Origin of the sequence: Azospirillum melinis, from assembly GCF_013340935.1 — a bacterium.
Classification (GTDB): domain Bacteria; phylum Pseudomonadota; class Alphaproteobacteria; order Azospirillales; family Azospirillaceae; genus Azospirillum; species Azospirillum melinis.
The window spans coordinates 1-51,681 of the sequence record NZ_WHOS01000051.1 but is presented as its reverse complement, the minus strand read 5'-3'; the positions used below and the strand labels follow the sequence as shown (position 1 = coordinate 51,681).

The 51,681-nt window shown below is 68.8% G+C and carries 46 protein-coding genes, 1 tRNA gene, 1 rRNA gene and 1 riboswitch; of the genes, 16 read left to right on the top strand and 32 right to left on the bottom strand.

Features of this window, described 5'->3' with window-relative positions; all coding sequences use genetic code 11:
• Both rrf and GBZ48_RS27455 read left to right on the top strand, forming a co-directional pair.
• A 5S ribosomal RNA gene (gene rrf / locus GBZ48_RS27460) occupies positions 1-90 on the top strand; the annotation flags it as partial.
• Positions 91-168: 78 nt separating this feature from the next.
• A tRNA-Met gene (locus tag GBZ48_RS27455) sits at positions 169-245 on the top strand.
• Here GBZ48_RS27455 and GBZ48_RS27450 read toward each other — a convergent pair.
• Positions 224-781, bottom strand: coding sequence for a recombinase (locus GBZ48_RS27450; protein ID WP_174473939.1), 558 nt, complete (start codon positions 779-781; stop codon positions 224-226). The two genes, GBZ48_RS27455 and GBZ48_RS27450, sit on opposite strands and share 22 nt — an antisense overlap.
• Before the next feature lie 585 nt (positions 782-1,366).
• Between GBZ48_RS27450 and GBZ48_RS27445 the strand changes: the two genes are divergently transcribed.
• Positions 1,367-1,732, top strand: coding sequence for a methyl-accepting chemotaxis protein (locus GBZ48_RS27445; RefSeq protein WP_174473943.1), 366 nt, complete (start codon positions 1,367-1,369; stop codon positions 1,730-1,732).
• Positions 1,711-2,295 (top strand): ABC transporter ATP-binding protein, encoded by a 585-nt coding sequence (locus GBZ48_RS27440; protein ID WP_343049694.1) that lies wholly within the window; start codon positions 1,711-1,713, stop codon positions 2,293-2,295. The genes GBZ48_RS27445 and GBZ48_RS27440 overlap by 22 nt, the downstream gene beginning before the upstream one ends.
• Positions 2,296-2,329: 34 nt before the next feature.
• Here GBZ48_RS27440 and GBZ48_RS27435 read toward each other — a convergent pair whose 3' ends face one another.
• The 5 genes from GBZ48_RS27435 to GBZ48_RS27415 form a co-directional block, all read right to left on the bottom strand.
• Entirely contained in the window at positions 2,330-4,504 is a 2,175-nt protein-coding gene (locus GBZ48_RS27435) for a TonB-dependent receptor (RefSeq protein ID WP_174473938.1), read from the bottom strand.
• 144 nt (positions 4,505-4,648) lie between these two features.
• Entirely contained in the window at positions 4,649-5,482 is an 834-nt protein-coding gene (locus tag GBZ48_RS27430; protein ID WP_174473937.1) for a (2Fe-2S) ferredoxin domain-containing protein, read from the bottom strand.
• Positions 5,479-6,522 (bottom strand): FecCD family ABC transporter permease, encoded by a 1,044-nt coding sequence (locus tag GBZ48_RS27425; protein WP_174473936.1) that lies wholly within the window; start codon positions 6,520-6,522, stop codon positions 5,479-5,481. Before GBZ48_RS27425 ends, GBZ48_RS27430 begins: the two co-directional genes overlap by 4 nt.
• On the bottom strand, positions 6,519-7,505 hold the full coding sequence (locus tag GBZ48_RS27420) for an ABC transporter substrate-binding protein (protein ID WP_174473935.1): 987 nt from the start codon (positions 7,503-7,505) through the stop codon (positions 6,519-6,521). The genes GBZ48_RS27425 and GBZ48_RS27420 overlap by 4 nt, the downstream gene beginning before the upstream one ends.
• The gene (locus GBZ48_RS27415) at positions 7,502-8,338 is read right to left on the bottom strand and encodes an ABC transporter ATP-binding protein (protein ID WP_174473934.1); all 837 of its coding nucleotides are present in this window, start codon (positions 8,336-8,338) and stop codon (positions 7,502-7,504) included. Before GBZ48_RS27415 ends, GBZ48_RS27420 begins: the two co-directional genes overlap by 4 nt.
• 123 nt (positions 8,339-8,461) lie before the next feature.
• Positions 8,462-8,695: riboswitch (cobalamin riboswitch) on the bottom strand.
• A 262-nt stretch (positions 8,696-8,957) separates the two neighbouring features.
• Between GBZ48_RS27415 and GBZ48_RS27410 the strand changes: the two genes are divergently transcribed.
• The 3 genes from GBZ48_RS27410 to GBZ48_RS27400 all read left to right on the top strand — a co-directional run bounded on the left by GBZ48_RS27410 (position 8,958) and on the right by GBZ48_RS27400 (position 12,665).
• A complete protein-coding gene (locus GBZ48_RS27410) occupies positions 8,958-9,398 on the top strand; it encodes a DUF2946 family protein (RefSeq protein ID WP_174473933.1) in 441 nt (146 codons plus the stop codon).
• Between the two features lie 138 nt (positions 9,399-9,536).
• Complete coding sequence (locus GBZ48_RS27405) at positions 9,537-11,738, top strand: TonB-dependent receptor (RefSeq protein ID WP_246307496.1); 2,202 nt, start codon at positions 9,537-9,539, stop codon at positions 11,736-11,738.
• Between the two features lie 48 nt (positions 11,739-11,786).
• The gene (locus tag GBZ48_RS27400; protein WP_174473931.1) at positions 11,787-12,665 is read left to right on the top strand and encodes an energy transducer TonB; all 879 of its coding nucleotides are present in this window, start codon (positions 11,787-11,789) and stop codon (positions 12,663-12,665) included.
• A gap of 11 nt (positions 12,666-12,676) precedes the next feature.
• On the opposite strand, the gene GBZ48_RS27395 is transcribed toward GBZ48_RS27400, so the two are convergent.
• From GBZ48_RS27395 to GBZ48_RS27305, 19 genes are all read right to left on the bottom strand, one after another.
• The gene (locus tag GBZ48_RS27395) at positions 12,677-13,882 is read right to left on the bottom strand and encodes an acyl-CoA dehydrogenase family protein (protein WP_174473930.1); all 1,206 of its coding nucleotides are present in this window, start codon (positions 13,880-13,882) and stop codon (positions 12,677-12,679) included.
• Positions 13,883-13,912: 30 nt separating this feature from the next.
• A complete protein-coding gene (locus GBZ48_RS27390; RefSeq protein ID WP_174473929.1) occupies positions 13,913-14,920 on the bottom strand; it encodes an ABC transporter substrate-binding protein in 1,008 nt (335 codons plus the stop codon).
• Positions 14,921-14,958: 38 nt separating this feature from the next.
• Positions 14,959-15,744 carry a class II aldolase/adducin family protein gene (locus GBZ48_RS27385; RefSeq protein ID WP_174473928.1) on the bottom strand — a complete coding sequence of 262 codons (786 nt, stop codon included), beginning with the start codon at positions 15,742-15,744 and terminating at the stop codon, positions 14,959-14,961.
• 26 nt (positions 15,745-15,770) lie between these two features.
• The gene (locus GBZ48_RS27380) at positions 15,771-16,730 is read right to left on the bottom strand and encodes an NAD(P)-dependent oxidoreductase (protein ID WP_174473927.1); all 960 of its coding nucleotides are present in this window, start codon (positions 16,728-16,730) and stop codon (positions 15,771-15,773) included.
• Between the two features lie 6 nt (positions 16,731-16,736).
• Positions 16,737-17,861, bottom strand: coding sequence for an LLM class flavin-dependent oxidoreductase (locus GBZ48_RS27375; RefSeq protein ID WP_174473926.1), 1,125 nt, complete (start codon positions 17,859-17,861; stop codon positions 16,737-16,739).
• Positions 17,862-17,925: 64 nt separating this feature from the next.
• Positions 17,926-18,939, bottom strand: a complete 1,014-nt coding sequence (locus GBZ48_RS27370; protein WP_174473925.1) for an ABC transporter substrate-binding protein — start codon at positions 18,937-18,939, stop codon at positions 17,926-17,928.
• Positions 18,940-18,965: 26 nt separating this feature from the next.
• A complete protein-coding gene (locus GBZ48_RS27365) occupies positions 18,966-19,811 on the bottom strand; it encodes an ABC transporter ATP-binding protein (protein WP_174473924.1) in 846 nt (281 codons plus the stop codon).
• Positions 19,812-19,817: 6 nt separating this feature from the next.
• A complete protein-coding gene (locus GBZ48_RS27360; RefSeq protein WP_174473923.1) occupies positions 19,818-20,645 on the bottom strand; it encodes an ABC transporter permease subunit in 828 nt (275 codons plus the stop codon).
• Between the two features lie 128 nt (positions 20,646-20,773).
• The gene (locus GBZ48_RS27355; protein ID WP_174473922.1) at positions 20,774-21,679 is read right to left on the bottom strand and encodes a LysR substrate-binding domain-containing protein; all 906 of its coding nucleotides are present in this window, start codon (positions 21,677-21,679) and stop codon (positions 20,774-20,776) included.
• A gap of 30 nt (positions 21,680-21,709) precedes the next feature.
• On the bottom strand, positions 21,710-22,702 hold the full coding sequence (locus GBZ48_RS27350) for an ABC transporter substrate-binding protein (protein ID WP_174473921.1): 993 nt from the start codon (positions 22,700-22,702) through the stop codon (positions 21,710-21,712).
• Positions 22,703-22,711: 9 nt separating this feature from the next.
• Entirely contained in the window at positions 22,712-23,590 is an 879-nt protein-coding gene (locus tag GBZ48_RS27345) for a TauD/TfdA dioxygenase family protein (RefSeq protein ID WP_174473920.1), read from the bottom strand.
• A 9-nt stretch (positions 23,591-23,599) separates the two neighbouring features.
• Positions 23,600-24,634, bottom strand: coding sequence for an ABC transporter substrate-binding protein (locus GBZ48_RS27340; protein ID WP_246307495.1), 1,035 nt, complete (start codon positions 24,632-24,634; stop codon positions 23,600-23,602).
• A gap of 20 nt (positions 24,635-24,654) precedes the next feature.
• Positions 24,655-26,286 (bottom strand): rhodanese-like domain-containing protein, encoded by a 1,632-nt coding sequence (locus GBZ48_RS27335; RefSeq protein ID WP_174473918.1) that lies wholly within the window; start codon positions 26,284-26,286, stop codon positions 24,655-24,657.
• 15 nt (positions 26,287-26,301) lie between these two features.
• The gene (locus GBZ48_RS27330) at positions 26,302-26,940 is read right to left on the bottom strand and encodes a cysteine dioxygenase family protein (protein WP_174473917.1); all 639 of its coding nucleotides are present in this window, start codon (positions 26,938-26,940) and stop codon (positions 26,302-26,304) included.
• Between the two features lie 12 nt (positions 26,941-26,952).
• Positions 26,953-27,747, bottom strand: a complete 795-nt coding sequence (locus GBZ48_RS27325) for an ABC transporter ATP-binding protein (RefSeq protein WP_174473916.1) — start codon at positions 27,745-27,747, stop codon at positions 26,953-26,955.
• Entirely contained in the window at positions 27,741-28,793 is a 1,053-nt protein-coding gene (locus GBZ48_RS27320; RefSeq protein WP_174473915.1) for an ABC transporter permease, read from the bottom strand. Before GBZ48_RS27320 ends, GBZ48_RS27325 begins: the two co-directional genes overlap by 7 nt.
• Before the next feature lie 49 nt (positions 28,794-28,842).
• Positions 28,843-29,475, bottom strand: a complete 633-nt coding sequence (locus GBZ48_RS27315) for a malonic semialdehyde reductase (protein ID WP_174473914.1) — start codon at positions 29,473-29,475, stop codon at positions 28,843-28,845.
• Positions 29,476-29,502: 27 nt separating this feature from the next.
• Positions 29,503-30,837: an AMP-binding protein gene (locus tag GBZ48_RS27310; RefSeq protein WP_174473913.1), complete on the bottom strand. Its 1,335-nt coding sequence runs from the start codon at positions 30,835-30,837 to the stop codon at positions 29,503-29,505.
• 43 nt (positions 30,838-30,880) lie between these two features.
• The gene (locus GBZ48_RS27305; protein ID WP_174473912.1) at positions 30,881-31,090 is read right to left on the bottom strand and encodes a hypothetical protein; all 210 of its coding nucleotides are present in this window, start codon (positions 31,088-31,090) and stop codon (positions 30,881-30,883) included.
• A 389-nt stretch (positions 31,091-31,479) separates the two neighbouring features.
• On the opposite strand from GBZ48_RS27305, the gene tauA reads away from it, so the two are divergent.
• From tauA to tauD, 4 genes are read left to right on the top strand one after another with little or no spacing between them, the layout of a single operon-like run.
• A complete protein-coding gene (gene tauA, locus GBZ48_RS27300; protein WP_174473911.1) occupies positions 31,480-32,496 on the top strand; it encodes a taurine ABC transporter substrate-binding protein in 1,017 nt (338 codons plus the stop codon).
• Positions 32,497-32,537: 41 nt separating this feature from the next.
• Positions 32,538-33,341, top strand: coding sequence for a taurine ABC transporter ATP-binding protein (locus tag GBZ48_RS27295; protein ID WP_174473910.1), 804 nt, complete (start codon positions 32,538-32,540; stop codon positions 33,339-33,341).
• Complete coding sequence (locus GBZ48_RS27290; protein WP_174473909.1) at positions 33,338-34,189, top strand: ABC transporter permease subunit; 852 nt, start codon at positions 33,338-33,340, stop codon at positions 34,187-34,189. Before GBZ48_RS27295 ends, GBZ48_RS27290 begins: the two co-directional genes overlap by 4 nt.
• Before the next feature lie 56 nt (positions 34,190-34,245).
• Positions 34,246-35,097, top strand: a complete 852-nt coding sequence (gene tauD, locus GBZ48_RS27285) for a taurine dioxygenase (protein ID WP_174473908.1) — start codon at positions 34,246-34,248, stop codon at positions 35,095-35,097.
• A gap of 48 nt (positions 35,098-35,145) precedes the next feature.
• Here the strand turns inward: tauD and GBZ48_RS27280 are convergent, their stop codons facing one another.
• A complete protein-coding gene (locus tag GBZ48_RS27280) occupies positions 35,146-37,503 on the bottom strand; it encodes an Orn/Lys/Arg family decarboxylase (protein ID WP_174473907.1) in 2,358 nt (785 codons plus the stop codon).
• Positions 37,504-37,530: 27 nt separating this feature from the next.
• On the bottom strand, positions 37,531-38,187 hold the full coding sequence (locus GBZ48_RS27275) for a GNAT family N-acetyltransferase (protein ID WP_281362501.1): 657 nt from the start codon (positions 38,185-38,187) through the stop codon (positions 37,531-37,533).
• Between the two features lie 189 nt (positions 38,188-38,376).
• On the opposite strand from GBZ48_RS27275, the gene GBZ48_RS27270 reads away from it, so the two are divergent.
• The gene (locus tag GBZ48_RS27270) at positions 38,377-39,387 is read left to right on the top strand and encodes a CorA family divalent cation transporter (RefSeq protein ID WP_174473906.1); all 1,011 of its coding nucleotides are present in this window, start codon (positions 38,377-38,379) and stop codon (positions 39,385-39,387) included.
• A gap of 126 nt (positions 39,388-39,513) precedes the next feature.
• Positions 39,514-40,524 (top strand): C-terminal binding protein, encoded by a 1,011-nt coding sequence (locus tag GBZ48_RS27265; RefSeq protein ID WP_174473905.1) that lies wholly within the window; start codon positions 39,514-39,516, stop codon positions 40,522-40,524.
• A gap of 51 nt (positions 40,525-40,575) precedes the next feature.
• Here GBZ48_RS27265 and GBZ48_RS27260 read toward each other — a convergent pair whose 3' ends face one another.
• From GBZ48_RS27260 to GBZ48_RS27240, 5 genes are read right to left on the bottom strand one after another with little or no spacing between them, the layout of a single operon-like run.
• Positions 40,576-41,640, bottom strand: a complete 1,065-nt coding sequence (locus GBZ48_RS27260) for a malate/lactate/ureidoglycolate dehydrogenase (RefSeq protein WP_174473904.1) — start codon at positions 41,638-41,640, stop codon at positions 40,576-40,578.
• Positions 41,637-42,917, bottom strand: coding sequence for a threonine synthase (locus GBZ48_RS27255; protein ID WP_211105911.1), 1,281 nt, complete (start codon positions 42,915-42,917; stop codon positions 41,637-41,639). Before GBZ48_RS27255 ends, GBZ48_RS27260 begins: the two co-directional genes overlap by 4 nt.
• A complete protein-coding gene (locus tag GBZ48_RS27250; RefSeq protein WP_174473903.1) occupies positions 42,918-43,829 on the bottom strand; it encodes an ABC transporter permease in 912 nt (303 codons plus the stop codon).
• On the bottom strand, positions 43,826-44,674 hold the full coding sequence (locus tag GBZ48_RS27245; protein WP_174473902.1) for an ABC transporter ATP-binding protein: 849 nt from the start codon (positions 44,672-44,674) through the stop codon (positions 43,826-43,828). The genes GBZ48_RS27250 and GBZ48_RS27245 overlap by 4 nt, the downstream gene beginning before the upstream one ends.
• 4 nt (positions 44,675-44,678) lie before the next feature.
• On the bottom strand, positions 44,679-45,710 hold the full coding sequence (locus tag GBZ48_RS27240) for an ABC transporter substrate-binding protein (protein ID WP_174473901.1): 1,032 nt from the start codon (positions 45,708-45,710) through the stop codon (positions 44,679-44,681).
• A gap of 481 nt (positions 45,711-46,191) precedes the next feature.
• Here GBZ48_RS27240 and GBZ48_RS27235 point away from each other — a divergent pair, with 481 nt between their 5' ends.
• The 3 genes from GBZ48_RS27235 to GBZ48_RS27225 all read left to right on the top strand — a co-directional run.
• Positions 46,192-48,354, top strand: a complete 2,163-nt coding sequence (locus GBZ48_RS27235) for a type I secretion system permease/ATPase (protein ID WP_174473900.1) — start codon at positions 46,192-46,194, stop codon at positions 48,352-48,354.
• Positions 48,341-49,813, top strand: a complete 1,473-nt coding sequence (locus GBZ48_RS27230) for an HlyD family type I secretion periplasmic adaptor subunit (protein WP_174473899.1) — start codon at positions 48,341-48,343, stop codon at positions 49,811-49,813. Before GBZ48_RS27235 ends, GBZ48_RS27230 begins: the two co-directional genes overlap by 14 nt.
• Before the next feature lie 109 nt (positions 49,814-49,922).
• Positions 49,923-51,681: Ig-like domain-containing protein (locus GBZ48_RS27225; protein ID WP_174473898.1), on the top strand; the 1,759-nt coding region annotated here is incomplete at its 3' end.

Sequence of the window (51,681 nt, the reverse complement as noted above, 5' to 3'; positions counted from 1 at the left end):
CACCCGATCCCATCCCGAACTCGGCCGTGAAAAGCCTCCGCGCCAATGGTACTGCGTCTTAAGACGTGGGAGAGTAGGTCGCCGCCAGGTCGCTCAGGCACAGGAGACGCTCAATACACAAAGCGCACGCTTGCATCTTCACCGTCCGTCACCCGACGATGATACATCCGCGGGGTGGAGCAGCCCGGTAGCTCGTCAGGCTCATAACCTGAAGGCCGCAGGTTCAAATCCTGCCCCCGCAACCACCGACACTTGACGCCCCGGTTCGAAAGAGCCGGGGCGTTCGTGCGTCTGGGGTCCGCCTCGGCGCACGCCTCCAGGATTGCCAGCAGGTCGACATGAAGCTGCGCCTCCAGCCCGGAGCCCGAGGGGCAGGGGACAGCACGACGCGGTCAACCATAGGCCGGATCATCTCCATTGCGGCCATCCCCTCGTCGCCCTCACCGAACACGGACTCGAGTTCCGCGATCTTCCGCCGGTACAGCTCCGGCAGGTTGGCCGGCAGCATCATCTCCGGCGCCTCCGTACCCAGGGCGTCGATCTCGGCGACGAGCGCAGTACGCTCGACCTTCAGGGCTGACAACCGCTCCTTCAGAGACGGGCTGTACATGCCGTTCTCCACTGCTTCCAGGATCGACGCGATCTTCCGGTCGGTTCCGGCGAGGGCGCGCTCCCGATTCCCGCGCCGGTTCCGGGCCTCGGCCTGATCACGCCGTTGCGCCACGACTATTTCCTCAATAAAGGCGGCGACCACGTCGGCGCCGAGCAGGCGCTCCTTCAACTGTTACCCCGCGCTGGTGAGGGCGGGCGGCGTCCTGCTTGGCTGGATCGCCGGCGATCTCGCTATTTCCGATCCCTTGATCGCCGCTTGGGTCGACCGGGAAGCATTCGCGCTTGCTTATCGACCCCATTGGCGGCGGCGATCTACGTCTGGGCGAAGAGCCGGACGATGGTCAGGGAACCGAAACGGAAAGCCCCGGCAAAGCGGATGGCCGTTCCGGCATTTCCCCTCCCTGCCTCCGGCCCGTCGGCAGCCTGGACCATACCGTCGGAACCGGCACTCACGGATCGCTTCGGCGATATTGCGAACCGGGCAACCGGAATTGCGGTTCCCGCGGCTGTTTCTCAGTCAAGCGGAGGCAGGGTTAAGCTGTTCCTTTATGCGGTGTCCGCGATCACTGTCGCAATCGGCATTTTATTTGATCGGCGCCCTTGGGAGCGCCTTCACGATCATTCACCAAAGCTCCGAACATTCGCGTCAGACGATCGCTGGTCCGTCCTGTCCGCCAACCGCGGTGTCGATCCGGTAACCCTCAATCGCCTCGTTACGCAATGCCGCATTCGGGCACAGGCCAATCAGTAGCGGCTGTCGACCGGTCTGCCCGGCGAGGCTGGAAAGCGCTTCGCCGTCGTGACAAGCGAGGTCAAGAACCTCGCCGGGCAGACCGCCAAGGCAACGGAGGAGATTTCCACCCAGTTCAAGGCGATCCAGCAGACGACCCAGGGCGTGGTCCATGCGATCAATGCCATCGGCGGCACCATCGGCACGATCAACGACATCACGACGTCGATCACCGCCGCCGTGGAGCAGCAGGGAGCCACCACCAACGAGATCTCGCGCGGGGTCCAGCAGGCGGCCTCAGGGACGCATACGGTGTCCGGCAACATCCAGCAGGTCACGGAAGCGGCCGCGGAAGCGGGGGGCTGCTGGTGCCGCATCTCGCCCGGCTGATGGTCGGGCCGGTCTTTGTGCGCCTGCTGCCCTTCGCCGTTCTGCTGGGGGCGGCCTATCTGCTGGCGGTGGACACACTGGCGCGCGAGATCGGCCGGGTCGAACTGCCGCTGGGGGTCTTGACCGCGGTGATTGACACGCCGGTGTTCCTCTGGCTGCTGGCCTTCGGCCGCCGGGGCTGGCTGCGCATCAGCGGCGGCGAGCGGCAGCTGGCGCTGATCGCACGGGCGCTGGCCCAGGCACCACGCGTGCTGGTGCTGGATGAACCGACCGCCAGCCTCGATTTCGGCAACCAGCTGAGGGTGCTGGAGCAGGTGCGCCGGCTGGCCGACGAGGGAGGTCTTGCGGTCGACTTCTCCACCCACCATCCCGGGCATACCTTCGCCGTCGCCGACAGCATGGCCCTGCTGCATGACGGCCGGCTTGCCCGTTTCGGCCCGCCGGCGGACGTGTTAACCGCGGAGATGATGCGCGAGGTCTATGGCGCGGAGGTGGATGTGCTGCCGGTCGGCGATGCCGGCATGCGCATGTGCGTGCCCCGTGCTCTGCACCGCAGGGCGTGACGGGCAGGGGACGCCCGGGCGGAATGCCGAGAGGTCAGAACGTCATCGAGAAGGCCAGTTCCGCCGAGCGCGGACGGCCGAGCACCCAGCTGGTGTTTCCTCCGGCCACGGCATAGACCTCGTCGAACAGGTTGAACGCGCGCAGGCTGAGCTTGGTGTTGTCGGTCGGCCGGTAATCCAGCCCGGCATTGACCACCGTGTAGGAGGGCCGGACGCTGGTGTTGGCGGAGTCGGCGTAGGTCTTGCCGACATACTGCATGCCGGCCCGCACCTCCCAGCCCGGCAGGAAGGCCCAGTTCGCCCAGACATTGGCGGTGCGCTCCGGCACGCCGGTCGGCACGTTGCCGGCATAGGACACGGCGCGGCCCGACACCGTCTGGGTAAAGTCGTCATATTTGGCCCGCAGCAGCGCGCCGTTCATGTCCACCCGCACGCCTTCCCACAGGCCGAGGGACAGGGACGCCTCCAGCCCGCGCGAGGATTGCTGCCCGACCTGTACCGTCACCGTCGGCTGGTTGGGTTCGGTGGTCAGCAGCTTGTCCTTGACGATGCGGTAGGCGGCCAGTGTCCACTCGCCACGCCCTTCGAGGAAGGAGTGCTTCACGCCGATCTCGATCTGCCGGCCGGTGGACAGGTCGAAGTCCTTCTGCGTTGGCGACAGCGAGATCAGATTGCCGACCGGGTCGACGGCGGTGGCGTATTGGCCATAGAGGGCCAGACCGGGAACGACCTCGTACACCGCGCCGGTCCGCCAGCTGGTGGCGCGGAAGTCCTTGTTGTAGGCGGTTCCCGCCACCAGATCCCGACGCTCGACGGTGGGGGCGTCGTAGCGGATGCCGCCGACCAGCGACAGCTGCGGCGTCACCGCCAGCCGGTCCTCGGCGAACAGGGAATATTGGCGGGTACGCGACCGGCTGCGCGGAGAGGTGCCGGCGCTGTTGAGGAACAGGCCGGGCGCCGGGTCGAACGGATCGACCGTGCTGGACCCGCCATAGGGCGAGTTGTTTGTGTGCTTGAACTCGATCCGGTTCAGGTCGAAGCCGCCGACCATCTCGTTCTTCATGCCGAAGACGCTGTTGCGCCAGGTCGCGTCGAAGCGGTCGCCGACCTGCCGCTGGTCGTGGTAAATCTCGATGTAGCTGCTGCGCTGAATGCGCCGGGCGGCGGCGGTCCAGGCGTAACTCTCCACATCCTTCCAGTGGCGGTGGCTGGTCAGGTGGTAGGCGGTGTTGCGCAGGGTCAGTGCGTCGGACACCGCCCATTCGGTCTTCAGCTGGGTCCAGTTGTCGCGATAGCGGATGTCGCTGTCGGCCACATTGAAGTTGCGGTGCCGCAGCGCGCGGTCGAGGCTGCCCGCGATCAGCGGCGTTCCGAAATATTCCTGCGGCTGCTGGTCGCCATAGTCGTTGGACAGGGTGAAGGCCAGATCCGGTGTCGCCTGGAGCTTCACCGCGCCAGACAGCGCGAGATTTTTCGTGTCGCCGCGATCGACCCAGCCGTTGGAGCGGTTGCCGCTGGCGTCCAGCCGGTAGGACAGCTTTTCCCCCAGCGGACCGCCGCTGCCGAAGGCGGCGCGCCGGATGCCGTCGGTGCCGATGGCGACGGTCGCCTCGTTGCGGAAATCGGTGGTCGGGCGCTTGGGCACCACGTTGACCACGCCTCCGATGGCGCCCTCGCCGAAGAGGACAGAGGCCGGCCCGCGCAGCACCTCGATGCGTTCGGCCGACCAGGCGTCGAACGGGAAGGTGACGGTGCCCGACCCGACATAGAGCCGCGTCCCGTCATACAGCTGCATCACCGAGCCGTGGCCGGCGAAGCCGCGCGTCGCCAGCGACGATCCGCCGTTGCCGGGAGCCGCCAGCGAGGTGAAGCCGGTGGCGTTCTGGGTGACGGCTTCCGTCACGCTGGTCTGGCCGCGGTCGCGGATGGTCCGGCCGTCGATCACCTCGACGCTGGCCGGGGTTTCCAGCGGGGTCAGGCCGAGGCGGCTGCCGCCGGTGTTCGGCCGGTCGAGCGCCAGCCCGGCGGCAGCGTCCGCCGCCCGGCCGGTGACGGTGACCGGGGCCAGAGTGACCGGCGGTTCGGATTCGGCCGCTCCGGCCGCCGTGGGGCCGAAGGAGGCGGAGACCAGGAGTAGCGTCGCCAGCGAACCGGAGCGCTGGCGATTGTGCCGGCCGGAAATGATGCGGGCAGGATGGGCAGGAAGCATGGACAATCCCCAAGGATAAAAAAAACGAGAAAGGGCATTCCGCGAAGTCGGTGCTTCGCGGCTGACGGGTGTGCGGGGTGCTGGGTGGACGGCGCCGTTCGGTCGGGTTGAAAAGCCGGACGGCTGGAGATCAGAAAGGCCGGATCACCCCATGGGGGCGTCCTCCGCCCGTTCCACCGGGCGGTTGCGGTGGAGGATGTCGGCGGTTTCAGGTGTGTCGGACAGCAGGTGGCCGGTGACGATGCGGTCGATCTTCGCGGGCGTCAGGTCGCCGTACCACACGGCGTCGGGCTGGACGACCAGCAGCGGTCCGCGGTTGCAGGGGTAAAGGCAGCTCGTCCGCGCGCACATCGCCCGGCGCGGACCGGCGTTCAGGGCGCGGTGCCCTTTCATCGCCGCGCGCAGATGCTGGTACAGCGGCTCGGCACCGCGATGCAGGCAGCGGGCGCCGACACAGACGAAGACCTGTCGGCCATGTTCGGGGATTGCCGACCAGCCGGGCTTGCCGAGGCTGGGCTCTGTTTCGCGGACATCCTGTGCAAGGGCATCCGCCGGCGCCTCGGCGTTGCAATTGGGGGCGATGCAGTTGAGGGCGATGCGGTCGAGGGCGGCGGGCAGGTCGAGCGCGCTTTCCACCGGCGGCGCCAGCCGGACGGCCATCGCGGTGCCGGTCGTTGTGGCCCAATGGCTGAGCGCGCCCGGCAGCCACGCCGACAGGCTGGGGTCGGACGGCACCATGGCGGGAATGACCAGGGCCTCGGTCACGCCGTCCCTGGCCAGATCGGCAAGCACGCCGGGCAATGCGGGGCCGGACAGGTCGGCGTGGGCGGTCGCGACCGTAACGGCTTCGTCGCGCGCGGCGTGCCCGGCTGCCAGAGCCGATGCGAGCGCCTTCAGGTTCTGCCCATGGTCGAAGGAGGCGCGCCCGTAGAGGACGATGGCGCGCCTGGATGGCGGGTTCGCCGGGGTTTCCGTCATGGCGTGCCTCTCCGCCGCATGAGCCACAGGAAGAAGGTGCCGCCGACCAGTGCCGTGACGATGCCGACCGGAATCTCGCGCGGGGCGAACAGGGATCGGGCGACGACGTCCACCCACAGCAGGAGCAGCGCCCCGCCCAGTGCGGCCACTGGCAAGAGCGCCCGCAAATGTCCGCCGACCAGCGTCCGCGCGATGTGGGGCACCACCAGCCCGACGAAGCCGATGCCGCCGCAGGCCGACACCAGAGCCCCGGTCATCAGGGCGGTGACGAGGAAAAGCTCCAGCCGCAGGCGGGCCGGATCGGTGCCGAGCGAGCGGGCCGCATCGTCGCCCAGGGCCAGCGTGTTGACGGTCTCCGCCCGCAGCCACAGCCACAGCAGCCCGCCGATGACCAGACCCGCCGGAACGGGCAGCACGCTCCAGCGCGCGGTGCCGAAGCCGCCCATCATCCAGAACAGCGCGGCGTCTGCGCCGCGATCCGTCGCCATGACGATCAGGACATTGGTGACGGCGTGCAGGATGAAAGCGACCGCGACACCCGTCAGCACCAGCCTTTCGCCGCTCACCACACCGTCGCGCCCGCGTGCCGCGGCGAAGACGGCCAGCATCGCCGCGAGCGCACCGAGAAAGGCGGCGACCGGCAGGCCTAAGCCCGGCAGCCCCAGCGTTCCGGCGAGCGCACCGGCATAGAGCAGAACGGTCACCGCCCCCACCGAAGCGCCGGCCGACACGCCGAACAGATAGGGGTCGGCCAGCGGGTTGCGCGTCAGCACCTGAAGCACGCCCCCCACCGCCGCCAGTCCGGCCCCGGCCAGCGCGCTCAGCAGAACGCGCGGCACCCGCAATTCCCAGACGATGTTGCGTTCGGCCCGGCTGGCCTCGACGGGCGGGGCCAGTGCCGGCCACAGCTCGTGTATGACGACCGCCCAGACCTTCGGGATGGGGACGCGGGCGGCGCCGAAGCCGACGGCGGCCACCGTGGACAGGGCCAGCACGGCGGCCAGGAGCAGGCAAAGGCCCAGCAGGCGGGAGCGCTTCATGGTGCGAAGCGCTCCGGGTGCAGGGTCCGCGCCATCCGCTCCAGTGCCTCGACAGTGCGGGTGGACGGCGTCTGCTCGGCATAGGTCAGCACGATAAACTGCCGCTTGCGCACGGCCTCAACGTCGGCCAGCTGCGGTGCCGAGGTCAGATAACGGATGGCGTCCTCGGCCGGGATGCGATGGGCGCTGACGATGATCCATTGCGGATCGCGCCGCACCATCTCCTCCCAGCTCACCCGGACATAGCTGTCGGGGATGTCGTCGAAGATGTTGCGCCCGCCGGCCAGCTCCATCAGCAGACTGGTCATCCCTTCGCGCCCGACCGACAAGGGCGCCGCGTCGGTGTGGCACTGGTCGCAATACATCACGCGCGGCCGGTCGGCGATGGCGCCGACACGCTCCGTGACGGCGGCGACACGGCGGCGGAAATCGGCGACCATGGCCTCGGCACGCTCCGTCACGCCGAAGATGGCGCCCAGCGCCAGCAGATCGGTGTAGAGCGTATTCATGCCGATCGGCTCGCGCGGGCCGATGCGGATGCAGCTTTCCCGCAGCGTGTAGGTCGCCACGCCCATCTCCGCCAGCCGGGCGGGGGTAAGGCCGCGCGCTTCGTTGAAGCCATAGCTCCAGCCGGCGAACAGGAAGTCGGGGTTGACGGACAGCACCGCCTCCAGCGTCGGCGCGCGGTCGGGCAGCCGGGGTAGCGCCGCGACCACGCCCGGCGGGGCGATCAGCCGGTGCTCCACCCCCTCGATACCGGAAACGGCGACCAGCCGGTCGGCGAGGCCGAGGTCCAGCATGGTCTGCGTCATGTTGGTGTCGTGGACCATCGGCCGCTTCGGGGCCGCGGCGAAACGCGCGGTCTCGAAACAGTTGGCGACCTCGACCGGGTAGGATTGGGCGAGGGCGCCGCCGGTTTGCAGGGCGAGGGCCAGGGAGAAGACCGGGGCGAAAGGCGGAACGCCGCGGAGAAAGCGTCTCAACGTGATGGCTCCGTAAAAGGCGACATCAGGGGCGACAGGTCGATGCGCAGCCGGCTGTCCTGGGGGCGGCGGTCCACCGCCGCGGCGACGCGGTAGACGGCGGTCAGCCGGTCGGGGGTCAACGCGTCCTCCGGCGCGGCATCGGCCTGGAGCCGTCCGTCGGCCAGCAGCAGGATGCGGTCGCACCAGCGGGCTGCCAGTTCGATGTCGTGCAGCGTCGCCACCACGGTGATGCCGAGCGAGCGCACAAGATCGAGCACGGCGAAACGGTGGTGAATGTCCAAATGGTTGGTCGGTTCGTCGAGCAGCAGGATGCGCGGACGCTGGGCCAGGGCGCGGGCGATCGTCACCCGCTGGCGTTCGCCGCCCGACAGCTGTTCGACCGCCCGCCCGGCCAGCCCGGACAGATCCAGCCGGTCCAGGGCGTCCTCGACGATGGCGCGGTCCTCCGCCCCGGCCCCGGCGAAAGGGGAGCGGCGATGGACCAGCCGCCCCATGCCGACCACGTCGCGAACGGTGAAGCCGAGTGCGGCGGGGGAATCCTGGGCCTGGAGCGCCAGTCGGCGGGCCAGCTCGACCGGCCGCAGAACGCGCGGATCGTCGCCGTCGATGAGGACCCGGCCGGCGGACGGGGTTTGCAGGCCGGCGAGGCAGCGCAGCAGTGTGGTCTTGCCCGAGCCGTTCGGCCCGAGAATGCCGAGGATTTCACCGCCGGAAACCGAGAAGCCGATGTCCGACAGGACCATGCGGCCGGCCAGCCGGCAGCTCAGCCGCTCCACCGCGATGGCGGGGGGAGGGACCGATGTCTCTGTGGGGAAGGGCGCTGACGCCATCCGTGCTTCCTGTCTTTGCGGACGGGGAGGCATGGCGGACGTCTTGCGGAACACGCGACGCGACCGGAGCGGAGTCCGGGCACACGCACGGCAAGCGTTCCACCGGGACACCCCGCCCGAGGACGTTTCGTTGTGGTGCTGGCAGGTCTCCTGGCTTGCGGGTCGTCGCCGTTCCGTCGGGCCTTCCCAGCGCCGATGGGCGCCAGTGGCTTGAAATGACGGTACGGCTCGCCGCTCACAGTTGCGGGGGCAGCCCCGGCCTTACCGCATTCCCCTTCGCAGGGTTGGCGACTCACCGGGTTCCCTCTTAGCTTCCGGCGGCGAACCGCCGGAAGAACCAGAACCAAGACCATTCATGAGCGACGCGGCGCCTCCGGTCAAGCTTTGCGAACGAACGAGAGCATCGGAAAGTCCATATCCAAAAATGTTATGTTATAACATTACATATTGTGCCGTCGTGCGACCTGCAAGGAGAAGTTCGCCCTCGGATCTGGGCGTCGGATTTGGGGCCTGCGGGAAAATGCCGCTGATCCCGAGTGCGGCACTTCGGCTAATGTGCCGCACCCAATGCGTGCGGTTGCACGTGCGATGGGCAAGATGGATCGATGCACGGATCGGCATGAGCGCGACCCCGGACAGACTGCGACCCGTGCGACGGGCCGGCCTTGCGGCCGGTGCGATTGCGCTGCTGTTGCAGGTCGTCGCCTGGGCCTGGATGCCTGCCGTCATCGCATCCGCCAACGCGGCCGAGAGCAGCCGGATCGTCATCTGCACGCCGGATGGGTTCAAGACCGTGGTTATGGACGACCACGGAATGGCAGGCGATCCGGCAGGCGACGAGAGCGATTCGGCGAAGAGCGATTCGGGCCAAGGCTATCTGCTGATGTCGGGCGGTTCCTGCCCGCTCTGTCCGCTGATCGGCGGATTGGCGCTGCCGCCGCCGGAACTGCGGATGACGCGCGCGTCGGTCGGGCGCCACAGCCCGGAAGTCTTGCCCGGCGACGTGATTGCCGCCGGCTGGTTCCTCTCCACCCTCCAGGCCCGCGCGCCACCGGTCTGAGGCCGGAGTTGCGGGATCGCCATGCGGGACGTCCGCGCGGCGATCCGCCCTTGCCGACCTTCCCTGTTCGCAGCCTTGCACATCCTTCGCGCCGATGTCGCGGAGCCGTGTTCGGCTGGCCTCAGATCGAGATATCTCATGATGTTGCGTTTCGCCGCGGCCGGCGCCCTGCGCGCCGCCCTGCTGTCCGGTGCTGCCCTGTTCCCCGCCGCCGTGTCCGCCCAGACCGTTCCGCCGTTTGGTCCGCCGCTTGCCCAATCGCTTCCGGCGATTTCCGTGATCGCAGGCCCGGACGATGCCCTGGCCGCCGGCACCGCCCTGGGCGGAGATGGGCTGGCCGCCCGCCGGCCCACCACCGGAGACGTCGCGGCCTTGCTGCGCGGCTTGCCCGGCGTCAGCCTCTACGGCAATGGCGGCGTGTCGAGCCTGCCCGCGCTGAACGGGCTGGGCGCCGACCGCGTCAACGTGCTGGTCGACGGCGCGCCCGTTGCCCCCGCCTGTCCCAACCAGATGAACCCGGCGCTGTCCACCATCACGCCGACGCGCCTGTCCAAGATCGAAGTGCTGGCCGGGATCACGCCGGTCAGCGCCGGCGGCGACAGCATCGCCGGCACCATCGCCGCCGAAAGCGCGCCTCCGGTCTTCGCTCCGGCGGGCGAGGCGGTGCATACCGAGGGCAAACTGTCGGCCTCCTACCGGTCCAACGGCCGCGGCGTGACGGGGGCCGCCGAGGCGTCCGTCGCCACCGACAGCCTCAGCCTGGGCTACAGCGGATCCTGGAGCCGGGCCGGGAACTACAAGGCCGGCGACGGCCAGACCGTCCGCTCGACCCTCTATAACGTGCAGGACAATGCGGTGACGTTCGGGGCGCGCCGCGACGGTCAGCAGGTCACGGTGCAGGGCGGCATCCAGACCATGCCCTACCAGGGCTTTCCCACCCAGCGCATGGATTTGACCGACAACCGCACCGCCTTCCTGAACGGCCGGTACGAAGGGGCCTTCGACTGGGGAAATCTCGACGCCCGCGCCAACTGGCGGCGGACGCGGCACACCATGAATTTCCTGGAGGACAAGGGCGGCAGCGCCGGCGGCGGCATGCCGATGGACACGCTGACCACCGACGCCGGCTATTCGGTCAAGGCGACGCTGCCGCTGTCGGCACGCGACATTCTGCGGGTCGGCAGCGAGTTCCGCCACACCCATCTGGACGACTGGTGGGACCCTGTTGCGGGCAGCAGCATGATGAGTCCGCTGACCTACTGGAACGTCAAGGACGGCACCCGCAACCGCCTCGGCACCTTCGCCGAGTGGGAGGCAACCTGGTCGCCGGCCTGGACGACGCTGCTCGGCGTGCGCAACGACGTGGTGTGGATGGACACCGGTGCGGTGCAGCCCTATTCCTGGCAGAACAGCCTGGGCATGGGCATGGGGGGCATGATGCCGATGGCCAACCCGGATGCGGCCGACGCGCGCGCCTTCAACGCCCGCGGCCGTGGCCGCACCGACGTCAATTTCGATGCGACGGCCCTGGTCCGCTACACCCCCTCCGACACCAGCGCGATCGAAGCCGGCTACGCCCGCAAGACCCGCTCGCCGAACCTCTACGAGCGCTATGCCTGGGGTACCGGCGCGATGTCGAGCAGCATGAACGGCTGGTTCGGCGATGCCAACGGCTATGTCGGCAATCCCGACCTCAAGCCGGAGGTCGCCAACACCGTCAGCACCACTTTGTCGCTGCACGATGCCGCCCGCAAATCCTGGGAGGTCAAGCTGACCCCATATTACACCTATGTGCAGGATTTCATCGACGTCGAGCGGATCGGCACGCTGAGCAACGGCTTCGTCAAGCTGCGCTTTGCCAACCATGACGCCATCCTGCTCGGCGCCAACCTGTCGGCGGCGGCCGGGCTGTACGAGGATGACAGGATCGGCTCCTTCCGCCTGTCCGGCGTCGTCGGCTGGGTGCATGGCCGCAACCTCGACACCGGCGACGCGCTCTACCACATCATGCCGCTGAACGCCCTGCTGACGATGGAGCACCGGCTGGGCGGATGGAACAGCACCGTCGAGTTGCAGGCGACCGCCCGCAAGGACCGAGTGGAAGCGGCGCGCAACGAACCGAAGACACCCAGCTATGCGCTGGTCAATCTGCGGACGGGATACGAGTGGGGCAACGTCCGGGTCGATGCCGGCGTCGAGAACCTGTTCGACCGGCAGTATTACCTGCCGCTTGGCGGTGTCGACTATGCCGACTTCCGGGCGGGGGGAAGCCGGGGCACCGTCGGCGCGCTGCCGGGGGCGGGGCGGTCCTTTATCGCAGGCATGACGGTGAAGTTCTAAGGCGGACCGTCCGTCGCACCGCACCTCTCCCTGCCGAAGGTCCGCTCCATGCCCGAGCACCGGACGATTGCCGCCTCGCCCCGTCTTGCCGCGGAACCGGCCCCCGTTCCATCGGCCGCCCGGACCGGGACAGCGCGGTGGAGCCTGCCGTTCTCGCTCGCCATGCACGCGGGGGTGATCGCCCTTGCGGTCGGTCTGCATGCACCGCCGGCTCCCCCGCCGGCGGTGGTTGCGGTGGAACTTTCCTTCGTCGCGGCTGCGGCTGAACCGCCGGCGCCGTCGCCAGACACCGGCGACGCTGCTACGGAATCGCTTCCCGATGCCCCGATGCCGCCGGTCGCCGATACACCGGTCGCGGAGCCGTCCGCGCCGGTCCCGGCGGAGCCGCTCAAGGAGGAGACCAAGGAGGAGACGCCGCCGCCCGTCAGGCCGCCGATTCCGGCACGCCGGCCATCGCCCGGCCCCCCGCAACATGCCCCGTCTCCCATTAGGGCCCTGCCGGCCGCAATCCCCCCGACGGACAGGTCCGGGCGTGTCGAGCAGCCGGCGGCGCAGGCGTCATCGGCACCAGCTACCCAGCCGGCCGCTCCGGCGGCGGTTTCGGCGCCACCCTCGGACCCGCCTGCCAACTCCGACAGGCAGGCGGCCGATTACTTCGGCACGATCCAGGCAAGGCTGGCCCGTCACAAGACCTATCCGCAGGCAGCGCGCCTGAAGCGGGAGGAAGGCACGGTGGTGGTCCGCTTCACCATCGTCGCCGACGGCACCATAACGGGCTGGGCGGTCGTCCAGGGATCGGGGCATGGCAGCCTCGACCGGGCCGCGGAAGAGATGATCCAGCGTGCGTCGCCGCTTCCGCCGATCCCCGCCGGGATGGGCCGCGCTCAGATCGACATCACGCTTCCCGTTCGCTACGCCTTGCAATGACGGCCGGCCGCTTACCGCGCCAGGGCGGCGCGCCCGGCGCCGGTCAGGATCATGTCGTTCTGCGGGGCATGGACGCGGGCGCACAGGACATCGCGGTGATGGCGCTCCAGCGGGTTGTCGCGCGACAGGCCGGGATTGCCGGTGACCTCCAGCGCCCGCGCCACCGCATCGATGGCGTTGTTGGTCACCGTGTATTTCACCAGCAGGGCGTCGCTCTGCGAAGGCGGCGTGCCGCCGTCCACCGCCGCCGACAGGGACCGCAGGAGGATGCGGTTGGTCAGCAGAAGCGCTTCGATCCCGCCTAGGGCCTCCTGCAGGCGGGGGACGGTGGCGAGCGACGCACCGTTCAGCCCCGTCGGCTTGCGGGCGTGCAGGAAGCCGACCAGCCAGTCGCGGGCGGAGCGGGCGATGCCGTCATAGACGCCGCTGAACAGGGCAGCCATCCAGGCGGTGGCGACCGCGTCGGGGGCGGCCCAGCCGGCGGGCGGGCGCAGCTCGCCGGCATGGTCATCGGGGACGAAGACGTCGCGGAACACCACCTCGTGGCTGCCGCTGGCCCGCATGCCGATGTGGTTCCAGCTTTCCCGCACCTCGATTCCCTGTTCGGTCAGGCCGGTGCCGCGCGGGACCACCCAGGTGCCGACCAGCGGCTCGGCATCGTCGGTGCGGGCCCAGACGCCGAGCCAGGACAGCGCCGGAATGCCGGTGGAATAGATCTTGGTGCCCGAAATGCGCCAGCCGCCCGGCACCTTGCGCGCCACCGTCGCCGGCAGCCCGCCGCGGTGCGGCGTGCCCAGTTCCGGCTCGACCCGCAGGATGTTGATCAGCGCGCCGTCGGTCGCGGCGGAGCGGGCGATGCGCTCGCGCAGCGCCTCCGGCCAGGCGGACCCGCGCCAGAGCTGGTTGTGGATGACATATTGCAGCACCAAAACCAGCGCGGTGGACGGTTCGCCGGCGGCGATCCCGTTGACCACCGCCAGCGCATCGCGCAGCCCACCGCCCTTGCCGCCTGCCGCTTCCGGGGTGACCAGCGCCGGAAGCCCGAATGATGCCAGCCGCTCGAAATTCTCGAAGGGGAAGCTTGCCGCGCCGTCATGCTCCGCGGCGCGCGTCGCGAACTCCGCCGACAGGGTGGCGATCAGCGAGGGGTCGACCGCCGGGACCGGGGCGGTCCCGGCGAACGGAGAGGCCGGAAAGGGCAGGTCGTCAAAGGGCATGGCAGGCAATCCCGCTACAGTGGAGCCGGTTCAGGCGAGGTCGACCGTGATGCGCCCGGCGAAGCGCTGGCTGTCGGTCGAGCGCTTGATGACCGACACGCTCTTCAGCTCGTCGGTGTAGAGCGCCAGCTGCTGGCGCAGCTCGTCGCCGATGGGGGTGACATTGTGGGCGTGGCTGCGCAGCATCGCCTCCAGCTCCTCCACCGGGAATTTCGGGGCGAAGGGGGCATAGGCCGCGGCGGCGGCGCGGAGGTCGGCGTAAGCCGCGTGCTGCGCCTCGATCAGGGCGGCGGTCAGCGCCTTGGCCGCCGGACGGTTGTCGCGCAGCAGGCTGCCGCGCACGCCGACGAGGCAGCAGGTGCGGGTTGCGAACTCGCCGCAGACATTGTTGGTGATCTCCACCATCTGCGGATTCTTGGTCTGGCTCCAGACCAGCGGGTCGCCGTCGGCGATGGCGTGGATTTCTCCCTTCTCCACCGCCAGACCCAGCAGGTCGGCGGGGAACTGGCGCCATTCGACGTCCTTGTTGGGGTCGAGGCCGAATTTGGTCAGCACGACCGAGAAGAAATTCTTCGACGGGCTGGCCATGTCGCTGACGCCGATGACCTTGCCCGGCAGGTCGAGCACCGTCTTCACCCCTGCCGCCTTCGCCCCGAACAGCCGCATGCAGCCGCCATGCAGGCCGGCGGAAATCTTCACGTCGAAGCCCTGCTCCAGCGGCTTCAGCCAGCGCAACGCCATGCCGACGCCGGCATCGGCCTTGCCGGTGGCGATGGCTTCCAGCAGCTGGTCGGTGGAGCCGGTGAAGTTGACCAGCTCGACCTCCAGCCCGTGCTTCTTGAACAGGTCGAGCTGGAAGGCCAGCGGCACGGCGGAGAAGCAGACGGCCCCCGCGTTCCACGACAGGCGGAGCGGTTCCGCCGCCACCGCCCGGCGGCGCAGAACGAAGGGGGCGGCGAGGGTGACGGCGCCGGCGGCAATCAGGCCGCGGCGGGACAGGGGACGGCGGAACAGGGAAAGGGCCGGGTTCGCGGTCATCGTTCTTGTGCTTTCACGAAAGGTGGAACGGGACAGGGTCAGTCGAGCAGGTCGGGTTCGGCCGCCACGATCCATTCCCACAGCGGGTGGAAGTTGTAGGCGCCGCCCTGGTGGGTGCCGACCTGCGACCGGGTCAGCAGCGCCGTCTCATGGTCGATGGGCTGGGGCCGGCCGGCGGCCTCGGCCAGCAGCTGGGTGTGGGCGGCGTTGTCGGCGCTGATGAACCACCAGGCGGCGGCCTCGACGCTCGGGCCGACGGTCAGCAGGCCGTGGTTCTTCAGGATCGCCAGTTTCCGGTCGCCCAGCGCCTCCACCAGCCGCCGGCCTTCGCCCTCGGTGAGGACGACGCCGGAATAGGGGTCGAAGATCACCTGATCCTCGTAGAACGCCGCCGCATCCTGGCTCAGCGGGGCGAGCGGTTGGCCGAGCGCCGACCATGCCTTGCCGTAGGTCGAATGGGTGTGGGCGGCGGCCACCACGTCGGGACGCGCCCGGTGGATGGCGGAATGGATGGTGAAGCCGGCCTGGTTGATGGCGCGGTCGCCGTACAGGATGGTGCCGTCGCCGTCGACCAGATGCAGGTCCGACACCCGGATGGTGCGGAAATGCTGACCCAGCGGGTTGATCCAGAAGCGGTCGGGATGCTCCGGGTCACGCGCGGTGACATGGCCGGCCAGCCCCTGGTCGAAGCCGTAGCGGCCGAACAGGCGGAAGGTGGCGGCGAGCCGCTGCTTGCGGTGCTGCCGCTCCTCCTCGACGCTCGTGTAACTGACGGGGTCCACTGGCGGCCAGAATTTGCGCGGCCTGGGCTGGATATGGGTCATCGGGCAGGGGCTCCGTCGGGAAAGGGTCAGTAGCCGGTGGCGGCGTCCACCACGTCGCGCAGCGGTTCGCTGCGCGCATAGGCGTCGAGGTTGGCGAGGATGCGGTCGGCCAGCCGCCGGTCGAAGTCCGGGGCGGACCACGAGACATGCGGCGTCAGCCGGATCGCGGGATGGCTGTAGAAGGGGTGGCCGGCGGGCAATGGTTCGGGGTCGGTCACGTCGAGCGTGGCGTTGGCGACCCGGCCGCTGCCGATGGCGGCGAGCAGGGCGTCCTGATCGACCAGCGCGCCGCGGGCGACGTTGACCAGATGCAGCCCCGGCTTGACCTGCGCCAGAAGGGCTGCGCTCACCAGCCCGCGGGTGGCGGCGGTCAACGGCAGGGCGAGCACCAGATGGTCGCTGACCGCCGCCAGATCCTCCAGCCGGTCGAACGGTTCGATGCCCGGTTCCGGTTCGGCCCAGCCGGAGCGGCGCACCGCCCCGACGGTCATCCCGAAAGCGAGCGCTCGCTCGGTCACCGCCCGGCCGATGGCGCCGAAGCCGGCCAGTCCCAGCCTTTTGCCGGACAGGCTGCCCAGCGTCTCGCGCCGCCAGTCCTCCGGTCCGGCGAGGCGGATGGTGTCCCACCGCTTCTCGACGCTCAGGATCGCCGTCATCGCGTAATCGGCGATGGCAGCCGCCGACACGCCGCGGGCGCAGGTGACGACCGGAGCGCCGTCGAGCAGCCAGGGCGGGTAGAAATCCATACCGGTGGAAGCCGACTGGATCCAGCGCATCCCCTTGCCCCAGCCAGGGGGAGGGGCGGCGGGGGCCTCCTCCCACCCGATCAGCGGACGGGTCAGCAGGACCTCGACGTCGGCCGGCAGGTCCCAGGGGGCGTGGCCGGCCCGATGGTCCAGCACCGTGGGGCGCGAGGGGTGGGCGGCGATGCGCTCCCCCACGACAGGGCCAAGCTGGTTGAGGATGACCGGAGACGGCGCTGGCACGATGCCTCACTCCGCCGCGACGGCCTGGGCGCGCTGGCGCTCGGCCACCAGCTGGCGGACGCGTGGCAGCAGGTCGCGGCCATAGGCGATGGCGTCGGGCAGCGGGTCGAAGCCGCGGATCAGGAAGGTGGTGACGCCGAGGTCGTAATAGTCGAGCAGGGCGTCGGCGACCTGATCCGGCGTGCCGACCAGCGAGGTGGAGTTGCCCTTCGCCCCGGTCAGGGCGGCGATGGCGGTCCACAGGCGCTTGTCGTGGCGGTGGCCCTTGTCGGCGATGGAGAGCAGGCGGCGGGCGCCTTCGTTGTTCGGCAGGTCGCCGCGGGTGAAGCCGGTCTTCTCCAGCAGCGCCTTGGCCTTCTCATGGATGGCTTCGGCCTTGGCCCAGGCGGCGTCCTCGGTTTCGGCCAGGATCGGGCGCAGCGACAGGCTGAAGGCCGGCTGCTGACGGCCAGCCTTGGCGACGGCGGCGCGCACGCGGGCCAGCAGCTCGCGCACCTGATCGTGGGTCTCCCCCCACACCGCATAGGTGTCGGCATGGCGTCCCGCCACCTCGACGGCCGCGGCGGAGGCGCCGGCGATCCACACCGGGATGCCCGACGCGTTGTAGGGCTTCACCTGCGAGAAGGCCTTTTCGACCTGATAGAAGCGGCCCTGATAGTCGAAGGGCTTGTCGCTGGTCCATTCGGCGCGGACGATGTCGAGGAACTCGGACGTGCGGGCATAGCGGTCGTCCTTGTCCTCCACCGTGTTGCCGTCGCGGGCAAGCTCGCTGCGCTCGGCGCCGGTGATGACGTTGATGGCGACGCGGCCGCGGCTCAGCTGGTCGAGCGTGGCGAGTTGGCGGGCGAGGATGGTCGGCGCCTGGAAGCCGGGGCGGTGGGCGATCAGCACGCCCAGCCGGTCGGTGACGCCGGTGATGTGCTGGCTGACCTGAAGGCTGTCCGGCGCATCGGCATGGAAGGCCTGGAGCACCGAATCGAAGCCGCCCAGCTCATGGGCCTTGGCGACCGTCTCGATGTAATCGCGGTCCACCACCGGACCCTGGCGCGGGATGATCTCCGACGCATTGTGGTTGCCGACGAAGCCGACGAAGCGGAGCGGATGGGCAGAGGCGCTGTGGGAGGCGGTCATGGCGGTGGTCCCTTCTTGTGCGTGGCGGGATTCGGGAAAGGGCTTTTTTGCGAAGCCGTGCCGGTCAGCTGAGCGGACGCGACAGGATGTCGGTGAAGCGGCGGTCGAAGGCCGGGGCGATGTCGATGCGCTTCGGCAGGACACCGAGCTGGTGGAAGGTGTCGGCGACGTTCTGGGCCGAGGCGATGTCGGCATCGGCGATCGGCGCCAGATCGCGCTGGCGGGAGTTCTTGCGCAGGATTTCCAGGTCGGTTTCGACCGGCACGCCGATGGCGGCGGAATGGACCTGGGCCCAGCGCTCCAAATTGGTGGCGCGCCAGGCGAAGGCGCGGCGCAGCCGCAGGAAATAGTCGCCGATGGCGGCCGACTTGCCCGGATCGGCCAGCGCGTCGGGCGAGGCGAGATACAGGTAGTTGCCCGACAGATAGCCGTTGGAGGTGACGAGGACCCGCGCGCCCTTCTTGATGGCAAAGGGCACCGAATAGCCGTAGATCGCCCAGGCATCGAGCGCGCCCTGCTCGAAGGCGGCCTGTCCCTCCGACGGGGTCAGGCTAATCGCCTGGATGTTGCTGAAGCGCAGCCCGGCCTCGCCCAGCATCTTGGCGAGATAGTACTGCGTGGTGGTTGCGCGGACATAGCCGACGCGCTTGCCCTTCAGATCGGCGACCGACTGGATCGGACTGCCGGGCGGCACCAGCACCACCTGCCAGTTCACGTCGTCCTTGACCACGGCGACGATCGACAGCCGGGCCCCGGCGGCGATGCCGAAGGCGGGCGGGATCTCGCTGCTGGAGCCGACGTCGATGGAACCGGCATTGATCGCCTCGACGATCAGGTTGCCCGACGCGAACTCGGCGAACTGCGACCGGAAGCCGGACCCGGCATTGCCGGACGCTTCCAGCGCCAGCCCGTCCAGCGCCTTGTAGTCGGCGATGTGCAGGACGGTTTCGGAGGCCGGGCCGGAGGCGGCCTGCGCAAGGCCGGGCAGGGTGCCCAGCGCCAGGGCGCCGCAGGCTCCGCGCAACAGACTGCGGCGGCCGAACGGGGTGGAGGGAAGGCGGACAATGTCGGTCGTCATGGCGGCGGGTCCGTCGGCGTCGAGGGTCAGAGGCTGGGCGCCGCGGCGGCACCGGCGGGCAGGCCGTAGCCGCCGGGCTTCACGCCGATTGCCCTGGATTCGGTGCGCTGCGGTTCCCGTGCGGCCAGATGCTCCTCGTCGACGCCAAGCTCGGCCAACAGGCGGGAGCGCAGCGCGATGAAGCCGGGGTCGCCGTGGCGGCGCGGGCGGGCGAGAGGGATCGGGATATCGGCGGCGATCTTGCCGTCCGCCATCACCACGGCGCGGTCGGCCAGCAGCAGCGCCTCGTCCACGTCATGGGTCACCAGCAGCACTGCGGGGGCATGGGCGCGCCACAGCGTCTCCACCAACCCTTGCATGCGCATCCGGGTCAGGGCGTCCAGCGCCGCGAAGGGCTCGTCGAGCAGCAGCAGGCGCGGTTCCCGGACCAGGGCGCGGGCCAGCGCCGCGCGCTGTGCCTCGCCGCCCGACAGGGTCAGCGGCCAAGCGCGGGCCCGGTGAGACAGCCCGACCTCCGCCAGGGCCGCAAGCCCGCGGGCTTCGGCATCGGGACGGCGCAGGCCCAGCGTGACGTTGCGCAGCACCCGCATCCAGGGCACCAGCCGCGGCTCTTGGAACACCACGGCGCGCTCTTCCGGCAGCTGTACGGTGCCCTCCGGTGCCGGATCCAGCTTGGCCAGGGTGCGGAGCAGCGTGGACTTGCCGCAGCCGGAGCGGCCGAGCAGCGCGGTGAAGGAGCCCGGCTGAAGGTCGAGTGACAGGCCGTCCAGTACATTGCCGTTGCCGAAGTTGCGGACGAGGCCGCGGACGCTGACGACAGGCTTGTCAATCGTGGACTGGGAGGCGGCGATGCGGGAAAGGGTGTGGCTCATGGAGGGTCACTCCTTGATGAAGGCCGGGCGCCAGACCAGCGCCCTGCGTTCGATGACGCGGACGATCAGGTCGGCGAGCAGGCCGAGGATGGCGTAGACGATCAGGGCGACGATGATCACGTCGGTGCGCAGGAATTCCCGCGCCGTCATCGCCAGATAACCGATGCCGCTGGACGCGTTGATCTGCTCGCCCACCACGAGGCTGAGCCAAGCGACGCCGAGCGCATAGCGCAGGCCGGTCAGGAAGGCGGGTAGGGCACCCGGTAGGATGACCTGGGCGATCAGTTCCCCCCGCGTCAGGCCCAGGGTGGAGACGGCCTCCACCACCTTGGCGTCGACGGTGCGGATGCCGGCGAACAGGTTCAGGTAGATCGGGAATGCGGTGCCGAGCGCGACGAGCGCGATCTTCGGCGTTTCGCCGATGCCGAACCACAGGATGAACAGCGGCACCAGCGCCAGATGGGGCAGGGTGCGCAACATTTGCAGAAGCGCGTCCAGTGCATCCTCGCCCCGCCGCGACAGGCCGGCGATCAGCGCGCAGACGGTGCCGGCCGACACGCCGATGGCGAGCCCGGCGCTGACCCGGCCGAGCGAGACCAGCAGATGCACCGCCAGTTCACCGCTGACCGTCAGGTCCCAGAAGGCGGTCAGGATCTGGCTTGGCGAGGGGATGGTGCGGGTGGAAATCCAGCCCAGCCCGACGCTGGCCTGCCACAGAACCAGCAGCGCCAGCGGCACCGCACAGCGGCGCAGACCTGCCGGAAACGTCCCCGCCGGAAGCCCCCATCTCCGGGATCCGGCTCCCGTCCGTTGGGTCGCGGTGGCTGCCGTCATAATCCCTCCCGATGCCGGTCTATTGCGGTGGCTACGGGAGAAAGCCTATTCCTATTGCGTGAATAGGAAAAACAAAAAACACAAACTACACTGTTGAGAAAAACTTAAGTAACGTAAATTTTATGTTATTACTGTGCGCCCGCGTCACGCAGGACTGCGGCCAGCGAGTCCGCCAGAATTCCGTGCAGACGGTCGACCGCCGGGTTGGCGGCGGACGGTGCGCGATGCAGCTCCAGCGGAACCGAGCCCAGTTCCGGCAGGTCATGAAACGGATCGAGGGGCGCCAGCGTGTCGGGCAGGCCGAGCGGCGTGCGGATGGTGACGCCCAGCCCGGCCTCCACCGCCGCCCACAGGCCGGACAGGCTGGGGCTGGTGAAGGTGATGCGCCAGGGGCGCCCGCCGCCGTCCAGCCGCTCGATGCCGTGCTGGCGGAACATGCAGGGCGCGTCGAGCAGGGCCAGCGGCAGAGGGCTTTCCCGGTCGGCGCGAAAGCCGTCCGGTGCAACCCAGGCCACCGGCAGATGGGCCAGAGTGGCCGCTCCGGTCGTCGTCTTTGCGGTATCGCCGCCGATCTCGCCGAAGGCCAGGGCAAGATCGAGCGCACCCTGGGCCACCCGCTCGCGCAGCTCGCGCCCACGGCCGACCTGAGCCTCGACATGGATGCGGGGATGGGCGCGGTGGAAGGAGCCGAGCACGGATGGCAGCCAGCGTTCCGCCAGATCCTGGGGAAAGCCGACCCGCACGGTGCCATCCATCGCCCGGCCGCGGGCCGCCGACAGGGCCTCGTCGTTCAGGGCGACGATGCGGCGGGCATAGCCCAGCAGCAGGTCGCCGGCATCGGTCAGCGCCACCGTGCGGCCGGCCTTGCGGAACAGCGGCTGGCCGACCTGCTCCTCCAGCTTCTTCATCTGCAGGCTGATCGCCGATTGGGTCCGGCCCAGCCGTTCGGCGGCGCGGGCGAAACCGCCATGCTCCATGGCGATCACCAGCGCCCGCAGCACATCCATGTCGAGGTTGGTCGGAAGCATCGCCATCCCGCATCGCCTTCCTGCGGTTCGCCGTCGTCAGGCCGGCAGCGCGCTGTTGAAGCCGGGATCGAAGATCGCCGCCGCGTCCAGCCGCTTGGGAATAATGCCGAACTCGCGCCAGACGTCGGACGTCGCCTGCTGGTCGGCGATGACCGAGGCGTCGATGGCGACCGGCCGCGCCCGCTCGACACCGAAGGTGTGGCGGGCGATGGCGGGGTCGACGCCGACCGTCCTGGCCCAGATGCCGGCATAAGCGTCGCTGTTCTCCAGCGCCCACAGCCGGGCGGCGGCGAAGCGGCGGAGCAGGTCGGTCAACGCCTCGCGCTTGGTGGATATCGCCTCCAGCGTGGCGGATTGGTAGGACAGGCCGCTCATCAGCCCGGTGCCGGTGACGACCGCGCGGGCGCCGTCCACCAGCAGCGCCTGCGACACATAGATACCCCAGCTCGACCAGGCGTCGATCGAGCCGGCGGCCAGTGCCGATTTTGCATCCGACGGCAACAGGAAGGCGATCTTCACGTCGTCCGGCTTCAGCCCGTTCGCCTTCAGCGCCGCCAGCACGAGGTAATGACCGATGGAACCGCGCCCGGTTCCGATGGTCTTGCCCTTCAGGTCGGCGACGTTGCGGATGGGGGAAGAGCCCGGCACCAGGATGGTGGTGCTCTGCGGGTTGGAACGGACGGCGCCGATGATCTTGGCCGAGGTGCCGGCGGCCAGTGCGAAGGTGGTCGGCGCGTCGCCGGCGTAGCCGACCTCGATGGCGCCGGCGTTCAGCGCCTCCAGCAGGGGTGCGGCAGCCGGGAACTGGCTCCATTCGATGCGGTAGGGCAGGTCGGCCAGAAGCCCGGCCGCCTCGATCACCGATTGGACGCCGCCCTTCTGGTCGCCGACCTTCAGCACGGTGCCGGCGGGAATGGCAGCATTCGCCGGCCGCAGGGGCGCGAGCCCGGCGGCGAGCGCGCCGACACCGAGGCCGAGAGCATGGCGGCGCGTGAGGGCGTTCAAAATGGAATGCTGTGACGGGATCATGGAGAGCTCCTAAGCGGCGGCATTTTCGGAAGCGCGACCCGGCACGGCGATCTGGGTGCGGTGCATGCGGCGGCGCTGGTCGTCGGGGAAGGGGTCGCGGCGGTGCATGGTCCAACGGTTGTCCCACATCACCAGATCGCCGACCCGCCAGCGGTGGTGCCAGGCAAGCTCCGGGCGCACCGCCGCCGCCCAGATTTCATCCAGCAGCGCCTCGCTCTCCGCCACGGACAGGCCGGAGATGTGGGCATGGGGACGGCGGCCCAGCAGCAATGCCCTGGCACCCGTCACCGGGTGGGCGATGACCAGCGGATGCACCGTGCCGGGCGAGGTGGCGACATCGGTCGGCGGAGCGAAACCCTGACGCAGATAGCCGCCGCTGTTGGTGGTGCTGTCATGCTTGATCGACAGCCTCTCCACCCGCCGCTTCAGCGCCTCCGGCAAGGCGTCATAGGCGGCGAACATGCTGAGGAAGCCGGTGTCGCCGCCTTCCGCCGGCACCTCCAGCGCATAGAGGCTGCTGGCGTAGGGAGGGGTCTCCAGATAAGTCATGTCGGCGTGCCATACCGACTCTCCCGCCCCCAGCGCGCCGATGGGCCGGCCATTCTCCGTGACGTTGGAGATGACGTAGACCTCCTCATGGCCGGGCGCGTGCAGCCGCCCGTTCTCGGTGATCGGCGCCTTGTCGAGCGGACCGAAATGGCCGGAAACGCGGACGAGGTCGGCGTCCGACAGGGCTTGGCCGCGGAAGACCAGCACCAGATGGCGGTCCAGCGCGTCGGCCAGCGCCGATGCCGTCGCCGGGCGGAGCGGTTGTGACAGGTCGAGGCCGCGGATTTCCGCGCCAAGTGTGGGCGAGACCGGATGGACGGTGAACTCCGTGTGGGGCATGACGGGACCTCAGCTGCCGGTGCGGTCATGGATGTCGGCGAAGAACAGGTCGCGCCAGTCGGCCGGCCGGTTGCGGATCGAGCCGATGCGCGCCATGAAGTCGGTGAAGGTGCCGATGCCGCGCGGGGTGAGATCGTAGGAGATCTCCGGATGCGCGATCATCGCCGCCACCTCCTCCACGCCGAGCTTGGAGTTCTCGATGCGGATATAGGCGCGGGCCGCTTTCTGCGGGTCGGCCTTGATCTGCGTCACCGCTTCCTCAAGCGCCGCCAGCACCGCCTTGGTCAGCTTTGGGTTGGCATCGTGGAAGGCGGTGGAGGTCCACAGCGCGCTGAAGGAGGCGGGACCGCCCAGCACGTCGTAGCTGCTCAGCACCTTGTGGATTTTGGGATCGCGCAGCTGCTGGTCCTGGAAGGGCGGGCTGGTGAAATGGGCGGTGATCTCGGTCTTGCCGGACAGCAGGGCAGCGGTGCCGTCGGGGTGGGCCAGCGAGACGGTCTGCGGGTCCAGCTTCGCATGCTGGCCGGGGCCGAAGGTCTGCTCCGCCGCGATTTGGAGGACGATGGCCTGATAGGAGGCGCGGACCGACGGAACGACGATGCGGTCCTTGTCGGTGAAGTCCTTCAGGCTTTTCACCTCGGGCCGGTTGGTGTTGAGATAGGCCGGCTGGGCGTTCAATGCCGCCAGACCGCGCAGGTTGGCGTTCCCCTTCGTCTTGTCCCAGGCGATGATGAAGGCGGGCACGCCGGCCGCGCCGAAATCGGCATTGCCGGACAGGGTCGCCTCGGTGATCGTCGTCGGGTTGCCGAGGGGGGTGTAGCTGGCCTTCACCTCCCCCAGCCCGGCGGCGCGCGCCTGTTTCTCCACCAGCCCCTTGTCCTGCATGACATAGAGCGGCAGATAGCCGAGGCCGAGATTGCGGGCGAAGCGAACCTCCGTGGCCTCGGCCCGCGCCACCTGCGGCATCGAGGCGGCGATCCCGCCGGCGAGAAGCAGCGCGGTCCCCAGGAGGGTCCGCCGCCGAATGGAAAAGGGCTTGGTCATGAGCTGTCCCATCCGGCGCGTCAGATGACGTGGAAATTGTGGGCGCCATCGCGCTTCAGCTGATCGACCAGTTCAAGCTCCCAGTCGATATAGCCCTGCATGGCGGCGGCGCTGTTGTCGGTGCCCTCGTAGGGGCGCTTGTAGACGTCGTCAGGTTCGCCTCCCAGCCGGTCGAGGTCCGTGCTGAGCGGCAGTCCGGCGGCGACCCAGCCCTTGGTGCCGCCCTCCAGCAGCAGCGGACGCTGCCCGCCAGACAAATGGGAAAGGGTGAAATCGGCGGCGGCATAGCGGGTCAACGTGCCATCGCCGCAGGTCAGCACTGGCCGGACCCCCTTGGGCAGAAGCGCGATGGTGCCGGCCAGCCGGGCGCGGGTGGAGAAATACGCTCCCGGAATATGGCCGGCGCGGTAGCGAGGGCTGCGGGTGATGTCGATCACCGCCGCTTCGCCATTCTCCAGCAGGGCCAGCAGGTCGCGCGGCGCGATGGTCTCGGCTCCCACCTCCGGTTCCGGCGGCAGGCGGCGGCGGTCGGGGCCGCTCTCGCTGCCCAGGACGGACACATCGCCCTCCAGCACATGCACTTCCCAGCCCAGTTGCGAGAGCCAGGAGGCGGTCATGTCGGCGCGCGGACCGCCGCCGCCGGCCGGATCGTCGGCCAGGACGATGCGGGCGCCGCGAACCGCCACATGCTCGTCGGTTGCCTGGACCAGCTGGCCGCCGGCGGCGTGGCGGAAGCCGGGCAGATGGCCGGCCTCATACTCCTCCGGCGTGCGCACGTCGAAGAGATGGAGCGTCCGGCGCTCGTCGCCGCGGAAGCGGTCGAGCGTCTTCGCGTCGATCCTGCCGACGCCGGCCCGGTCGGCAACCGCGCGCGCCGCCCGGCGGCCGGCGGCGTCGCCGTCTGCCGAGACCTCCGGGAAGCGGCCCCCGCGCCCGCTGTCGAGCGTCAGCCCGGCCAGCGTCCAGCCGATGGTGCCGTTGCGCAGGGCGGCGACCCGGTTGGGGATGCCGGCATTCACCAGGGACTGGGTGCCGATGATCGACCGCGTGCGGCCGGCGCAATTGACCACCACCAGCGTCTCAGGGTTGGGAGCGATGTCGTGGACGCGCTTGACCAGCTCGGCCCCCGGCACGCTGATGCCGCCGGGGATCGACATGGTGCGGTATTCCTCGAAACGGCGGGCGTCGAGGACGACCAGATCGGCCTTGGCGTCGAGCAGCGCCTTGACCTCCGCGGCCGGCAGCGAGGGGGTGTGGCGATGATGCTCGACCCACTCGCCGAAGGCCTTGCTGGGCACGTTCACGTCCCGATAGACCTCGAATCCGGCGGCGATCCAGCCGGCCAGCCCGCCCTCCAGCAGGGTCACGTCGCCGTAGCCCAGCGCCTGGAGCCGGCGGGCGGCCGGCTCGGCATAGCCCTCGCCATCGTCATAGACGGTGATCGGCACGTCGCGCCGCGGCAGCAGGTCGTAGGCCAGCAACTCCACGCGGCTCAGCGGGACGGAGATGGCGAACAGCGGGTGGGACAGCGAATAGGGGCCTTCTTCCCGGGCGTCGAGCAGGGCGACCTCGTCGCGCTCGATCCAGGCGCGGCGGATGTCGGCGGGGCTGCGGGTGGCGAGCGGGGCGGTTGCGGTGACTGCTGCGGTCATGGCGGTGACGGATCCTCAGGCGGCGTGGGGAACGGGCTGCGAACGGTCCCACAGGTTGGGCAGGGCGCTGTTGGCATAGCCGGAGATGAAGGGCTTGCGCTGGCCGGTCAGCGGGTCGAACACCGACCGCCGGACGGCGCCGATGTTGCCGCCATAGACATGGATGCTGATGGACGGCCGGTCAGCCAGCGCGTTCGAGATCGCATGGACATCGCCGATGCGGGGCGACACCGCCTCGACCGACCCGGCCTTCAGGAGTTCGGGCGGAGAGGCGACGGGCGGGCCGCCCTGTGGCTGGAGGTCGTAGCGTTGCGACCGCTCCGCCCCGCGCAGGATGCCGACGAGGCCCCAGACGGTGTGGTCGTGGATCGGTGTCCGCTGCCCCGGTCCCCAGACGAAGCTGACGACGGAGAAGCGCTCGTACGGGTCGCAATGCAGCAGATACTGACGGTAATGCACCGGGTCGGGCTGGGCATAGGCGTCGGGCAGCCAGTCGTCGACGGCGATAAGCCCGGCCAGCAGGGCGCGGCCGGCATCGAGCACCGCGGGCTCGTCGTCGCTGTGCCGCTCCACTAGCCGGGTGAGGTCGGCGATGAAGCCGCGCAGACGTTCCAAGTTCGGGATGGCGTTAGCGGGTGGGAGGTTGTCAGGCATGGTCGGGTGTCCTCACCAGGTCTCGGCAAGGCCGAGCAGTTCGAGAATGCGGTGACGAAGCTCGGTCAGGACCGGATCGCCGCGGTGGCGGGGATAGGGACGGTCGATGGGCAGATCGGCCTTGATGCGGGCCGGGCGGCCGCTGAACACGATCACGCGGGTCGCCATGAACAGCGCCTCTTCGATGTCGTGGGTGACCAGCAGGCCGGTGAAGCCAGAACTGCGCCACAGATCGACCAGTTCGCTCTGCATCGCCAGCCGGGTCAGGCTGTCCAGCTTGCCCAGCGGTTCGTCGAGGATCAGCAGGCGGGGGTCGTTGACCAGGGCGCGGGCCAGCGCCGCGCGCTGGGCCATGCCGCCGGACAGCTGGTGCGGATAGGCCCTTTCGAAGCCGGTCAGCCCGACCAGCGCCAGTGCCTTGTCGATCCGGTGCCCTTGCGAGCGCAACAGGCCGCGCGCCTCCAGCCCCAGGGCGACATTGTCGCGCACGGTGCGCCAGGGATAGAGCGTCGGGTCCTGGAAGACGACGACGCGCGACGGGTCGGGACCGTCGATGGGGCGACCGTCGGCCAGGATGCTGCCGCGGCTGGGCGGTTCCAGCCCGGCGACCAGCCGCAGCAGGGTGGACTTGCCGCAGCCGCTCGGCCCCAGCAGGGCGACCAGTTCGCCCGGCTCGACCCGCAGTTCCACCCCGTCCAGCACCGGCAGCGGTGCGCCATGCAGGTCGAAGCTGTGGCTGACCGCCTGCACGTCGATGGTCATGCCGGCCACCCCGGCTTGGGTGTCGGTGCTTTCGAGCGCTACCATTTCAACATTCCCTTCTGCCAGGCGAGCAGGCGGTCGCGGACGCGGAACAGCAGCGTCACCAGTCCGGAGCAGAGCAGCGCCATCACCAGCAGGGCCGCATACATGTTGCCGTAGGCGGCCCAGCCCTGGGCCCATTGCAGGTACCAGCCGACCCCGGACTTCACGCCCAGCATCTCCGCCACCACCAGGACGGCGAAGGAGGCGCCCAGCCCCATGAACAGCCCGACGAAGACATGCGGCATCGCCGCCGGGACGGCGACCTTCAGCACCAGGAAGCGCGGGGAGGCGCCCAGCGTGCGGGCGATGTCGTAATAGGCGCTGTTGACCCCGGCCACGCCGGACCAGGTGAGGACGGTCACCGGCACGCCGCTGGCGAGCGCGATCAGGAAGACACTGGCGCTCCAGCTGGTCGGAAAGGCGAAGAAGGCGATGGGCAGCCACGCGGTGGCCGGCAGCGGGCCGATCAGCCGCAGAACCGGGTGCACCCAATAGCCGACCGCGCGCGACCAACCGATGGCGACGCCGGTCACCACGCCAAGGATCGAACCCACGGCATAGCCGGTGATCAGCAGCCTCAGCGATGCGGCAAAGCAGTCGAGCAGCCGCGGCCAGTCGTCGAGATAGACCTCCAGCAGCGCCTGCGGCGGGACGAAGAAGGGCCGCGGCAGCAGATTGAGCTTGGCGGTCAGGATTTCCCACCCGGTGACGCCCAACGCCAGGGCGATCAGCCAGGGAACGGACGCCGACAGGCTGGCAATGGCGGCTTCCAGCCGGCTGCGCGGCGCCGGACGGATCGCCGCAGCCAGCAGGGCGGCCAGCACCAGCAGCCCTGCGGCGACCACCAGCAGGCTGGCGAATTCCCCGGTCCGTTCCCACTCCTGGGCATCGGCGGCGTCTGGCCACAGGGCCGTCACGCCGGAGGCGGCGAACCACAGCAGGGCGGCGGCGGAAAAACGCAGGAGGAGGTTGGACGGGAGGCCGCCGCCGATTGGCAAGGCTCCGCCGTTGGCCGCCGGCAGGGCGGCGGCCGTGTCGTTCACGCTCATGATCGATCTCCCGTTCGGCCGGGATTTGCCGGCCGCTACGGCGTTGGGCTCAAAGGATCACCACCGCCTTCGACGCGTCCAGCCGCGGGGCGCGCGGGCGCGACGGCGGGCCGTCGGCATGGCCCAGAGCCACCAGCAGGTTGGTGCGCAGCCGGCCGTCGGCGAAGAACTCCGCATCGACCGCTTCGGCATCGAAGCCGGACATCGGCCCGGCATCCAGACCCAGCAGCCGCGCGGCCAGGATCAGGTAACCGGCCTGGAGAGAGCCATTGCGGAAGGCCGTGGTCTCGGCCAGCGACGGCTCGTCGACGAACATCGGCGAGGGGTCGTAATGCGGGCTCAGCAACGGCAGATGCTCGAAGAAGCGGCGGTCATAGGCGACGATGGCGATGGCGCCGGCCGCCAGCTTGGACTGGTTGCCGCGGCTCAATGCCGGTCGCAGCCGCTCCTTCGCCTCCGGCGTGGTCAGGAAGACGAAGCGCGCCGGGCTGCCGTTGAAGGCGGTCGGCGCCAGCCGGACCAGTTCATAGAGGCGATGCAGCGTCTCCGCCGGGACCGGCCGGTCGGACCAGCTTTGCGGCGTGCGGGCGTTGAGGAACAGGCGGTCGGCCGCCAAAGCAATGTGTTCGGGCGCGAGGTCGTCGGGCGGCTGTTCGGTGGCGGGAAGATGGGTGTCCGGCATGGGAGCGGGCTCCGTCAGGGGATTGGGTCACGACCAGACGTGCTGGCGGCGGTCGTCGATTCGCTTGGCCTTGTGGACGGCACGGGGCAGCGTGCCGGGGGCGAGCAGGGCGACCTCCGCCCCGACGCCGGTGGCGGCCTTCAGCTGGCGCCGCAGCCGGCCCCGCAGTTCCTCCAGATCGCCGTTGAAGCCCTGGGTGTGTTCCGCCTCGACCGTCAATCGGTCCAGCCGCTCGACCCGGTCGAGCACCAGCCGGTATTCCCCGGTCAGCGCCGGGTCCTGGCGCACCACCGCCTCCACGTCGCCGGGGAACAGGTTGACGCCCTTGACGATCAGCATGTCGTCGAGCCGCCCATGCACGCCCTTCAGCCGCAGGGAGGTGCGGCCGCAGCGGCAGGGCTCCGTCGTCACCGACACGATGTCGCCGGTGCGGAAGCGGATGATCGGGCGGGCGCGCTTGCGCAGGGTGGTCAGCACCAGCTCGCCGCGCTCGCCCTCCGCCACCGGTTCGAGGGTTTCGGGGTTCAGCACCTCGACCAGGATATGGTCCTCGGCCCAGTGCAGCCCGTCCTTCTCCACGCACATGCCGGCGCAGGAGCCGAAGATGTCGGACAGGCCGTAATAATCGTAGACCTCCGCCCCCCACAGCGCCTCGATCCGTTCACGCGTCTCCGGGATCGAACCGCCGGGCTCGCCCGCCACGAACAGGCGGCGGACGGCGAGGTCGCGGGCGGGGTCGATGCCCTCGCTCTGGGCGGTCTCGCCGAGATGCCAGGCGTAGGACGGCGTCGTCCACAGTGCCGTCGCCCTGAACTGGTTCAGCACCGCCAGCAGCCGTTCCGACGGCAGGGTGCCGGCATGGATGCTGAGCGCGCCCAGTTTCTGCGCACCCATCACACAGGGACCGCCGACGAACAGCGAGAAGTTCAGTGCATGGGCATAGCGGTCGGTCGGGCGCAGGCCGCTTGACCAGAACTGCCGTGCCTCATAGTCGATCCATTCCTCAAAATCCTTGGAGGTGAAGGGCGAGGCGGTCGGCACCCCGGTCGATCCGCTGGAGGCGGAGATGTAGACGATCTCCCGTTCCGGCACAGCGACCAGATCGCCGAAGGGCGGCACCGCGGTCTGGCGGTCGCGGATGGTCGCCTTGTCCAGGAAAGGGAACCGGCGCAGGTCGTCCAGCGTGTGCAGGTCCCCCGGCGACACCCCCTGCGCATCGAAGGCGGCGCGGTAGTAGGGCGAGCCATCGTAAGCGTGCCGCAGATGATCCTTCAGCAGGTCGAGCTGCAATTGCCGCCAGTCGGCGCGGCTCTGGGTTTCCAGACCGGGGTGCCAGTATGCGTCGTGGTCCTGAACCGCCACTTGTTCTTATCCTTCAAGAGTTGGAAGGCGGCTGCCGGCCCGATCAGGCCAGCGCCGCCAGCGATGCCAGGAGAATGGCAGAGACGATGCCGAGGCCGAGCGGAAGCAGGCCGCGGTCCGGAAGCTCATCGCCGCCAGAGCCATCTGTCATGTCCGCCGCGTGCCCGTCGGGCGGCAGCAGCGGCAGCACCAGCGCGCCCGAAGGGCAGAGGGACGCCATCACCATCCGGTCGAAATCACTCAAACCCTGCATGGCTGAACTCCTTGTCAGGTGGTTTGGGGTCGTGGCGCTTCCCATCGGCTGCCGGGATATAACAGTTAAAGACTGTTTAAATATCTTGTTGTCTATAGGAAAGTGGGAAAAAACGGCCAGGTCAAGTGTCCGCTTCATATCGCCTGATATTTTTGGCGAAATCGGTACCGCTTCCGGTCACCCGAAGGCGAGGAAATGCTGCTTCCAGCCAAGCCCGATGACGCGACGCCGGCATTTTTAAACAAACAAAAAGTGTATATAAAAACTATTTCCCTGTAGAGATGTAGATTTTATGGTGACAACGGCGCGAGCGTCGCTTTAAGGTTCACGGACATTCGGATTCCCGGACCTCGCAGGCCGGCATTCACACCGTGACGGGGGAAACGACGATGAAGACCAATCTGCCCACCCTCCTCTCTGCCGCGCTGGCGGCGGTCGTCCCCTTTGCTGCCTCCACCATCGCCGAAGCCGCGTCCGGCAAGGTCGTGGTCGGCTATCAGACCGATGCGCTGCCTTCCTCGGTCGCCATCGCCAACGGCGATTTCGCCAAGGCGACCGGCACCGAGATCGACTTCCGTAAATTCAATTCGGGCGCGGAGATCTTCGCCGCCATCGCCTCGGGCGATGTGCAGGTCGGCTATGTCGGCTCCAGCCCCTTCGCCGCCGCGGTCAGCCGCGGGCTGGACGTGAAGGCCTTCCATCTCGCCACCATTTCCGGCACCGACGAGGCGCTGGTGGTGCGCAACGGCTCCGGCATCGAAAAGCCGTCGGACCTCAAGGGCAAGAAGCTGGCGGCGGCTCCGGTCTCCACCGACCATTACCAGCTGCTCGCCGTGCTGAAGCAGGAAAAGCTGACGGAACGCGACGCCCAGGTCTTCGCCATCCCGCAGCCGGACATCGTCGCCGCCTGGAACCGCGGCGACCTGGACGGCGCCTTTGTCTGGGATCCCGCCCTGACCGAGCTGAAGAAGACCGGCAAGGTGCTGCTGACCTCACGCGAGGTGGCCGACCGCGGCGCCCCGACCTTCAGCGCCTGGGTGGCGACCGCCGCCTTCGCCAAGGACAATCCCGCCTTCCTCAAGAGCTTCGCCGGCACCATCGAGCGCTACAGCGCCTCCTTCCGCAACGACAAGGCGGCCTGGGGGCCGGATTCTGAGAATGCGAAGACGCTGGCGAAGCTGCTGGGCGGCACGCCGTCCGATCAGGCGTCGGCGCTGACCAACCTGTCGCTGGTCCCGGCGGAGGTGCAGGCCTCCACTGCCTGGCTGTCCGGTGGCGAGGGAAGCGGTGCGGGCAAGATCCTGAAGGACACGGCGGAGTTCCTGAAGGAGCAGAAGAAGATCACCACCGTGCTGCCCAGCTACGGCGGTTTCGTCACCGCCGATTACGTCAAGGAAATCCGCTGAACCAGCCGCCCGCCAAGTTAACCGCCGACAGGAGGGCGCCCATGCTCCAGGTCCGCAACGCCAGTGTCTTCTTCTCCGCCCGCGACGGCCGGGTGGTTCATGCGCTGGACCGCGCGTCGCTCGACATCGACGCCAACAGCATCGTCGTGGCGCTGGGGGCATCGGGCTGCGGGAAATCGACGCTGCTGAACGCCATCGCCGGTTTCCTGCCCCTGTCGGAGGGATCGATCACGCTGGACGGCCAGCCGGTCGCCAGCCCCGGCGCCGACCGCGGCGTGGTGTTCCAGAAGGACACGCTGCTGCCCTGGAGCAGCGTCGCCGACAATGTGGCGCTCGGCCTGCGCTTCGCCGGGATTCCCGCCAGGGAGCGGCGCGAGCGGGCGGAGGAACTGCTGGGGCTGGTCGGGCTGGAAGGTTTCGCCGACGCTTTCCCGCACGAGCTGTCGGGCGGCATGCGCCAGCGCGTCGGCATTGCCCGCGCGCTGGCGACCGACCCGAAGATCCTGCTGATGGACGAGCCGTTCGGCGCGCTCGACAGCCTGACCCGCGAACAGATGCAGGAACTGCTGATCGACGTCTGGGCGCGCACCGGCAAGCGCATCTTCTTCATCACCCATTCCATCGAGGAGGCGCTGTTCCTCGGCACCAATGTGGTGGTGATGTCGCCGCGGCCCGGCCGGATCGTCGCCCGTTTCGATCTGGATTTCGTCCGCCGCTTCGCCGCCGAGCGCGACGTGCGCGCCATCCTGTCGGCACCGGAGTTCGCCGATCTCTACGACGAGATCCGGTCCCTGGTGCATCGCCCGCATGCCGAGGCGGATGTCCGCCGGATGGTGCTGCAATGACCGACCTCGCCCGTTCCGGAAGCCGCGCCTCCGATCCGGCGGACCGGCCGAAGATCGTCCGGCTCCATCCCTTCGGACTGGACGGTGCGCGCACCGGCCCGATCAGCCTCGCCACCGCCCTGCTGCTGCTGGCGGCGTGGTTCCTGGTGACCCATTACCGGCTGGTGCCGCCGTTGTTCCTGCCGACCCCGCAGGAGGTGGCGACCCAGTTCCTGGCGGTCCTCGAGGACGGCTATGCCGGCGCCACCCTGTGGGAGCATGTGTCGGCCAGCCTGTTCCGCATCTTCTCCGCCGCCGTCATCGCCGCCTCGCTCGGCATCCCGCTGGGGCTGGCGATGGGGCTGAACCGCTGGGCCAAGGGGGTTTTCGACACGCCCATCGAGTTCTACTGGCCGTTGCCGCCGCTGGCCTATCTGCCGCTGATGATCATCTGGCTCGGCATCGGCGAGGTGTCGAAGATCGTCCTGCTGACGCTGGCGATGTTCGCGCCGGTCTGCCTGTCGGCGCAGGCCGGGGTGCGGTCCCTGCCGATCGAGCGGGTGAACGCCGCGCTGTCGCTTGGTGCCAGCCGCTGGCAGCTGTTCCGCACCATCGTGCTGCCCAGCGCCCTGCCGGAGATCCTGACCGGCCTGCGTATCGGCATCGGCGTCGGTTGGAGCACGCTGGTCGCGGCGGAACTGATCGCCGCCACCCGCGGCATCGGCTTCATGATCATGTCCGCCTCGCATTTCCTCGCCACCGACGTGGTCTTCGTCGGCATCGGCATCATCGCGGTCTTCGCCTTCGCCTTTTCCTACGGAATGCGCCTGCTGGAAGCGTGGCTGGTGCCGTGGAAGGGCAAGTCCTGAGGCAACCGACCGCCGGAATTCCAAAAACCGCCGTACAAAAAGATTGGGGAACCGCCATGCCAGACATCGCCTTGTCCGCCCTGACCGTCACGCCCGTCAGCCCCGCCATCGGTGCGCGGGTCGAGGGGATCGACCTTTCCCGCCCGCTGTCGGACAGCGAAGCGGCGGCGCTGGAGCGGGCGCTGGTCGCCCATCAGGTTCTGTTCTTCGAGAACCAGCCGCTGACGCCGCGGGCCCAGCGCGACTTCGCCGCCCGTTTCGGCCAGCTGCACGTCCACCCGATCTATCCGAAGGTGCCGGAGCAGCCGGAGATCATGGTGCTGGACACCGGACCGCACAACCCGACCGACAACGACGTCTGGCACACCGACGTCACCTGCATCGAAACGCCGCCGGCCATCGTCGTCCTGTCGGGCAAGCTGATTCCGCCCATCGGCGGCGATACGGTGTGGGCCAGCAACATCGCCGCCTACAACGGCCTGTCGGAGCCGATCCGCCGCCTGCTGGAGCCGCTGAAGGCGCTCCACGACTTCACCCGTTCCTTCCCGGAATGGCGGCACAACGGCGATCCCGAGACCCATGCCCGCTGGAAGACGGCGCGCGACAAGCATCCGGCCGTGGTGCATCCGGTCATCCGCACCCATCCGGTCAGCGGCGCCAAGGCGCTGTTCGTGAATGAGAACTTCACGTCCCGCATCGTCGGGCTGAGCGACCGGGAAAGTGCTGCGATCCTGGAGTTCCTGTACGACCACATCAGCCGCCCGGAATTCACCGTGCGCTGGCGCTGGAAAGAGAATGATCTGGTGCTGTGGGACAACCGGTCGACCCAGCATTACGCGGTGAACGACTATTCGCCGCACCGGCGCATCATGCACCGCGCCACCGTGCTGGGCGACCGGCCCTATTGAGAGGGGAGGAGGCGGGTCTAACCGCCTCCTCCCAATCCCGGCGCAGGTTCAGTCTGCGCCGGGTTCGCGCACGACATAGGTGTAGAAGCGGATCGACCCGTCTGGCTCGGTCTCGCGGTACAGGCCCTGGATTTCGTTGTCGAAGCCGGGGAAGCGGTTGGCGCCTTCCTGGAAGACCTGGAGATATTCGATCATCGGCCGGGCATGGTCGTCCAGCCGCTCGCCCGGCACGATGGTGGCGATGCCCGGCGGGTAGACGACCCACAGGGTGGTGGCGATCCGCCCGGCGATGCGGTCGATGGGCAGGTAATCCACGTCGTTGCGCACCAGATGCCGCACCGCCTCACGCGGCGGCATCACCATGGCGGGCAGATGATCGGGACGGAACATGCGGCGCTGCAGGTCGTTGGTGCCGCGCTCGCGGTAATAGGCGTGCATCTCCGCGCACAGGTCGCGCAGCCGGCGGCCGGTGTAGCGGGCCGGGCGGCGGGCGACGAATTCCGGGATCACGTCCTCCAGCAGCGCGTTGTCGTCATGCAGCCGCTTGAATGCCACCAGCGCGCTCAGCAGCGTGCCGGCCTTGCTCGATTCCACACCGGGCGTCAGCAGGAAGAGGATCGAGTTGAGGTCGTTCTTTTCCGGAACGATGCGGTTCTCGCGCAGATACTGCGCCACCACCGGCGCCGGGATGCCGTGATCCTCATAGGCGCCGGTGCGGCGGTCGAAGCCCGGGGTGAGCAGGGTCAGCTTGTTGGGGTCGGTCATCGCATAGCCGGCCGCCACATGGCGGAAGCCGTGCCAGTCGGCCCCCGGCACGAATTCCCAATGCCGGACGTCGGAGGCCAGCGCGTCGGTGGGCACATCCTCCCATGCCGCCGTGGTCCCCGTGGTGGTGCCGACCTCCACCCGGTCGGGCACGAAGGGGTCGAAGAACCAGCGGCGCGCCGGGTCGCTCTCGCGCTCCTCGAACTCGCGGCGGATGGCGCGCAGCTTCTTGCGCAGCTCGATGCCCAGCCGGATCGTGTCGTCCCACAGCACCTCGCCGGACCGGCCCTTCATCATCTGCGCGCCGACGTCGAGCGAGGCGAACAGTGGGTAGAAGGGCGAGGTCGAGGCGTGCAGCAGGAAAGTCTCGTTGAAGCGGCGATGCTCCACCCGGCGACGCTGGCCCTTGATGTGGCTGTCCTTCACATGGATCTGCGAGGCCTGGGAGAAGCTCGCCAGCTGCTTGTGGGTCGACTGGGTGGCGATGATGCCGGGGTGGCCGTCATGCAGGCCGTCCAGCCCCATGGCGAAGCGGCCCTTGAACAGCGGGTGGAATTTCAGGAAGCCGGCCCACGCCTCGTCGAAGAGGATATAGTCGCAGAGATGGCCGATCTTCGCCAGGATGGTCTCGGCGCTGTAGATGGTGCCGTCGTAGCTGCATTGCTGGATCACCGCGGCGCGGAAGGGCCGCTCGCGCTTCCAGGCGTTCGGGTCCTTGACCAGCGGATTGCTGCGGATCTTCTCGCGGATGCGTTCCTCGTCCAGCGCCTCGTGGTCGATGGGACCGATCAGGCCGTAGGGGTTGCGGTCGGTCTCCAGAAAGATCGGGATGCCGCCGCCGAGGAACAGCCCGCCATGGTGGGCGGCCTTGTGGTTGTTGCGGTCGAACAGGACGAGGTCGTCCTCCGCCACCAGGGCCGACAGCACGATCTTGTTGGAGGCCGAGGTGCCGTTCAGCACAAAATAGGTGCGCTCAGCTCCGAAGATTTTGGCGGCTTCCTTCTGCGCCTTCAACGCTGGACCCTCATGGACCAGCAGGTCGCCCATCTCCAGCACCGAATTGTCGATGTCGTCGCGGAACACCGCCTCGCCCAGATGCTCGACGAAGATTCGGCCGATGGGGCTGCGGCTGTAGAAGATGCCGCCATTGTGGCCAGGGCAGGTCCACAGCTGGTTGCCTTCCTCGGCATAATCGACCAGCTCGCCGAAGAAGGGCGTCTTCAGTGTCTCGGCATACTGCTTGAGGCGGGAAACGAGGTTCTTGGCGATGAACTCCGGCGTTTCCTCGGCCAGGAAAACATAGCCGTCCACCTGATTGAGCACATCGACCGGGATGTTCTCCAGCCGCTGGCGGCGGACCAGCAGGATGATCGGCATCTCCAGACCGCGCTTGCGCGCCAACGCGATCAGCGAGGCCGGCTTGCCCTCCAGCCCGCGCTTGCCCCAATCGACGATCATGCAGCCGATGGCGGCGTCGGTGCGGATCGCCAGCTCGGCATCCTCGACGCGGCGCGTCCGCACCACCTCGAAGCCGATGCGCTCGACCTCGGCGACGATCTGCTGCACGCGCACGCCTTCCAGCTCGTCGGCGTCGAAGGCCGGGGCGCAGACGAGGAAGGAGAAGCGTCGAAAGAAATCCATGGGGGAACTCCGGGGGATAGAAGGCTGTCAATCGCCGGCCTGGACGGTGCCGCCGCGATGATCGTCGGGCAGCGCGCCGTCGGCCGGGCCGAGCGCGCGCTGGAGGAAGACGCTGTCGGTCCAGCGGCCGAACTTGAAGCCGACCGAGCGCAGAACGCCGGCCTGCTCGAAGCCGCAGGACTCATGCAGGCGCAGCGACGGGGCGTTGGCGCTGTCGACCACGGCGATCATCTGCCGGCAGCCGGCGACGGTGCAGGCATCGACCAGCGCCGACAGGAGTTGGCGGCCGATCCCAAGGCCCTGGAAATCCTTGTGGACGTAGATCGAGTGTTCGACCGTGTAGCGGTAGGCCGGGCGCTTGCGGAAGGGGGCCGCATAGGCGTAGCCGGCGATGGCGCCGCCGAGATCGGCCACCAGATGCGGCAGACGGCGCTTCAGCATGGCCTTGCGGCGGCGCTTCAGCTCTTCCGGGTGCAGCGGCTCGATGTCGAAGGGGCCGAGGCCGTGCTGGATGTGATAGCCGTAGATCTCCAGCATGGCCGGCACGTCCGCCTCGGTGGATTGGCGGATTGCGGGATGCTGCGAGTCGGACCGGAGTCGGCCGACAGGCTCCTGGGTGTGGCGGGTAAAATCGCAGGCGTCCATGTCGTGGGCGCCGGCGGCGGTCTCGGTCCTCACGGTCATGCCCCTGTCGAATGGTGACGCCCGCGCGTTGATGCCGCAAACGCGCGACAGGGTGATGACGGTTTCAAGACGGTCTTGTTGCAGTTGCTCCAAGCGCCCAAGGACGAGGTTGCGCCGCACGTCCGCCGGCGTATCCTGCCCGCCGGCCGGCACCCAGCCGGCGAAGAGGCAACGGAAGGTTCGCCGGGTATGGCAGTGCCAATCAAGCTCGATACCGGGACCGACCTGATCTGCGGCTATTTCCTCACCCCCGATGCGCCGCCGGTGCCGGTGTCCTTCGATGAGATCGACGCAGCGCAGCAGCGCAGCGGCGGCGTGCTGTGGCTGCATTTCAACCTCGCCTCGGCGCGGGCGCGCGACTGGCTGGACCGCAAGAGCGGGCTCGACGAGTTCGCGCGCGAGGTCCTGCTGGACGCCAATGACGACCGGACGCGGCTGGAACCGTTCGACGACGGCTTTCTCGCCGTGCTGAGCGACATGCATTACGACTTCAACTTCGAACCGTCGGACATCGGCACCCTGCGCCTGTTCATGGACGAACGCCGCATCGTCAGCTGCCGGCGGCATCCGCTGAAGGCGATCGACCGGCTGCGCAAATCCCTGCACGACCAGGGCCGCTACGGCAGCACCGCCGCCCTGATGGCCGAGCTGATCGACATGCTGGCCGATACGCTGGGCGAGGTGGTGACGCGCGCCGAAGCCGATCTGGACAAGGTGGAGGACACCGTCCTTGCCGAGCGCTACCAGCTCGCTCGGCAGCGGCTGGGCCAGCTGCGTCAGCTGATCGTCCGGCTGCGCCGCCATGTCTCGCCGCAGCGTGCGGCGCTGGGCCGGCTCGCCACCGGCAACGTGCCCTGGATCGACGACGACGACCGCGCCCGCCTCGGCCATTCGGTCGAGAAGTTCGGCGGCGTGCTCTACGACATCGAGGCGTTGCAGGACCGGGCCAAGGTTTTGCAGGACGAGCTTCTGGCCCGTGTCGCCGACCAGCAGAACCACAGCCTGCATGTGCTGGCGGTGGTGACTGTGATCTTCGCGCCGATGACCCTGATCTCAGGCATCTTCGGCATGAATGTGGCGGGGGTGCCGGGGGTCGGCGCCATCGAGGATCATGTCTCGCCGCACGCCTTCTGGTGGGTGATGCTGTCGATCCTGCTGTCCGGTCTCGCCATGCTGTTCTTCCTGCGCCCGCGCAAGTGAAACCGGAGCCTTGCCCACCTGCGGCTGGCATTTCCTATTGCGCAAGGCGGCAATCGGCTTTGTAAATTCAGCGCGGCGTGTGAAAGTGACGGCCACTTGGTTCGAACAGTGACGGGAGCGATGGGGATGGGGCAGCAGCGCGCCGGGCGGTTGGTCGTCGGGATCACCGACCACATGATTCCGCCCCCCGATCTGGAGGCCGCCGTGCTGGACGGAGTGGCGGAGGTCGATTTTTTCGACTGCCGGCGGGAGGAGGATCTCGACCCGGACCGCCTCGCCCGCCTGGATGCCCTGCTGGTGTGGAGCACGCGCATCGGTCCGGCCACCGTCGAGCGGTTGAAGCGCTGCCGGATCGTCGTGCGGTTCGGCGTCGGCTATGACCGGGTCGATGTCGCGGCGCTGGAGGCCGCCGGGATTCCCTTCTGCAACAACCCCGATTACGGGACGGAGGAGGTCGCCGACCACGCCGTCGCCATGATCCTGTCGCTGCAGCGCCGGCTGTGGGAGCATGATGCCCGCGCCCGAGGCTACACGACGACGTGGCAGGCGAATACGCTGACGCCGCTGCACCGGTCCGGTGCCGCGACGGTCGGGGTGGTCGGGGTCGGGCGGATCGGCACCGCGGTGGTGAACCGGCTGAAGGGCTTCGGCCACCGCATCCTGGGCTACGATCCGTTCCAGCCGGCCGGGCACGAGAAGGCTGTCGGCTATCGCCGCGTCCGCCGGCTTGAGGAGTTGCTGGCCGAGTCCGACATCGTCACCTTCCACTGCCCGCTGAACGGCGAGACGCGCGGCCTGCTGAACGAGGCCACCCTGGCGGCGATGAAGCCCGGCGCCATCCTGGTCAACACCGCGCGCGGCGAGCTGTTCGCCGGGTTGGACCCGCTGGAGGCGGCCCTGCGCAGCGGCCGGCTTGCCGCCGTCGGGACCGACGTCCTGCCGGTCGAGCCGCCGGCCCCCCACCCGCTGCTGGACGCATGGCGGGTGCGGGAGGACTGGCTCACCGGACGGCTGGTGGTGACGCCGCACAATGCCTTCCACTCCGATCAGGCGGCGGTGGAGATGCGGCGCAATGCGGCGGAGACGGTGCGGCTGTTCCTGGAGGACGGCGTCCTGCGGAACCGGATCACCGCCTGACCGGATGGGACGGAGCATGGGGCAAGGGGCGGGTTAGAGGCCGCCCCCCGTTCAGCCCTCTAGCAACCCCTGCACATCCAACCCGAGCCCGCCGCCGATGCGGTGCAGCGCCGCGACCGTGTCGGGGTCGAGCGTGATGCCGCGGTCCATGGCGGCCATGCGGTGCAGCGCCTCCGGTTCCCCGGGAATGCTGACGCCGTCGCTGCCGGGGGCGGCAGGCGTGTCGGCGACATGGTCGAGCACGGCGTCGGTCAGGGTCTGCCATTCCGGGCCGGCCACCCGGTTGGGGTCGATGACGAAGGCCAGCGCGTTGTTGACCACCCGTCCCGGCCGCAGATTCTCCGGCAAAGCGGGAAGGCCGCCGGCCAGGGCACCCGCCAGGATTTCACAGGCCAGCGCCAGACCGTAACCCTTATGGCCGCCGAAGGGCAGGATGGCGCCGGTCGGCTCGGTGAACATCACGGCCGGATCGCGCGTCGGCCGTCCGTCCGGGTCGAGCAGCAGGCCGTCCTCCACCTCCTTACCCAGCGAGGCGGCGACCCGGCATTTGTTGGCGGCGATGGCGCTGGTGGCGAAATCGAGCAGGAAGGGCGCGAAGCCCGGCGTGCCGGGAACGGCGATGCAGACCGGATTGGTGCCGAGCCGCGGCCGCCCGCCGCCATGGGGCGCCGCCAGCGGACGGCTGACCACATTGACGAAGAACAGCCCGATCAGCCCGGCGGCGATGCATTGCTCGCCATAGGAGCCGACGCGGCCAATATGGTGGGCGTTGCGCAGTGCCAGGATGCAGGCGCCGCCGGCCCTGGCCCGTTCGATGGCGAGGTCGGTCGCCTCCCGTGCGATCACCTGCCCATAGCCGACATCGCCGTCCACCACCAGGAAGGGAGCCTCGTCGCGCACGATGCGGGCATGGCGGTTGGGCTGGAGATGGCCAAGCTCAAGGCTGCGGGTATAGACGGCGATCTGGCAGACGCCGTGGCTGGCATGGCCGCGGGCGTCGGCCTCCACCAGATTGGCGGCAACGATGGCCGCCTCCTCCGCCGAGCTGCCGCTGCGACGGAGAATGGCGTCGAGCGTCGCGACCAGCCGGTCCGGGCGATAGCGCACCTCGCTCATCGGCCGCTTTCCTCAAAGAGCGAATAGTCGATGGGCTGGGTGCGGTCGAGCGTGCGGTGCACCGGCGGCAGCGGGTATTTCAGGCCGGTGGCGCAGTTGAACAGTACGGCACGCTCCTCCTTGCCGACCCGGCCGTCGGCCAGGGACTGCTTGTAAGCGGCATAGGTCGCGGCTCCTTCGGGGCAGAGCAGGAAGCCTTCCTCCCGCGCCACCTCGTTCAGCGCGGCCTGGATGGCGTCGTCGGGTACGGCGATGGCGAAGCCGCCGCTCTCGCGCACGGCGCGCAGGATCAGGAAGTCGCCGACCGCCTGCGGCACGCGGATGCCGGACGCGATGGTGTGGGCATCCTCCCAGCGCGGGGCATGCTCTTCTCCCTGTTCCCAGGCGCGGACCATCGGCGCGCAGCCGGCGGCCTGGACCGCCACCATGCGCGGGCGCTTCGATCCGATGAAGCCGATGGCCTCCAGTTCGGCGAAGGCCTTCCACATACCGATCAGGCCGGTGCCGCCGCCGGTTGGATAGAAGATGACGTCCGGCACCTCCCAGCCCAGCTGCTCGGAAAGCTCCAGCCCCATCGTCTTCTTGCCCTCGATCCGGTAGGGCTCCTTCAGGGTGGAGACGTCGAACCAGCCGACCTTGGCCTTGCCCTCGCCGACGATCTTCCCGCAATCGTCGATCAGGCCGTTGACGCGGTAGACGGTGGCGCCTTGCAGTTCGATCTCCGACACGTTCACCTCCGGCGTGTCGGCCGGGCAGAAGATGGTGGTGCGGATGCCGGCGCGGGTGGCGTAGGCGGCCAGCGCCGCCCCGGCATTGCCGTTGGTCGGCATCGCCATGTGCTTGATGTTGAAAGCTTTCGCCATCGACACCGCCATCACCAGCCCGCGCGCCTTGAAGGAGCCGGTGGGTAGCCGCCCCTCGTCCTTCACCAGCAGCTCGGCCGCACCCAGCCGCTTCGCCAGCCGGGGCAGCGGCACCAGCGGAGTCACCGCCTCGCCCAGGCTGACGATGTCCTCGACCTTGCGGACGGGCAGAAGCTCGCGGTAGCGCCACAGATCCTGCGGACGTTCGGACAGCGAGCTTTTGGTCAGCGCCTGCTTCACGCCGTTCAGATCGTAGCGGACCAGCAGCGGCTTGCCGGCGCGCGACAGGTTGTGGATGGTGTCGGCCTCGTACCGCTCGCCGGTGTAGGCGCATTCGAGATGGGTGACGAAGGTCGGACGCTCGACCGTCAGGTTGGAATCGAAGCGCACCGGGTTGATGTCTTGGAAAGCCATTTAGCGGACCATGCCCCATTTGCGGACCGTGTGGACTTCGATCCACCGGAAGACGACGTTCTCGACCAGCAGGCCGATCAGGATGACGGTGACGAGCCCGGCGAAGACCTTGTCGATGTACAGCTCGTTGCGGTTCTGGAAGATGAACCAGCCGAGCCCGCCCTTGCCGGAGGACACGCCGAACACCAGCTCCGCCGCGATCAGCGTCCGCCAGGCGAAGGCCCAGCCGACCTTGAGGCCGGTGAGGATCGCCGGGAAAGCCGCCGGGATCAGCAGCGTGACGACATAGCGAAAGCTCCCCAGCCCGTAGTTCCGCCCGGCCATCCGCAGCGTTTCCGACACCGAGGTGAAGCCGGCATGAGTGTTCAGCGCCAACGGCCACAGCACGGCATGGACCAGCACGAAGATCAGGCTGACCTCGCCCAGCCCGAACCACAGCATGGCGATCGGCAGCAGGGCGATGGCCGGCAGCGGGTTGAACATCGAGGTCAGCGTCGACAGCAGGTCGTTGCCGATGCGGGTGGAGACGGCGACCGTGGTCAGCAGCACGGCCAGCACCACCGCCACCGCATAGCCCTTCAGCAGCACCGCCAGAGAGGTCCAGGCCATCGACAGCAGATTGTCGCGGCGGATGCCGTCCCACAGCGCCGCCGCGGTGTCGGTGAAGGTCGGGAACATCAGCGGGTTGTTCTGCCAGACCGCGGCCGCCTGCCACAGCGCCGCAACCGCCGCCAGGACCAGCAGCCGGCGCAGCGCGGTCACGTTGCCGAGCCGCTCCCACCGGGACAGCGGGCGGGCGACGTCGCCGATGGGGCCGGTGGCGGTGACGGTGCGCTCATATTCCGGGCGCAGCGGCGGTTCGCGCCGGCCATTGGGGGGAAGGGGACGCGGGGAAAAGGACAGGTCGGTCATGCGCTCGGTCCTTTTCCGGTCGATTGGCCGGGGCCTTCGACATCCTCGGCGAAAAGCATGGTGTGGATGCGGTTGGCAAGGCTCTGGAACTCGGCGCCGCCGACGGCGCCATGGTCGTAGCCGTCGCAGTTGACCTCCGCCTTCACCTGTCCGGGATGGGGCGACAGCACCAGGATGCGCGAACCGACGACCAGCGCCTCCTCGATGGAATGGGTGACGAACAGCACGGTGAAGCGCAAATCGTCCCACAGTTGCAGCAGTTCCTCCTGCATCTTGCGCCGGGTCAGCGCGTCGAGCGCGGCGAAGGGCTCGTCCATCAGCAGGATGTCGGGTTCCATCGCCATGGCGCGGGCGATGGCGACGCGCTGCTTCATGCCGCCCGACAGCATGTGCGGGTGGACGTCGGCGAACTTGGTCAGGTTCACCCGTGCGATGCAGTCGAGCGCTTTTTCCTCCGCCTCCCGCCGCCTGGCCTTGCCGCTGGCGAGCAGGGGGAACATGACGTTCTCCTTGACCGTCTTCCAGGGCGGAAGCTGGTCGAATTCCTGGAAGACCATCATGCGGTCGGGGCCGGGCTTCGTCACCGTGCGGCCGTTCAGGCGGATCGCTCCCTCCACCGGCTGGAGGAAGCCACCGACCGCCTTCAGCAGGGAGGATTTTCCGCAGCCCGACGGTCCCAGCAGGACGTAGCGTTCGGACTGGAACACCTGGAAATTGACGCGATAGGTGGCGGTGACGAGATGCCGGCGCGTCTTGTATTGCAGGGTGACGCCGGAGACGTCGAGCAGCGGCCGTTCGGACAGGCCGTCGCTGTCGATGCTGTGCGGGTAGGTCAGCGCGTTCATCGCGTCAGCTCCCGGTGCCGTCATGCAGGTCGTCGAAGAAGTAATCCTTCCACGAGGCCGGCTTGTTCTTGATCGCGCCGACCTTGTGCATGAAATCGGCGAAGGCCTCCGTCCGGTTGGGAGTGACGGTGAAGCGGATGTCAGGGTCGTTCAGCAGGCGCAGGATGTAGGCCTTGTCCAGACTGCCCTTGTTCTGGGCCAGATAAGCGTCCGCCGCGGCGTCATGGTTGGCGTTGATCAGATCCATCGCCTCCTTCAGCGCATCGAGGAAAGCCCGGTAGGTCTTCGGGTTCTCGTCGCGGAAGGATTGCTTGCTCCAGATCAGGTTGAAGCTGTGCGGTCCGCCCAGCACGTCGTAGGAGCTGACAACCTTGCGGATCTTCGGGTCGTCCAGCTGCTGGTACTGGAAGGGCGGGCTGGAGATATGGGCGGTGATGCCGCCGCTGCCCGACAGCAGGGCCGCCGTGGCGTCGGGATGCGGCATCGACACGGTCAGCTTGTCGAGCGCGTCGAATTTGCCGGCGCCAAGCTCCTTCTCCACCGCCATTTGCAGGACACGGGCCTGCACCCCGACCTTCACCGCCGGCAGCGCGATCTTGTCCGCATCGGTGAAGTCCTTCAGCGTTCTGACCTTCGGGTTGTTGGTGGTCAGGAACAGCGGCATGTCGTTCAACGACGCGATGGCCTTGACGTTGGCGCTGCCCTTGGTGCGGTCCCAGATGGTCAGGAGCGGCCCGACCCCGGCGGATCCCAGATCGATGCTGCCGGACAGCAGTGCATCGTTCATCGCCGCGCCGCCGGACAGCTGGACCCAGTCCACCGTAACGTCGAGGCCAAGAGCTTTGCCGTGCTTCTCGATCAGCTGGTTGTGGCGCAGCACATGCAGCGGCAGATAGCCCAGGCCATATTGCTCGGCGATCCGGATGCGCCCTTCGGCGGCCGCGGGCGTCGCGATGGCCGACGTCACCAGCAGCCCCATCACCGATGCGGCGACCGCCGCTAAGGCACGGCGGTTGAGGCGTCCTGACTGTCGCATGGCGATGCTCCCCTATCTCCATAAATCTACTAGAAAATATGGGAACATGATTCTGTTGCGTGGTCAACAGTGTAGAAATCTGCCGGACCTCGGCGGAAATAAACATGTCATGAATGGATTTTCTAACGGAGGGTAGCGAGCCTATGCAATCAGAAGTTGAGCCAATACGGCGCTCAAAGCTCATTTCCGGAAGCACGGGGGGGTGTCGCTGTGAGCAATTTTAGTAAAATTTCCTTAGTACCATTAAGGGAATATCATCTTAGGTAGAAGAGGTCTCCGCAGTGGCAATTTATCTTGATTGCAACACAACCACTTTGCTATTTGGTGGTATTAAAGTTTCATACGCTCGTAATAAGACGTTCGGTGTCGAGTAAGCACGCAGATAGGATGAACGGATAGGCCAACTCTCCGAAGTTGTCCGTTCCCTATGACGCGTCCGCGGATTCGGCCGGGCGCCGGTATCCAGATCAGGAAACGAGGCATGCCGCGTCTGGTTGAGGACAGCGTGACTCCGGACACCGGATTGTCATGCCTTATCTTCATGTTGCGCCTGATGGGCCATCCCGCCGATCCGGAGCAGATCCGTCACGATCATGCCGTTCATGGCCGGGCAATGGAGACGCTGGACATCCTGCGCGCCGCAAAGCGCTTCGGCCTGAAAGCGCGATCCGTCACCACAAGCTGGGATCGGCTGGCCGCCACGCCGTTGCCAGCCATCGCCAAGCGCCGTGACGGGCGCTACTTCATCATCGCCAAGATCGACGGCGACCGGGTGCTGATCCAGGACCCGCTCGAATCGAAGCCGCTGGCCCTGCCGCGCGCGGTGGTCGAACCGGCCTGGGCGGGCGAACTGGTGCTGATGGCGCGCCGGGCCGGGCTGGATCTGGCGCAGGTCCGTTTCGGAATCGGCTGGTTCGTGCCGGCACTGCTGAAATACCGGCGGCTGTTTTCGGAAATCCTGCTCGCCTCCTTCATGTTGCAGGTGTTCGGGCTGATCAGCCCTCTGTTCTTCCAGGTCGTCGTCGACAAGGTGCTGGCCCACCGCAGCCTGACCACGCTGGACATCCTCGTCGTCGGCCTCGTCGTGGTCTCGCTGTTTGAAACGGTGCTGGGCGGTCTGCGCAGCTATCTGTTCTCGCACACCACCAGCCGGGTCGACGTCACGCTGGGCGCACGGCTGTTCGACCATCTGCTGGCGCTGCCGCTGCCCTATTTCCAGGCGCGCCGGGTCGGCGACAACGTGGCGCGGGTGCGCGAGCTGGACCGGATCCGCGATTTCCTGACCGGATCGGCCCTGACCCTGGTCATCGATCTGGTCTTCACGGTCGTCTTCCTGGCGGTGATGTGGTGGTACAGCCCGGCCCTAACCGGGATCGTACTGGCGTCCCTGCCGGTCTATGCCGCGATCAGCCTTGCCGTCACGCCGGTCCTGCGGCGGCGGCTGGAGGCCAAATTCGCCCTCGGGGCGGAGAACCAGGCCTTTCTGGTCGAAAGCATCTCCGGCATCGAGACGCTGAAGGCGATGGCGGTCGAACCGGAGATGCGCCGCCATTGGGAGGAGAGGCTGGCCGCCTATGTCGGCGCCGCCTTCCGCGCGTCCAGCCTGGGGGTGGTCGCCGGCCAGGGCGTCCAGCTCGTGTCGAAGCTGACCATGGCGGCCCTGCTCTATGTCGGTGCGCAGGAGGTGATCGACGGCGCGCTCACCATCGGCGCGCTGGTGGCGGTGAACATGCTGGCCGGCCGCGTGTCGTCGCCGGTGCTGCGGCTGGCCCAGCTCTGGAACGATTTCCAGCAGGCCCGCGTCTCCGTCGAACGGCTGGCCGACATCCTCAACACCACGCCGGAGCCGGCGGCCAAGCCCGGCCGGCTGCCGTTGCCCGCCATCCGCGGACGCATCCGCTTCGACCGGGTCGGCTTCTGCTATCGCCCTGATGCCTCGCCCACCTTGCAGGGCATCGACCTGACGGTGGAGGCGGGGGAGACGGTCGGCATCGTCGGCTCGTCGGGGTCGGGGAAAAGCACGCTGACCAAGCTGGTGCAGCGGCTCTATGTCCCGGAATCCGGCCGGGTGCTGATCGACGACGTGGATCTGTCGCTGGTGGACGTGGCGTGGCTGCGGCGGCAGATCGGCGTCGTCCTGCAGGAAAATGTGCTGTTCAACCGGTCGATCCGCGACAACATCGCGCTGGCCGATCCCGGCATGCCGATGGAGCGGATCGTCGAGGCGGCGCGGCTGGCCGGGGCGGACCGCTTCATCCTGGGCCTGCCGGAAGGCTACGACACGGTGATCGGCGAGCGCGGCGCCAGCCTGTCGGGCGGACAGCGCCAGCGCGTCGCCATCGCCCGCGCGCTGGCGACCGATCCGCGCATCCTGATCTTCGACGAGGCGACCAGCGCGCTGGACGTCGAGAGCGAGGCGGCGATCCAGGCCAACATGCGCCGCATCTGCGACAACCGCACGGTGCTGATCGTCGCCCACCGGCTGTCCACCGTGCGCGGCTGCGACCGCATCGTCACGGTGGAGGAGGGGCGGATCGCCGAGCAGGGCACGCATGACGAGCTGATCCGGCTCGGCGGACGCTATGCGGCGCTGTGGCGGATGCAGGCGGGCGGACAGGCGGAGGTCGATCATGGCGTCGCCTGAGAGCGCAGCCGAAGCGGCGCCGGTCCCCGGCGCTCCGGCCGCATCACCGCCACAGCCACCATCCGCGCCTCCTCCGGCACCGCCGCGGCCCCGTCCGCGCCGCGGGCACGAGCTGGAATTCCTGCCGGCGGCGCTGGAGGCGATGGATACGCCGCCGTCGCCCTTCGCCAGGGCGGTGTCGCTGCTGATCGTCGCCTTCGCCGTCATCGCCGTCGCCTGGGCCTGGATCGGCCACATCGACATCACCGCCGTCACCCGTGGGCGCCTCATTCCCAGCGACCGCAACAAGCTGGTGCAGACGCTGGAGCCCGGCATCGTCCGCACCATCCGCGTCGCCGAGGGGCAACAGGTGGAGCAGGGCGCGGTCCTGCTGGAACTCGACCCCACCGACAGCGCCGCCGACGCCGGCCGCGCCGAATGGGAACTGGCGGTGGCGGAGACCGAGGCATCCCGCCTGCGGGCCGCGCTGGCCGACCGGCGCAGCTTCGACCCGCCGCCGGCCGCCGACGCCGCCCTGGTGGCGCTCCAGCGCTCAATCCTCGTCAATCAGCTGACCGCCCGCGACGCGGCGCTCGACGCCATCGGCAGCCAGGAACGTCAGCGCCGGGCGGAAATCGCCGCCTTGGCTGCCGAGAAGGCCCGGCTGGGCGCCACCCTGCCGCTGATCCGGGAGCAGGTGCAGGCCAAGCGGAACCTGTCCCAGCGCGGCTACAGCCCGCGCTTCGACCTGCTGGAGCTGGAGAAGGAGCTTGCCGAGGTCGAATATGGCGCGGTCGCCGCGAAGAACCGCGAGGCCGAGGCCGAAGCGGCGCTGAAGGGGCTGGCGGACGAGAGGCGGCGGGTGACCGCGGAGTTCGACGGCAAGGCGATGGCCGATCTCGCCGATGCCGAAAAGCGTGCCGCCGCCTTGCGCCAGGAACTGACCAAGGCGGCGCGGCGGCGGGAGCGGCAGCTTCTGACCGCGCCGGTCGGCGGCATGATCCAGCAGCTTGCCGTCCACACGGTCGGCGGCGTGGTCACGGCGGCGGAGCCGCTGATGGTGATCGTGCCGGCGAACCGCACCCTGATCGTCGAAGTGCAGGTGGAAAACAAGGACATCGGCTTCCTCCATCCCGGCATGCCGGCGGAAATCAAGGTCGATGCCTTCCCCTTCACCCGTTACGGGCTGCTTCCCGGCACGGTCCTGTCGGTTTCGCACGACGTGATCCTGCCGCCCGACGGGGCGGCGGCACGCACCGGGGCGGCCGAACCGGTGGCCACGGCCGAGCGGGATGGCCCCAAATTCTCCGCCCGCATCGCGCTGGAGCGCACCGCCATCCGCGGCGAGACCGGCGAGGACATCGCGCTGGCGCCCGGCATGGCGGTGACGGCGGAGGTGAAGACCGGCCGTCGCCGCGTCCTCGACTACCTGCTCTCCCCGGTGCTCGCCCACGTCCACGAGGCGATGCGCGAGCGATAAGACCAAGATCCTAAGTATTAAATCCTAAGTTCACTCTCCCTTTTTCCGATCCGACCCACCAGCCGCGAGGCCCGGAACAACCGGGCCGACATTTCCGGAGGACAAGCCGATGACCAGCACCGTGACCACCGACGGCGACGATCTGCTGACCGGTGACTGGCGCGCCGACACGATGAGCGGCGGTGCCGGCAACGACACCCTGATCGGCGCCGACGGCAACGATTGGCTGGATGGCGGCGACGGCGACGACCGGCTGGACGGCGGAACCGGCAACAACAGCCTGTTCGGCGGTGCCGGCAACGACACGCTGCTGGGCGGCAGCAACAACGACACGCTGGACGGCGGCGCCGGCAACGACGTGATCTCCGGCGGGACCGGCAACGACCTGATCCGGGGCGGCGACGGCGCCGACAGCATCGACGGCGGGGAGAACGACGACAGCATCGACGGTGGCAGCGGCAACGACACCATCGTCGGCGGCGGCGGGCGTGACGTGGTGACTGCCGGCGACGGCGACGATCTGGTGACGGACGGCGCTGGGATTTGGAGCGACGACCGCTTCGACGGTGGCGCCGGCAACGACACGCTGGAGGGGGGATACGGCAGCGACACCCTGATCGGCGGGACGGGCAACGACCGGCTGACCGTGGGCGACGATTACAGCGGCGATTGGCTGGACGGCGGCGACGGCGACGACACGCTGACCGGTGGGATGGGCGCCGACCGGCTGGCCGACGGTGCCGGGACCGACCTCGTCCGGGCTGGCGGCGGCGACGATCTGCTGGACCATGTCCTGTCGGATCAGGCGGGCAACGACACGCTGGACGGTGGTGCCGGCTACGACCGGCTGCGGGTGGCGCTGACCGCCGGTCAGGTGACCGCAGCCGTCGCGGCCGACCTCGTCCAACTGGCGGACTTCATCCGGCGCCATGGCGATGACGGCCAGAGCTTCACCGGTCAGGCGATCCGGCTTGTCGGCAACAACTGGAACGCGCTCGAGGTGACGGTGGACGGCCGGCCGGTGGCAGTCGCCGATCTGGCCGGAATGGTCGTCGCCGCCCCCAACCGGGCCCCGGTCGCCGCCGATCAGGCAATGACTGGGACGGAGGACATGCCGGTCACCGGGTCGGTCGGCGCGGTCGATCCCGACGGCGACGCGCTGACCTATGGCGTCGGCGCCGGGCCGGGCCATGGCCGGCTGGTGCTGGAGGCCGACGGCCGCTTCACCTACCGGCCCGATGCCGATTATGCCGGCATCGACAGCTTCCGCATCGACGTGGCCGACGGCCGGGGCGGGGTGACCAGCCAGACGGTCACCGTCACGCTGGCCGGCGTCAACGACGCTCCGACCGGCGTGACACTCGACGGGACCGCCATTGCCGAGCATGCGTCGGCCGGGACCGTCGTCGGCACCGCCCACGGCAGCGACCCGGACGGCGACACGCTGTCCTACAGCCTGACCGACGATGCCGGCGGGCGCTTCGTGATCGACGCGGCGACCGGGGTGGTGTCCGTCGCCGCCGGGGCGGAGTTCGACTATGCGCAGGCTCCCGCCCACGCGGTGACCGTCCGCGTCACCGACGCCGGCGGACTCGCCACCGAGCGGGTCTTCCACATCGGCGTCACCGCAACCCGTAACGACGGTGTCGCCGACATCGACGGGCTGTCGCCGGCCGACGAGCAGGCCTTTGAGGCCGGCGAGGCGCAGGTCGGCGGCAACGACGCGCTGACGGGCGACTGGCGGGCGGAGACGCTCGATGGGGGGGGCGGGGAAGACACGCTCGGGAGCGGCGGGGGGGGGGGGAGGCCGGGGGGCGGGGGGGGCGGCGGCCCCCTGGACGGGGGGTGGGGGGCGGGCAGGGCGCGGG

Bases quoted from the DNA above. Each gene is read 5' to 3' on its own strand.
- GBZ48_RS27355 (WP_174473922.1), bottom strand. From the start codon at position 21,679: ATGGCGATGCTTCCGACCAACCTCGACATGGATGTGCTGCGGGCGCTG.
- GBZ48_RS27335 (WP_174473918.1), bottom strand. From the start codon at position 26,286: ATGACCGCAGCAGTCACCGCAACCGCCCCGCTCGCCACCCGCAGCCCC.
- GBZ48_RS27280 (WP_174473907.1), bottom strand. From the start codon at position 37,503: ATGGATTTCTTTCGACGCTTCTCCTTCCTCGTCTGCGCCCCGGCCTTC.
- GBZ48_RS27415 (WP_174473934.1), bottom strand. From the start codon at position 8,338: ATGGCGTCAGCGCCCTTCCCCACAGAGACATCGGTCCCTCCCCCCGCC.
- GBZ48_RS27275 (WP_281362501.1), bottom strand. From the start codon at position 38,187: ATGACCGTGAGGACCGAGACCGCCGCCGGCGCCCACGACATGGACGCC.
- GBZ48_RS27405 (WP_246307496.1), top strand. From the start codon at position 9,537: ATGATGTTGCGTTTCGCCGCGGCCGGCGCCCTGCGCGCCGCCCTGCTG.
- GBZ48_RS27345 (WP_174473920.1), bottom strand. From the start codon at position 23,590: ATGCCCCACACGGAGTTCACCGTCCATCCGGTCTCGCCCACACTTGGC.
- GBZ48_RS27235 (WP_174473900.1), top strand. From the start codon at position 46,192: ATGCCGCGTCTGGTTGAGGACAGCGTGACTCCGGACACCGGATTGTCA.
- GBZ48_RS27330 (WP_174473917.1), bottom strand. From the start codon at position 26,940: ATGCCTGACAACCTCCCACCCGCTAACGCCATCCCGAACTTGGAACGT.
- GBZ48_RS27425 (WP_174473936.1), bottom strand. From the start codon at position 6,522: ATGAAGCGCTCCCGCCTGCTGGGCCTTTGCCTGCTCCTGGCCGCCGTG.
- tauA (WP_174473911.1), top strand. From the start codon at position 31,480: ATGAAGACCAATCTGCCCACCCTCCTCTCTGCCGCGCTGGCGGCGGTC.
- GBZ48_RS27245 (WP_174473902.1), bottom strand. From the start codon at position 44,674: ATGAACGCGCTGACCTACCCGCACAGCATCGACAGCGACGGCCTGTCC.
- GBZ48_RS27400 (WP_174473931.1), top strand. From the start codon at position 11,787: ATGCCCGAGCACCGGACGATTGCCGCCTCGCCCCGTCTTGCCGCGGAA.
- GBZ48_RS27255 (WP_211105911.1), bottom strand. From the start codon at position 42,917: ATGGCTTTCCAAGACATCAACCCGGTGCGCTTCGATTCCAACCTGACG.
- GBZ48_RS27320 (WP_174473915.1), bottom strand. From the start codon at position 28,793: ATGAGCGTGAACGACACGGCCGCCGCCCTGCCGGCGGCCAACGGCGGA.
- GBZ48_RS27370 (WP_174473925.1), bottom strand. From the start codon at position 18,939: ATGACGACCGACATTGTCCGCCTTCCCTCCACCCCGTTCGGCCGCCGC.
- GBZ48_RS27365 (WP_174473924.1), bottom strand. From the start codon at position 19,811: ATGAGCCACACCCTTTCCCGCATCGCCGCCTCCCAGTCCACGATTGAC.
- GBZ48_RS27390 (WP_174473929.1), bottom strand. From the start codon at position 14,920: ATGACCGCGAACCCGGCCCTTTCCCTGTTCCGCCGTCCCCTGTCCCGC.
- GBZ48_RS27230 (WP_174473899.1), top strand. From the start codon at position 48,341: ATGGCGTCGCCTGAGAGCGCAGCCGAAGCGGCGCCGGTCCCCGGCGCT.
- GBZ48_RS27295 (WP_174473910.1), top strand. From the start codon at position 32,538: ATGCTCCAGGTCCGCAACGCCAGTGTCTTCTTCTCCGCCCGCGACGGC.
- GBZ48_RS27305 (WP_174473912.1), bottom strand. From the start codon at position 31,090: ATGCAGGGTTTGAGTGATTTCGACCGGATGGTGATGGCGTCCCTCTGC.
- GBZ48_RS27385 (WP_174473928.1), bottom strand. From the start codon at position 15,744: ATGACCCATATCCAGCCCAGGCCGCGCAAATTCTGGCCGCCAGTGGAC.
- GBZ48_RS27340 (WP_246307495.1), bottom strand. From the start codon at position 24,634: ATGACCAAGCCCTTTTCCATTCGGCGGCGGACCCTCCTGGGGACCGCG.
- GBZ48_RS27410 (WP_174473933.1), top strand. From the start codon at position 8,958: ATGAGCGCGACCCCGGACAGACTGCGACCCGTGCGACGGGCCGGCCTT.
- tauD (WP_174473908.1), top strand. From the start codon at position 34,246: ATGCCAGACATCGCCTTGTCCGCCCTGACCGTCACGCCCGTCAGCCCC.
- GBZ48_RS27270 (WP_174473906.1), top strand. From the start codon at position 38,377: ATGGCAGTGCCAATCAAGCTCGATACCGGGACCGACCTGATCTGCGGC.
- GBZ48_RS27240 (WP_174473901.1), bottom strand. From the start codon at position 45,710: ATGCGACAGTCAGGACGCCTCAACCGCCGTGCCTTAGCGGCGGTCGCC.
- GBZ48_RS27315 (WP_174473914.1), bottom strand. From the start codon at position 29,475: ATGCCGGACACCCATCTTCCCGCCACCGAACAGCCGCCCGACGACCTC.
- GBZ48_RS27290 (WP_174473909.1), top strand. From the start codon at position 33,338: ATGACCGACCTCGCCCGTTCCGGAAGCCGCGCCTCCGATCCGGCGGAC.
- GBZ48_RS27250 (WP_174473903.1), bottom strand. From the start codon at position 43,829: ATGACCGACCTGTCCTTTTCCCCGCGTCCCCTTCCCCCCAATGGCCGG.
- GBZ48_RS27325 (WP_174473916.1), bottom strand. From the start codon at position 27,747: ATGGTAGCGCTCGAAAGCACCGACACCCAAGCCGGGGTGGCCGGCATG.
- GBZ48_RS27395 (WP_174473930.1), bottom strand. From the start codon at position 13,882: ATGCCCTTTGACGACCTGCCCTTTCCGGCCTCTCCGTTCGCCGGGACC.
- GBZ48_RS27260 (WP_174473904.1), bottom strand. From the start codon at position 41,640: ATGAGCGAGGTGCGCTATCGCCCGGACCGGCTGGTCGCGACGCTCGAC.
- GBZ48_RS27350 (WP_174473921.1), bottom strand. From the start codon at position 22,702: ATGATCCCGTCACAGCATTCCATTTTGAACGCCCTCACGCGCCGCCAT.
- GBZ48_RS27265 (WP_174473905.1), top strand. From the start codon at position 39,514: ATGGGGCAGCAGCGCGCCGGGCGGTTGGTCGTCGGGATCACCGACCAC.
- GBZ48_RS27360 (WP_174473923.1), bottom strand. From the start codon at position 20,645: ATGACGGCAGCCACCGCGACCCAACGGACGGGAGCCGGATCCCGGAGA.
- GBZ48_RS27435 (WP_174473938.1), bottom strand. From the start codon at position 4,504: ATGCTTCCTGCCCATCCTGCCCGCATCATTTCCGGCCGGCACAATCGC.
- GBZ48_RS27375 (WP_174473926.1), bottom strand. From the start codon at position 17,861: ATGACCGCCTCCCACAGCGCCTCTGCCCATCCGCTCCGCTTCGTCGGC.
- GBZ48_RS27430 (WP_174473937.1), bottom strand. From the start codon at position 5,482: ATGACGGAAACCCCGGCGAACCCGCCATCCAGGCGCGCCATCGTCCTC.